The organism is Bacterioplanes sanyensis (genome assembly GCF_014652515.1).
Lineage (GTDB): Bacteria > Pseudomonadota > Gammaproteobacteria > Pseudomonadales > Oceanobacteraceae > Bacterioplanes > Bacterioplanes sanyensis.
On sequence record NZ_BMYY01000002.1, the window covers coordinates 1 to 57,671 of the forward strand.

At 53.5% G+C, this 57,671-nt stretch carries 49 protein-coding genes and 3 tRNA genes (1 of these 52 running past the window's edge); 37 read left to right on the forward strand and 15 right to left on the reverse strand.

Translation table 11 applies throughout. From position 1 onward, the window contains the following. Window positions 1-262: 262 nt before the first annotated feature. The 4 genes from IE090_RS03045 (at window position 263) to IE090_RS03060 (ending at window position 3,992) form a co-directional block, all read left to right on the forward strand. Window positions 263-2,161 carry a hypothetical protein gene (locus tag IE090_RS03045; protein WP_229815424.1) on the forward strand — a complete coding sequence of 633 codons (1,899 nt, stop codon included), beginning with the start codon at window positions 263-265 and terminating at the stop codon, window positions 2,159-2,161. 226 nt (window positions 2,162-2,387) lie between these two features. Further along, a complete protein-coding gene (locus IE090_RS03050; protein ID WP_189386887.1) occupies window positions 2,388-2,624 on the forward strand; it encodes a hypothetical protein in 237 nt (78 codons plus the stop codon). Next, window positions 2,621-3,601 (forward strand): glycosyltransferase family 2 protein, encoded by a 981-nt coding sequence (locus IE090_RS03055; RefSeq protein ID WP_189386888.1) that lies wholly within the window; start codon window positions 2,621-2,623, stop codon window positions 3,599-3,601. Before IE090_RS03050 ends, IE090_RS03055 begins: the two co-directional genes overlap by 4 nt. Continuing rightward, the gene (locus IE090_RS03060) at window positions 3,591-3,992 is read left to right on the forward strand and encodes a GtrA family protein (protein WP_189386889.1); all 402 of its coding nucleotides are present in this window, start codon (window positions 3,591-3,593) and stop codon (window positions 3,990-3,992) included. Before IE090_RS03055 ends, IE090_RS03060 begins: the two co-directional genes overlap by 11 nt. A gap of 267 nt (window positions 3,993-4,259) precedes the next feature. Here the strand turns inward: IE090_RS03060 and IE090_RS03065 are convergent, their stop codons facing one another. Then, on the reverse strand, window positions 4,260-4,406 hold the full coding sequence (locus IE090_RS03065) for a hypothetical protein (RefSeq protein ID WP_189386890.1): 147 nt from the start codon (window positions 4,404-4,406) through the stop codon (window positions 4,260-4,262). A 167-nt stretch (window positions 4,407-4,573) separates the two neighbouring features. On the opposite strand from IE090_RS03065, the gene IE090_RS03070 reads away from it, so the two are divergent. The 9 genes from IE090_RS03070 to IE090_RS03110 all read left to right on the forward strand — a co-directional run bounded on the left by IE090_RS03070 (window position 4,574) and on the right by IE090_RS03110 (window position 15,399). After that, window positions 4,574-6,244 (forward strand): glycosyltransferase family protein, encoded by a 1,671-nt coding sequence (locus IE090_RS03070; protein ID WP_189386891.1) that lies wholly within the window; start codon window positions 4,574-4,576, stop codon window positions 6,242-6,244. A gap of 163 nt (window positions 6,245-6,407) precedes the next feature. Continuing rightward, a complete protein-coding gene (locus IE090_RS03075) occupies window positions 6,408-8,357 on the forward strand; it encodes a polysaccharide biosynthesis protein (RefSeq protein WP_189386892.1) in 1,950 nt (649 codons plus the stop codon). A 26-nt stretch (window positions 8,358-8,383) separates the two neighbouring features. Beyond that, window positions 8,384-9,346 (forward strand): glycosyltransferase family 2 protein, encoded by a 963-nt coding sequence (locus IE090_RS03080; RefSeq protein WP_189386893.1) that lies wholly within the window; start codon window positions 8,384-8,386, stop codon window positions 9,344-9,346. A gap of 82 nt (window positions 9,347-9,428) precedes the next feature. Next, the gene (locus IE090_RS03085; protein WP_189386894.1) at window positions 9,429-10,226 is read left to right on the forward strand and encodes a hypothetical protein; all 798 of its coding nucleotides are present in this window, start codon (window positions 9,429-9,431) and stop codon (window positions 10,224-10,226) included. Window positions 10,227-10,266: 40 nt separating this feature from the next. Further along, complete coding sequence (locus IE090_RS03090) at window positions 10,267-11,646, forward strand: glycosyltransferase family 4 protein (RefSeq protein WP_189386895.1); 1,380 nt, start codon at window positions 10,267-10,269, stop codon at window positions 11,644-11,646. Next, on the forward strand, window positions 11,643-12,398 hold the full coding sequence (locus IE090_RS03095; protein WP_189386896.1) for a glycosyltransferase family 2 protein: 756 nt from the start codon (window positions 11,643-11,645) through the stop codon (window positions 12,396-12,398). The genes IE090_RS03090 and IE090_RS03095 overlap by 4 nt, the downstream gene beginning before the upstream one ends. A gap of 2 nt (window positions 12,399-12,400) precedes the next feature. Further along, on the forward strand, window positions 12,401-13,864 hold the full coding sequence (locus IE090_RS03100; RefSeq protein ID WP_189386897.1) for a sugar transferase: 1,464 nt from the start codon (window positions 12,401-12,403) through the stop codon (window positions 13,862-13,864). Window positions 13,865-13,948: 84 nt separating this feature from the next. Continuing rightward, complete coding sequence (locus tag IE090_RS03105; RefSeq protein WP_189386898.1) at window positions 13,949-14,620, forward strand: 2OG-Fe(II) oxygenase; 672 nt, start codon at window positions 13,949-13,951, stop codon at window positions 14,618-14,620. Further along, entirely contained in the window at window positions 14,617-15,399 is a 783-nt protein-coding gene (locus IE090_RS03110; RefSeq protein ID WP_229815427.1) for a CLCA_X family protein, read from the forward strand. Before IE090_RS03105 ends, IE090_RS03110 begins: the two co-directional genes overlap by 4 nt. A gap of 439 nt (window positions 15,400-15,838) precedes the next feature. On the opposite strand, the gene IE090_RS03115 is transcribed toward IE090_RS03110, so the two are convergent. Next, window positions 15,839-16,828, reverse strand: coding sequence for an adenosine kinase (locus IE090_RS03115; protein WP_189386899.1), 990 nt, complete (start codon window positions 16,826-16,828; stop codon window positions 15,839-15,841). 62 nt (window positions 16,829-16,890) lie between these two features. On the opposite strand from IE090_RS03115, the gene IE090_RS03120 reads away from it, so the two are divergent. Then, a complete protein-coding gene (locus tag IE090_RS03120; RefSeq protein ID WP_189386900.1) occupies window positions 16,891-18,051 on the forward strand; it encodes a potassium channel family protein in 1,161 nt (386 codons plus the stop codon). Here IE090_RS03120 and IE090_RS03125 read toward each other — a convergent pair. Together IE090_RS03125 and IE090_RS03130 are read right to left on the reverse strand one after the other, a co-directional pair. Further along, window positions 18,048-19,421 carry an SMP-30/gluconolactonase/LRE family protein gene (locus IE090_RS03125; protein ID WP_189386901.1) on the reverse strand — a complete coding sequence of 458 codons (1,374 nt, stop codon included), beginning with the start codon at window positions 19,419-19,421 and terminating at the stop codon, window positions 18,048-18,050. The two genes, IE090_RS03120 and IE090_RS03125, sit on opposite strands and share 4 nt — an antisense overlap. Before the next feature lie 110 nt (window positions 19,422-19,531). Next, window positions 19,532-21,553 carry a TonB-dependent receptor gene (locus IE090_RS03130; protein WP_189386902.1) on the reverse strand — a complete coding sequence of 674 codons (2,022 nt, stop codon included), beginning with the start codon at window positions 21,551-21,553 and terminating at the stop codon, window positions 19,532-19,534. Window positions 21,554-21,803: 250 nt separating this feature from the next. Between IE090_RS03130 and IE090_RS03135 the strand changes: the two genes are divergently transcribed. Next, entirely contained in the window at window positions 21,804-22,913 is a 1,110-nt protein-coding gene (locus IE090_RS03135) for a PepSY-associated TM helix domain-containing protein (RefSeq protein WP_189386903.1), read from the forward strand. Window positions 22,914-22,937: 24 nt separating this feature from the next. Here the strand turns inward: IE090_RS03135 and IE090_RS03140 are convergent, their stop codons facing one another. Beyond that, window positions 22,938-23,789 (reverse strand): substrate-binding periplasmic protein, encoded by an 852-nt coding sequence (locus IE090_RS03140; protein WP_189386904.1) that lies wholly within the window; start codon window positions 23,787-23,789, stop codon window positions 22,938-22,940. Between the two features lie 120 nt (window positions 23,790-23,909). Between IE090_RS03140 and birA the strand changes: the two genes are divergently transcribed. From birA to tuf, 6 genes are all read left to right on the forward strand, one after another. Next, window positions 23,910-24,866: a bifunctional biotin--[acetyl-CoA-carboxylase] ligase/biotin operon repressor BirA gene (birA, locus tag IE090_RS03145; RefSeq protein ID WP_189386905.1), complete on the forward strand. Its 957-nt coding sequence runs from the start codon at window positions 23,910-23,912 to the stop codon at window positions 24,864-24,866. After that, on the forward strand, window positions 24,847-25,575 hold the full coding sequence (locus IE090_RS03150) for a type III pantothenate kinase (protein ID WP_189386906.1): 729 nt from the start codon (window positions 24,847-24,849) through the stop codon (window positions 25,573-25,575). Before birA ends, IE090_RS03150 begins: the two co-directional genes overlap by 20 nt. Beyond that, window positions 25,545-26,213: an SPOR domain-containing protein gene (locus IE090_RS03155; protein WP_189386907.1), complete on the forward strand. Its 669-nt coding sequence runs from the start codon at window positions 25,545-25,547 to the stop codon at window positions 26,211-26,213. Before IE090_RS03150 ends, IE090_RS03155 begins: the two co-directional genes overlap by 31 nt. Before the next feature lie 210 nt (window positions 26,214-26,423). Then, a tRNA-Gly gene (locus IE090_RS03160) sits at window positions 26,424-26,497 on the forward strand. A 10-nt stretch (window positions 26,498-26,507) separates the two neighbouring features. Next, window positions 26,508-26,583, forward strand: a tRNA-Thr gene (locus IE090_RS03165). A 95-nt stretch (window positions 26,584-26,678) separates the two neighbouring features. Then, window positions 26,679-27,902 carry an elongation factor Tu gene (gene tuf / locus IE090_RS03170; protein ID WP_189386908.1) on the forward strand — a complete coding sequence of 408 codons (1,224 nt, stop codon included), beginning with the start codon at window positions 26,679-26,681 and terminating at the stop codon, window positions 27,900-27,902. Window positions 27,903-28,571: 669 nt separating this feature from the next. Here the strand turns inward: tuf and IE090_RS03175 are convergent. After that, window positions 28,572-30,674 carry a putative bifunctional diguanylate cyclase/phosphodiesterase gene (locus tag IE090_RS03175; RefSeq protein ID WP_189386909.1) on the reverse strand — a complete coding sequence of 701 codons (2,103 nt, stop codon included), beginning with the start codon at window positions 30,672-30,674 and terminating at the stop codon, window positions 28,572-28,574. Window positions 30,675-30,819: 145 nt separating this feature from the next. Between IE090_RS03175 and IE090_RS03180 the strand changes: the two genes are divergently transcribed. Beyond that, window positions 30,820-32,046: a porin family protein gene (locus IE090_RS03180; protein WP_189386910.1), complete on the forward strand. Its 1,227-nt coding sequence runs from the start codon at window positions 30,820-30,822 to the stop codon at window positions 32,044-32,046. Beyond that, window positions 32,046-32,468, forward strand: coding sequence for a hypothetical protein (locus IE090_RS03185; protein ID WP_189386911.1), 423 nt, complete (start codon window positions 32,046-32,048; stop codon window positions 32,466-32,468). Before IE090_RS03180 ends, IE090_RS03185 begins: the two co-directional genes overlap by 1 nt. 43 nt (window positions 32,469-32,511) lie before the next feature. On the opposite strand, the gene IE090_RS03190 is transcribed toward IE090_RS03185, so the two are convergent. The 7 genes from IE090_RS03190 to IE090_RS03220 form a co-directional block, all read right to left on the reverse strand. Then, entirely contained in the window at window positions 32,512-32,943 is a 432-nt protein-coding gene (locus tag IE090_RS03190; RefSeq protein WP_229815435.1) for a thermonuclease family protein, read from the reverse strand. 10 nt (window positions 32,944-32,953) lie between these two features. Then, window positions 32,954-33,029 (reverse strand) — tRNA-Phe (locus IE090_RS03195). Window positions 33,030-33,111: 82 nt separating this feature from the next. Then, a complete protein-coding gene (locus IE090_RS03200) occupies window positions 33,112-33,390 on the reverse strand; it encodes an oxidative damage protection protein (RefSeq protein ID WP_189386913.1) in 279 nt (92 codons plus the stop codon). After that, window positions 33,387-34,427, reverse strand: a complete 1,041-nt coding sequence (mutY, locus tag IE090_RS03205; protein WP_229815437.1) for an A/G-specific adenine glycosylase — start codon at window positions 34,425-34,427, stop codon at window positions 33,387-33,389. Before mutY ends, IE090_RS03200 begins: the two co-directional genes overlap by 4 nt. 204 nt (window positions 34,428-34,631) lie before the next feature. After that, a complete protein-coding gene (locus IE090_RS03210; RefSeq protein WP_189386914.1) occupies window positions 34,632-37,037 on the reverse strand; it encodes a bifunctional diguanylate cyclase/phosphodiesterase in 2,406 nt (801 codons plus the stop codon). Window positions 37,038-37,660: 623 nt separating this feature from the next. Then, complete coding sequence (locus tag IE090_RS03215) at window positions 37,661-38,290, reverse strand: MlaC/ttg2D family ABC transporter substrate-binding protein (protein WP_189386915.1); 630 nt, start codon at window positions 38,288-38,290, stop codon at window positions 37,661-37,663. 103 nt (window positions 38,291-38,393) lie between these two features. After that, window positions 38,394-38,813, reverse strand: a complete 420-nt coding sequence (locus tag IE090_RS03220; RefSeq protein WP_189386916.1) for an acetyl-CoA sensor PanZ family protein — start codon at window positions 38,811-38,813, stop codon at window positions 38,394-38,396. Window positions 38,814-38,921: 108 nt separating this feature from the next. Here IE090_RS03220 and hisB point away from each other — a divergent pair, with 108 nt between their 5' ends. Genes hisB through hisF form a run of 4 tightly spaced genes read left to right on the forward strand, consistent with a single transcriptional unit; the run spans window position 38,922 to window position 41,717 of the window. Beyond that, a complete protein-coding gene (gene hisB, locus IE090_RS03225) occupies window positions 38,922-39,512 on the forward strand; it encodes an imidazoleglycerol-phosphate dehydratase HisB (protein WP_189386917.1) in 591 nt (196 codons plus the stop codon). A gap of 18 nt (window positions 39,513-39,530) precedes the next feature. After that, window positions 39,531-40,172: an imidazole glycerol phosphate synthase subunit HisH gene (hisH, locus tag IE090_RS03230; protein WP_189387400.1), complete on the forward strand. Its 642-nt coding sequence runs from the start codon at window positions 39,531-39,533 to the stop codon at window positions 40,170-40,172. A 34-nt stretch (window positions 40,173-40,206) separates the two neighbouring features. Beyond that, complete coding sequence (hisA, locus tag IE090_RS03235; protein WP_189386918.1) at window positions 40,207-40,953, forward strand: 1-(5-phosphoribosyl)-5-[(5-phosphoribosylamino)methylideneamino]imidazole-4-carboxamide isomerase; 747 nt, start codon at window positions 40,207-40,209, stop codon at window positions 40,951-40,953. Further along, window positions 40,953-41,717: an imidazole glycerol phosphate synthase subunit HisF gene (gene hisF / locus IE090_RS03240; RefSeq protein WP_189386919.1), complete on the forward strand. Its 765-nt coding sequence runs from the start codon at window positions 40,953-40,955 to the stop codon at window positions 41,715-41,717. Before hisA ends, hisF begins: the two co-directional genes overlap by 1 nt. Before the next feature lie 57 nt (window positions 41,718-41,774). Here the strand turns inward: hisF and serA are convergent, their stop codons facing one another. Further along, window positions 41,775-43,004: a phosphoglycerate dehydrogenase gene (gene serA / locus IE090_RS03245; RefSeq protein ID WP_189386920.1), complete on the reverse strand. Its 1,230-nt coding sequence runs from the start codon at window positions 43,002-43,004 to the stop codon at window positions 41,775-41,777. A gap of 304 nt (window positions 43,005-43,308) precedes the next feature. On the opposite strand from serA, the gene IE090_RS03250 reads away from it, so the two are divergent. Next, window positions 43,309-44,712, forward strand: a complete 1,404-nt coding sequence (locus tag IE090_RS03250; protein WP_229815439.1) for a D-2-hydroxyglutarate dehydrogenase — start codon at window positions 43,309-43,311, stop codon at window positions 44,710-44,712. A gap of 66 nt (window positions 44,713-44,778) precedes the next feature. Here IE090_RS03250 and IE090_RS03255 read toward each other — a convergent pair whose 3' ends face one another. Beyond that, window positions 44,779-47,223 carry a penicillin-binding protein 1A gene (locus tag IE090_RS03255; protein ID WP_229815441.1) on the reverse strand — a complete coding sequence of 815 codons (2,445 nt, stop codon included), beginning with the start codon at window positions 47,221-47,223 and terminating at the stop codon, window positions 44,779-44,781. 210 nt (window positions 47,224-47,433) lie between these two features. Here IE090_RS03255 and IE090_RS03260 point away from each other — a divergent pair, with 210 nt between their 5' ends. The 9 genes from IE090_RS03260 to gltB form a co-directional block, all read left to right on the forward strand. Next, a complete protein-coding gene (locus IE090_RS03260; protein WP_189387402.1) occupies window positions 47,434-48,498 on the forward strand; it encodes a pilus assembly protein PilM in 1,065 nt (354 codons plus the stop codon). Continuing rightward, window positions 48,498-49,052 carry a PilN domain-containing protein gene (locus tag IE090_RS03265; protein ID WP_189386922.1) on the forward strand — a complete coding sequence of 185 codons (555 nt, stop codon included), beginning with the start codon at window positions 48,498-48,500 and terminating at the stop codon, window positions 49,050-49,052. The genes IE090_RS03260 and IE090_RS03265 overlap by 1 nt, the downstream gene beginning before the upstream one ends. After that, window positions 49,053-49,688 carry a type IV pilus inner membrane component PilO gene (locus IE090_RS03270; protein ID WP_189386923.1) on the forward strand — a complete coding sequence of 212 codons (636 nt, stop codon included), beginning with the start codon at window positions 49,053-49,055 and terminating at the stop codon, window positions 49,686-49,688. Between the two features lie 14 nt (window positions 49,689-49,702). Beyond that, window positions 49,703-50,224: a pilus assembly protein PilP gene (locus tag IE090_RS03275; RefSeq protein ID WP_229815443.1), complete on the forward strand. Its 522-nt coding sequence runs from the start codon at window positions 49,703-49,705 to the stop codon at window positions 50,222-50,224. Window position 50,225: 1 nt separating this feature from the next. After that, window positions 50,226-52,340 carry a type IV pilus secretin PilQ gene (locus tag IE090_RS03280; protein ID WP_189386925.1) on the forward strand — a complete coding sequence of 705 codons (2,115 nt, stop codon included), beginning with the start codon at window positions 50,226-50,228 and terminating at the stop codon, window positions 52,338-52,340. A 1-nt stretch (window position 52,341) separates the two neighbouring features. Then, window positions 52,342-52,860: a shikimate kinase AroK gene (gene aroK / locus IE090_RS03285; protein ID WP_189386926.1), complete on the forward strand. Its 519-nt coding sequence runs from the start codon at window positions 52,342-52,344 to the stop codon at window positions 52,858-52,860. After that, window positions 52,857-53,939, forward strand: coding sequence for a 3-dehydroquinate synthase (gene aroB / locus IE090_RS03290; protein WP_189386927.1), 1,083 nt, complete (start codon window positions 52,857-52,859; stop codon window positions 53,937-53,939). The genes aroK and aroB overlap by 4 nt, the downstream gene beginning before the upstream one ends. Before the next feature lie 24 nt (window positions 53,940-53,963). Beyond that, on the forward strand, window positions 53,964-55,439 hold the full coding sequence (locus IE090_RS03295) for an AAA family ATPase (protein WP_189386928.1): 1,476 nt from the start codon (window positions 53,964-53,966) through the stop codon (window positions 55,437-55,439). Between the two features lie 173 nt (window positions 55,440-55,612). Further along, window positions 55,613-57,671, forward strand: partial view of a glutamate synthase large subunit gene (gene gltB, locus IE090_RS03300; RefSeq protein WP_189386929.1) — the 5' portion only. Its footprint extends 2,390 nt past the window's final position; only the first 2,059 of its 4,449 coding nucleotides appear in the window; the start codon lies at window positions 55,613-55,615; the stop codon falls past the right edge of the window.

Below are 57,671 nucleotides of genomic sequence, written 5' to 3' on the forward strand. Positions count from 1 at the left end.
ACACCGATTGAATTTGAAAAATGTGCTTAGAAAAGTGTCCGGTTTGGGTTGACCACAACAGGTGGCTTTGCCTGGCCCAGCAGACAGTAGCGCTTTATCGCTGGACTGGGCATAAGCGATGGGTGCAGCGTTCGCCAGTTATGGCGAGCGCAGACTGATCGGTGTTCTTTGCCGCATCCAGCTCATCTCGCGATTTGATAGCAAGGATCTTGCGAGGGATTATGATAACCTCGCGTTTTTTACCATAGCGAAAATGACGGTCGTGAGTGATCAGCGCAGAAACTGGAGTGGGCTGCTATCTGCCTTGGTGTTATTGCTGTTGTTGGCGTTGCACATTCAACAGTTTGGCCACGGTATTCGTACCACAGCCGATGATGTTGCATTTTTAGCCAACTACCAACAGGGCTGGGCGGCCATTCTCGCCGATGCTCAGCGCACAGCCGAGTTTAGTGGCCGTTTCAGTCATTATATTCAGACGCCATTAAATTCTTTAGGCGCTTATTGGGCCGCTGAGCCGACCACTCGCTATGCCATGCTGGCTTTGTATGTGGCAGTGTGGCTGATGTTTGCAGGCTATTGTGCGCGCTTGCTGGCCCAAGGCCAGCGCAGCGTGGCATTAATGATATGTCTGTGGCTGGTGGCCTTGCACCCATTGGCTTATGAGCATATGCCCCCGAATGCCTATCCGCTGCAAAACACCGTGCCCATGTTGCTGATTTTAGCCGCGCGCTGGTGGCTGTTGGTGAAGCCTCAAGCTGGCTGGCTGGCGCGCCTTGCGGCGTATGCATTAACAGCTATCGGTATGTGGAGCGGTGATTTTGCGCTGATTTTTGCCTCGGCACTTCTGTTAGCTGAGCATTTGCGCTACCTCGCGGTCGCTTACCCAGGGTTAACTTATCGCCGCATGTTTGGCTTATCTGTTCCGCTATCTAAGCTGCTGTGGGATATGGCGCTGGTGGCGGTAGTGATGGTGCCGTATGTGCTGTATCGACAAGCCTTTCCATCGCAGTACACCGGCAACAGCATGACAGGCTTTGCTGACCCGCTGCGGGTATTGCACACCGCCTGGTTACATATCTATGCCGGCACTTCGCCGTACCGCTTTGATGCGGCTGTATTGATGCAAGCGTCCACCTGGGTGTGGGTAAAAGCGGGTGTTCTTGCCACCGTGGCGGCGTTGCTAGGTGCATGGTGTGTGGCGTTATTGCCGCGCTGGCGCGTACGCATGATTGGGGCGACGTTATTGGCCGCCGTGCTGCTGAGTTTTTACATCGTGATGCCAGTGGCCTTGGTCGCGCGCCAGCAACAGTGGTGTTTTGACTATGGCGTATGCGGCTATTTGGATAGTCGCATTGTTTATTTGTTGGTGGGGCTGGTGCTGGCAGTGCTGGCAATAGTGTTGCGCTCTTGGTTGTCATTGCGTTTAGCGCAACTGCTAGTTGGGCTGAGTATCTTTATTGGCGCTGGCAGTAACTATGTTATCAATGCACATTTGGCCAGTGATATGGCCCATCGCAGTGCCCCTTGGCAACGTGCTCAGCAGTTTGCCTGTGATGGTGATTACCGTGAGCAAAGCGATGCACAACTGATTGCGCAAATTGATCCTGCTCAATTGGTGCCCATGCATCCGCATATTTATCGCGCTGAATTTTGGCAACAGCATCTCAATGACCTGCGTCAGCGGTCCGGCTGTGCTATTACCCCTCGTAATGACCGCTTGGTGACGTTAACGAGAACCATGCACTTTGGTAGCCAAGGCAATGGTAATTTGCTACTGGCGTCCGGCTGGTCTGCCCCTGAACCTTGGGGAGTGTGGAGCATTGGTCAAAGATCGGTGATGTGGCTACCGCTGGCCGGCTCTGAGATGGAGGTTAGCCAGCTAAAACTGGGGTTTCGTTTGTTCAGCGGCCCATCACTGCAGCAGCAAGTCGTAAAGGTCGCGATCAATGATCAGCCAATGGGGCAATGGGACTTTCCTAACGCCGGGCGGGGGCGCGATTGTTGCTCGCTGAACCTGCCCCTGCAAGGCATCGACCGCTCTGCCGGTGCGCTTAAAATCACCTTGTCTTATGACGCTGTGCGCGATCCTTCCGTCGCGGGTGAATCGGCGGATGGCCGAGCATTAGCGCTGGGAATACATACCCTAGAGTTATTGCCTTAATATAGGCATCGGAGATTGCCGAGCAGGCTTTGAGCTGTGCGCTGGCAGCCAGAGCTCTTATTTTGAGAGTTCTCTGTAAATAAAGCGCCTAGCGGTTGCTAGGTGCCGCTCTGAGTCAGAAGTTCGCATATTTTCAAAGCGAATGGAAAGCGTTGGCGCAGGGCGTTGTTCGCTATGTGAGATTGGCTTGCAGTCGTAGTGTGGCTTGTCGCTGAATCAGCACAAAGTGAGAGTCTATTTAGGTGGTGAGGAACTGGCGCGCTGGAGCTTTGATGACGAGCCCGCCCAGTATGTGAACCAGCATCGCGTACTCACGCTACCGGGGGTTGAGGCTACTGCAGCACGCAAGCTGCATTTTGAGTTTGCTGCGCAGCGCGACCCGCACTATGTCGGTGAGTCAGCAGATCCGCGTCGATTAGCGATGGGGATTAAATCAATCGAGTTTTGGGAGCACCCTTTATGAGCGCAGCGTCACTAACGACTAAGCCTCTGGTTTCTCTTATTGTGCCGGTTTTCAACGAGCAAGAGTCTATCCCGGTTTTTATTGATGCGGTTGTGCGTGAGCGCCAGCAGTGGGGGTTCGACACAGAAATCATTTTTGTTGACGATGGCTCGTCTGATCAGTCGTTACAGCAGCTGCGTCAAGCCGCGGAGCAACATGAATTTATCCAGTATGTGTCGTTCTCGCGCAATTTTGGCAAAGAGATCGCCTTGTCGGCCGGGCTGGATCATGCCCAAGGCGACGCTGCAGTGATGCTGGATGTCGATTTGCAGCATCCGCTGGCCACGATTCCTGAGTTTGTCGCTAAGTGGCAAAGCGAAGGTTATGACATGGTGTACGGCTTGCGTAACCTCGACAATCAAGAAACTTGGCTCAAACGTGCCACCTCGCGTGTGTTTTATAAGTTGTTCAATGTTATGGCGCACTCGTCACTGCCTGAAGGTGGTGGTGATTTTCGCTTACTGGATCGCAAGGTGGTGGATGCCCTATGCGCGATGCCAGAACGCAATCGCTTTATGAAGGGCCTATATGCTTGGGTAGGTTTTAAATCCGTAGGCATTCGCTATGAGCAGCCTGCCCGTGAGCTGGGTGAGTCCAAGTTTAATTATTGGAAGCTCTGGAACTTTGCCCTCGATGGCTTGGTGAGCTTTTCTACTTGGCCGCTGCGTATGTGGTCATACGTGGGGGGCGTTGTTGCCTTGTTGGCCTTTGTCTACGCCAGTGTCATTGTGATTAAAACCCTGATTTATGGGGTGGATGTGCCGGGGTATGCCTCGCTGGTCACGGGTATTTTATTTTTAGGTGGCATGCAGCTGTTGTCGATTGGTGTGATCGGTGAATATCTCGGGCGTTTGTTTGTTGAAACCAAGAGTCGCCCTTTGTATGTCGTGGCTGAAAAACACACCCGCTCAGAGCCGGAGGCAGACCGTGATTCCTGAGCGTCAGCAACTGCGACAACTCCTCGGTCAATTACTGCGCTTTGGCTTGGTGGGTGGTTTGGCCACCTTGGTGCACTTGGGCGTGGCATTTTTTGTGCTGCAGCAATGGCCGCAGCTATCTGCCTTTTGGGTGAACTTGGTGGCGTTTGTGGTGGCGTTTCAGGTGTCGTTTTGGGGGCATTCGCGCTTTACCTTTCGCCAGCAAGGCCATTGGTTGAAATTCTTAACCGTGACGGTTACCGGCTTCGCCATTAATAACAGCTTCTTATGGTTGTTTTTGACCTTGGGAGTGGAAGACAGCTTTGTTGCAATTTGCTTATCGGTAGCGCTGGTGCCGCTGTTTGTGTTTGTGGCGTCGCGCTTATGGGTATTTGCTCAGCCGCGCTCATAGGGGGTTGCGGCTATGAGTGTTGTCGTTTGGATTAGCAGTGGCTGGAGAGATTTAAAACTAGGGGCGCTTTTCTGATCAGAGCAGAGGTGTAAGCTGGCAAGCACTGTGTTGGCTCTGCCTTAGCACCAATTGAGGGTGGCTGGCATGGCCTTGTATGCTAGCGTTTGTATTCGTTGGCGGCGCATCTTTGGGTATGCGGGTGCTTACTGATCGCTCGCGTTCTGTGGAGCGGGCCAAAACGCAAGGCAGCGGGGCGTTTTTCGAACGCTAGCTGTAGCGTTTGCCGTTTTTGCCATAAGCCTTGATCGCGCCGGTTGCCGCCGGCGCGATCAGGTGCATAATACCTGCCATAAAATCATGACCATTTAATGACAATCCGATGATGCCTTCGGCCACAGGACGGCTTTGATTCACTTCCTCCCTCAGTTGGTCAGTGACTCTTGGTGAGCTTGTGTTCGGCAGTGGCTGAATCGTTGCTGCTATTAAATTGGATGGCTGGGTGTTGTGTGAAATTGTTAAGTCCTCTTTTAGTTAGGCTGCCGCGCTATTGGCTGCTACTACCTTTTTTCGCTGTTGCTTGTGTGTTGCATGCTGCTGTGCCGGGTTGGCTGTTGCCGACGGCCGGTCAGGCCGCTTGGGTGTTAGGATTTGCTCAAGACTTGGCTAATCAAAGTCCTTGGGCTTTGTATGCGCAGTCGATTGGAACACCTGAACCAGCAGCGATGGCGTTTGGCCTAGCAGGCGCACGCATCACTGGCTGGTTGCTGGCATTGGGGGTGGCGCCAGCAGCGGCCTATGCTTTGATGGTTTGCTTGGGGTTGTTGTTGGCCGCCATTGGCGCTGTGTATTTGGCGCGCCGTGCAGGGCTTTCGCCCATGCTGGCTTGTGTATTGGCGCTGCTATGGCTTATCAGCCCGATGGCCTTGTATCACCATGATTACTCCATGCTGGCTCTAGGGATTGTGCTGCTGAGCGCCTATTTTGCGGTGTTTAGCGCCTGGTTGCAGAACCCAACTCGCTGGTTGACGCTGGCTTGGTGGTCAACTCTGTTGGTGGCCGTGTTTGTCGATGGCTATACCTTTGTGATGTTGGCGCTGGGCAGCTCAGGGTTGTTGCTGTTGTCTGGTTGGAGCAAGCACCAGACCACTTGGCTAGGCTGGCGTCGCTGGGCGGCGCACCTGGCGGGGCTGGTATTGGCTTATGTGGCTTATACCCAGTTTATTGGTACCTCTGCGTATCACCCATCGCCATTGAGTTTTTTTCGCGGCTGGGGGGTTGATGTTACTTTTTGGCTGCAACCCGAGCAGGGTCAGCACTGGCTGGCTGATTGGCTGGGCTGGAGCACTCATCGCAGTATGCAAGACTATTATGGCGATCATTCGGTATGGCGCACGACCTTTATGTTACCGATGTTTGTGGCGCTGGCATTGTTGCTGTGGTGGCGGCGCAAGGTCAGCCGGCCTGTTGCGGTGCTGCTGCTGATGGCGCTGGTGGCGGCTTATCTGGCATTGGGGCCGGCGCTTAAAATGAACGCCACCAAGCCAGAGGCCTTGCGCCATATTCCGAATATGCCAGCCGAGCAGGTCTCTTTGGCAACGGGGTCAGGTTGGCTGTATGAGCATGTCCCTGGGCTATCCAGTATGCGCGCCAGCTATCGTTGGACGGCGTTGATGAGCTTTGCGTTGTGGTGGGCGTTGGTAATGTTAATCGGCCAGCGACAGGGGCGTTTATCTGCTTGGCAGGGCTGGTTGGCGACGAGCTTGCCACTGTTGCTGTTTATGCCGCCTCTGGCTGAGCAAGTGCATGATGGTGAGCGCTATTACGATCATTTCCAGCGCATGACAACCGAGTTTATTGAACCGCTCCAGCAGGATACAGCGGCCGGAGAGCTGGTCGCTTTTTTGCCTTGGGGTAATGATTTTATGATCAATTACGTTGCTCCTGCGGCGGGTGTTAATGCCTTTAATATTGGCGGTGACAAAAATATGCAGCAAGCGTCGAAACACTGGCCAGACTGGTTTCGTCAACTTGGTCGCGGACGGGTTCAGTCTGACTATGCTCTGCCCGTTGCCACGGCATTGCAGCAAGGAGAGGTCGATGCCGTGGTGATTCCTAAAGTCGATATGTTATGGGCGCCACACAATTGGCCGAGTGAACGCATTGGGCCTTTCGATCGTGCAACGATAGAGCAGCTTAGGCAGTTGCCAGAGCGGCAGGTGCTGGAGAGACAGCGTTATTGGTTGGTGCGTTAGTTTTTCTCCATTGCCAAAGCCGGCAAACGGGCCAGCACTGAGTCAGCCCTGTGTTAGCATCAAGTAAGGGTTGCCGGCTGAGCTTGTGCGCTAGCGGCCAACTGGCATAATGTCGGCCTTTGCACCCTCTCTCCGGTGGATACTACTTTTTTCAGGGATTTTCATGTTCGAGCGCTTTCTGCAATGGCCACGCCTGGTTAAACGCCTGTTGACGGTAGCGTCGGACATTGTGGTATTGGGGTTGGCGCTATGGGGCTCGGTTTCTCTGCATCGTGATCAGCTCTATGCCCCATCGCAGCCCGATGTGCTGTTGTATCTGCTGACCTTAACCGTGACGGTGACGGTCTTTATTCGCTTGGGTTTATATCGGGCGGTGCTGCGCTTTCTCAGCGATCGCGCCATTTTGACCATTTCTGCCGGTTGCTTGTGCTCCGTTGCGTCCCTGTGGCTGTTTGCCAAAGCTTTGGACATACCTGTGTCTTCAGCCGTGATCGTTACCTACGGTACGCTGGCGTTTTTATTTGTTGGCGGCACACGTTTTGGCACTCGGGCACTGATTAATCGCCCGGGTCTGCGCAATAAAGAGCCAGTAGGTATTGTGGGTGTGGGCGATACGGCGCGCCAGCTAGCTTCAGCCTTGCATCAGGGCACTGAGTTTCGCCCGGCCGCTTTTTTCTCGCCAGAGCCGGTGGCGGATTTATCCCTCATTGCCGCGACGCCCGTGTATAAACTCGGCCATGCAGAGCGCGCAGTACGCGAGCTGGGGCTGAAAAAAATTCTGCTTGCCTTAGATGAACCTCAGCACAGCACGGGCGAGTTGCCCTCGCGCCAGCGCTTGCAGGTGCTGAATCAGCTAGAAGCGTTGTCGGTACCTGTGCAGGCGGTGCCGTCGGTGTCTTGCTTAGTGTCGGGCCGCGTACGCATCAGTGATATTCGCGACTTAGATGTTGAAGACTTGCTCGGTCGCGAGCCGGTTAATATTCACAATGCTCAGCTACAAGAGGCCATTGCAGGCCGTTCTGTCATGGTTACAGGGGCGGGCGGCTCAATCGGCTCGGAGCTGTGCCGGCAAATCGTGCGTCAGCAGCCGCAGCGTTTGGTGCTGTTTGAGCAATCTGAATTTGCGCTTTATCAAATCGAACGTGAACTGCGCCAGGCATTGCAGTCTGAGGGCAGTCAGGTAGAGGTTATTCCGGTTTTGGGCAGTGTGCTGCACCGCCGCCGCTGCGCCAGTGTGATGAGTGAATATGGCATTGAGCTGGTGTATCACGCCGCAGCTTATAAGCACGTGCCTTTGGTGGAGCACAATATTATTGAAGGCGTGCAAAATAATGTATTTGGTACTTGGTATGCCGCAGAAGCGGCGATTGAAGCCGGTGTAAAGCGGTTTGTCTTGATCTCTACCGATAAGGCCGTGCGCCCGCCCAATGTTATGGGCGCTAGCAAGCGCATGGCAGAGCTGGTGTTGCAGGGCTTGGCGATGCGCCAAGCTGACACCGTCTTTACCATGGTGCGCTTTGGCAATGTGCTGGGCTCGTCTGGCTCTGTGGTGCCTTTATTTCGTGAGCAAATTCGTGAGGGCGGGCCTGTCACCGTGACCCACCCGGATATTTGTCGCTACTTTATGACCATTCCCGAAGCGGCTCAGTTGGTGCTGCAGGCAGGCAGTATGGCAGGTGGCGGTGAGGTATTCGTGCTGGATATGGGCGAGCCGGTCAAGATCGCTGATTTAGCCCGTAAGATGATTCACCTGATGGGGCTAACGGAGAAAACCCTAAGCAACCCAGGCGGTGATATCGAGGTGGTGTTTACTGGCCTGCGCCCCGGTGAAAAGCTATTTGAAGAGTTGCTGATTGGCAACGACCCACAAGGCACCCTTCACCCGCGCATTATGATGGCGCGCGAGCATGCAGAACCTTGGCACCAGGTGGCTGAGTTGCTGGAACAACTCAGCCGCGCCAGCCATGAGTTTGATCGTGAGCGCATTATTCACTTATTATTCCGCGCCCCGCTGAATTACCGGCCTGCTGAGCTGCCGGATATCGACGCCACTGATTTTGCTGAATCCAGTAATGTCAGGCCATTTAAAGTCGGGCGAGATGCTGCCGGCTGAACTCACCACTTCCTGCAAGAATTACCATGAAACTGATTATTCAAATCCCTTGTTACAACGAGGAGCAAACCCTCGAAATCGCCTTGTCACAGCTACCACGCGAAGTGGAGGGCTTTGATACCGTCGAGTGGCTGATTATTGATGATGGCTGTACCGATAATACGGTTGAGGTTGCCCGGCGCTGTGGTGTCGATCATATCGTTAGCCTTAGCCCTAACCAAGGATTGGCTAAAGGCTTTATTGCTGGCTTGCAACGTGGTTTGCAGGAGGGTGCTGATGTCATTGTGAATACTGATGCTGATAACCAGTACTGTGCGGATGATATTCCCGCGTTGGTGCAGCCAGTGCTCAAAGGTGAAGCCGATTACGTTGTTGGTGAGCGTCCAATTGCTTCTATTGAGCACTTTTCGCCGGTCAAAAAAGCACTGCAGCGTTTGGGCAGTTGGGTGGTGCGTTTGGCATCGCGCAGTAGCGTGCCTGATGCTCCTAGTGGCTTTCGTGCCATGAGTCGTGAGTGTGCTATGCAGCTTTCGGTATTCAGTGAGTACACTTACACCTTGGAAACTGTCATTCAGGCTGGCCAGAAAGGCATGGCTATTACCTCTGTACCGGTGCGAGTGAACGAGGATCTACGCCCTTCTAAGTTAGTGTCTAGCATTCCTTCCTACGTGCGTAAGTCGATGATGACGATTGTGCGTATGTTTGTGGTGTATCAGCCGTTTCGTTTTTTCCTAACCGTTGGCGGTGTTCTGTTTGGTTTGGGTTTTTTATTGGGGTTGCGCTTTTTGTGGTTCTACCTCGGAGGCGACGGCGACGGCCATATTCAATCGTTAATTTTGGCCTCTGTGTTGATGGGAATGGGTTTTCAAACCGCGCTGGTGGCGTTTGTGGCCGATTTATTATCGGTGAATCGTAAACTGTTGGAGGAGCTGCGCTACCGCAGTCGTAAATCCGAACTGGATGCTTCCGATTCGTCGCATGCAGAGTAAGCGGTCTTGGGTTAAACCTGCTGCCGAGTGGCTGGGACGGCTGCTAAGCCTGGGCGGCGTCGCTGTTGTTGCGCATGAGCTAATGCAACTGACAGGCGATGATCATTGGCAGGCTTTGCAGCAGTTAGCCCAGATCTGGTGGCTGATATTGCCCGTCGTCTACGTATTAGGTGGCATGGCGTTGGGGGCTGCTTGGTGTGCTCTACTGCGCCAGCAGGGCATTGCTGTTCCCTTGGTCTGGGGTTTATCTGTTTATGGACGCAGTCAGCTGGCCAAGTATGTACCCGGTAATATCTTCCATTTTGCTGGTCGTCAGGCGCTGGCGATGGCCGCTGGCTTATCGGCTAAGCCGGTGCTGGCGACGACGTTCTGGGAGTTGGCGGGGCAGGCTATGGTGGCCGCTTGGTTAAGTCTGCTGGCATTGTCATTGTTCTGGTCGCCTGTTGGCCCGTATATACCGCTGCTGATGCTTTTGCTTTTGCTGGTGTTTTCCCTTCTGCTGGCTCGCACTGTCTATTTAATGGTGCTAAAGGCCATGTATTGGCAGCTGGCGTTTTTGCTGGTGTTTGTAGTACTCATGCTGGCACTGTTTTTCAGCCTGTCTACGGCTTCCATAAGTTGGCTACAGCTAGGTCAGCTGGTGGGTGTGTTTGCCGCCGCTTGGCTATTAGGCTTTGTTGTACCGGGAGCGCCAGGCGGTGTGGGAGTGCGAGAGCTGGTGTTGCTGTGGGGGTTATCAGGGTTCATGGCAGATGAGCGAGTTTTATTACTGCTGATCGCTGGGAGGCTGGTGACCACTGTTGGCGATGTGTTGGTTTATTTCGTTAGTGTCTGGTTATCGCAACGGTCTGCGGCTAACTTCACACTTAGCAATGTATGATGTCGCATGGGCATGACCTGCTTGATGAAGAGGTGTGATTGTGCGACGGCTGCTTAATTATGTACGTCGCTCGCCTAGGCTGTACCCGTGGCTGATGACTTGGGTCGACCGCTGGCCTTGGTTGCGCGCCCAGTTGCGTGACTGGGTCGAAAATCGTGCTGCGCCGCGCCCGCAGCCTGCAGCGGACTGGCCGGAGTGGCATATTCAGTTCACCGCAGCAGGGCAGTTACCACAGCACAGTTTGCAAACGTTCTGGTGTGGCGGCTATGCCGCTTTGCTCGGTCAGCCACTCGCCGAGGTGATTTGGCCCCGTCGTCAGCTGCTGGTGGATGTCTCAGATTTGGTGCGCTTCGATTTGCACACTGGCATTCAGCGGGTGGTGCGCAATGTTCTCCATCACTGGTTGCTTGACGAAGCAGCTGCCTGGCAGGTGGAGCCTGTGTTTGAGTATCACGGGCGTTATTATTATGCCCGTCGCTATACCTGCCAGTGGCTCGGCGTTGAGTGCCCGTCAGAGCTGCGCGACCACTCTGTTAGCGTTAAGTCGGGCGATGTCTTTGTCGGCCTGGATTGGGCCATGCCGATGCTAGAGCGCACTGAGCCGCTATTGCAGCAGTGGCGCCAGCAAGGTGTGAAATTGAATTTTGTGATTTATGATTTGCTACCGCTGACTTTGCCACAGTATTTTCCCGCTGCCTTCGCCAGCGAAATGCAGCAATGGCTGTTGCGAGTGGCTCGCTTAGGCGATCATCTTAGCTGTATATCTTCCACTGTCGCGAAGGAGGTGGAAGCAACGCTGAAGGCCGCTCATGTGAGTGTGCCAGCGATCAATCATTTCCCACTGGGCAGTGATTTACCGGCAGTGCCGCAGCAACCTCCACCAGAAATCACCAATAAGTTGACTGACCAGCCTGTGTTGCTGATGGTCGGCACCATTGATCCGCGCAAAGGCTATGAGGCGGTGTTGCAAAGCATGCGACAACTTTGGCGCTTAGGGGTTAGTGTGCAGCTGGTCATTGTCGGTCGTCCGACCAGCCGGGTCGAGTCGGTCGTAGCTCAGTTGCAGCAAGCGCATCAATCACCCAATGTTCCGTTGCTATGGCACTACGACTGTGATGACGCTTGTTTAGAGTGGTGGTATCAACGTGCTCAATGGCTATTAGCGGCCAGTGAGGGCGAAGGCTATGGCCTGCCCTTGATCGAAGCAGCACGTCGTGGGTTGCCAGTGATTGCTCGTGATTTACCGGTATTTCGTGAGGTCGCGCCGCCTGCGACGATGTTTTTTGCAGACAACGATCAATTAACAGACGTGATACAGACAGCCTTACAACAGCCCGCTAGTGATACAGAAACTTTGCTTTCCATGCCCACCTGGGAGGACAGCGCTCGCCAGCTGTTGCAACAATCGGTGGGGCTATGAGCAATACCGCCCCTCTTGTCAGCATTTGCATGCCCGCCTACAACTGCGCGGCGACGATTGATGAAGCCATTGGCTCAGTGGTGGCGCAAAGTTGGCGCCAATGGGAGTTATTGGTGGTGGATGATGGCTCGTCAGATGACACCGCTCAGCGCGTAAAAGCCTGGCAAGATGGCCGCATTCGCTTATTGCGTCATAACACCCCCAGTGGCAGCCCAGCGCGGCCACGCAACACGGCTCTGGCGCAGGCGCGTGGGCGCTATATCGCTTTTCTGGATGCCGATGACCTATGGCTGCCGGTCAAGCTTGAACGCCAGTTAGAGTTTATGCGTACATCCGCGGCTGCTATCAGTTGCTGTGGTTATCGTCGTTTCGATGCCAGCGGTCAAAAGTCTGCAGTGCTTCCGCCGTTGCAAGCCAGCTATGACGATTTACTGCGGCAGAATACGGCGGGCTGCCTGACGGTGATGCTTGATCGTGAGCAATTACCGACGTTTGAGTTTCCCGCATGTGGTCATGAAGACTATGCCCTCTGGTTAAGCCTGCTGCGCCGCGGGGAAACTATGTTGGGGCTACCCGAGATATTGGCGTGTTATAGGCTGCAGGCTGGTTCCGTTTCTTCGAGTCCGCTGCGCAATGTCGCCTTCTTGTGGCACATTTATCAGCAGCGCGAGCAGTTAGGCTGGTGGCGCAGTCTCACCCATATCGTCGGTTATGCTTGGCGCCGTCAGCAACGCTATCAACAGGGAAATTAACAGTGTCACAGCAAGTTCTGGTTACCGGTGCCAATGGTTTTATTGGGCAGGTTGTGTGTCGGCAACTGCAGCAAGCCGGGCACAGCGTCACAGCCCTGCAGCGCAGCCATAGTGAGCAGCCGTGGCCAGTGAAACCGTGGCCCGAAACAGGGCTGCCAGACGTGCAAGGCTATGACCGTGTGATTCATCTGGCGGGTTGCACCGACGGTACGCCAGCTCAGTTGCAGCAAAGTAATGTGACGTTGACCGAACGTCTGGCACAGGCCTGTGAGCAACAAGGCGTTCAGCGCCTGGTGCTGGTGAGCAGCATTGGCGTGTATGGCGGCTCTGCCACCGAGGCGCTGGCGGAAACCTCGGCGACCTGTCCACAAACCGACTACGCCGCGAGCAAACTGGCGGCTGAGCAAGTATTGCTATCGACCCTGAAGCGTTGTCAGTGGAGCATTGTGCGGCCACCGCTGGTGTATGGCGTGGGCACCAAGAGCGCGCCGGTTAAAGGCAGCTTTGCCTTGTTGCAAAAGCTGGTAAACAGCGGTTTGCCCTTGCCATTTGCAGGTTTAACCGCACCGCGCGCGATGGTGCATGTGGAGCATCTGGCCAGTGCGCTGCTGGCTTGCGTCGAGAGAGAAGAAGCGGCGGGTCAGATCTTTCACTTGGCCGATGAACCTGCGCTGCCGGTGGCCGATACCATTCGCGAATTGCAGCACGCCAAGGGCCGGCGCTGGTCACGGCTGGTGCCCATGCCAGCCAGCTGGCTGCAGCGCTTAGCAGCATTGGCGGGTAAAGAGGCAGCGTTGCAGCAACTGCAGCAGCCGCTGTTGGTTGATAGCAGCAAGGCGCGCACCTTGCTGCAATGGCAACCGCAGCGCACCACGCGCACGGCTTTGCATGCGTGTGTAATGCCAGCCAACCCGGCTTGGCAGCGATGGGCGGATATTCTGCTGGCGGGCACAGGCTTGTTGTTGTTATGGCCTGTGCTGTTGCTGTTGTGTGCCATTAATGCTTGGCCACAAGGACAGCCGTTATTTCGCCAGCGCCGTCTTGGCAAAGAGCAAAGCCCCTTCACCATGGTGAAATTTCGTACCATGGCGCTGGGTACCCCTTCGGTTCCAACCCATGAACTGCCCGACGGTGGCATTACCCGGCTGGGAAAACTGCTGCGTGCCAGTAAGTTGGATGAATTACCACAGCTATGGAATGTGCTGAAAGGTGAGATGAGCTTGGTGGGCTCGCGTCCAGGCTTGCCTGATCACACTGAACTCACTCGCGCTCGCCAACAGCAAGGCGTGTTTAATTATCGGCCCGGCATTACCGGCTTGGCGCAGTTGCAGGGTGTGGATATGTCAACGCCGGAGCGGTTAGCGCAGGTGGATGCCCAGATGCATCGCCAATTAACACCGCTGCGCTATGTGCAGTTGATCGCACTCACGGCACTGCCGCCGCTGCGTCGCTGGTGGCCGTTGTAATCCACGTCAGATAAGGCGTTACAGAAAAACGCTGCGGCCACGGTCGCTGAGATATAATGCCGGCATTCTTTTATGAGGTCTGCCATGAACGCTTTGGCCACTGAACTGCCACCGAGTGGTGGCGATACCGATGAACCCTTGTTCTCCCGCATTGCCGATGATTTGCGCCAGCAGGGCTACAGCATTCAGCCTTTGGCGCTGCCGCCGCAGCTAGCCGAGGCTTTAGCTACGGAAGTGCAAACCCTGAATGCTGCGTCGTTCGAACGCGCCGGTATTGGCCGCAGCCAAAGCCATGTGAAAAACCGCTTTGTGCGTAACGATGACATTTGCTGGATTGACGGCAGCAGCGAGGCCGGTGCTGACTGGCTTAATTGGATGCAAGCGTTGCAAACCTATCTGAATCGTCGCTTATTTCTAGGGTTGTTTTCATTTGAAAGCCACTACGCCTATTACCGCGCTGGGCATTTTTATAAACGCCACTATGATGCTTTTCGCGGCCAGGCCAATCGCATCCTGACCGTGGTGGCTTACCTCAATCATGGCTGGCAACCCGACGATGGCGGCGAGCTGGTGGTATATCGTGACGACGACGATAAAGAAGGCATTAAAGTGGTGCCGGCCATGGGCAGCTTGGTGGTGTTCTTAAGTGAGGAGTTTCCCCATGAGGTGTTGCCGGCACAACGCGACCGCTACTCCATCGCTGGCTGGTATCGCTTGAACAGCAGCACCAACGGCCAGATCGACCCGCCGTCGTGACACTAGCACGCTACCGCCATGGCCCGAACCATAGGCAGTTGCTAGCGCAGCCGGACTTTGCCAGTCTGCGCTCGTTATTTGGATTTCGCTCCGTGGTGATTGGCCGCTGGGTCACCGCAGAGGAGCGTCAGCATGCCGCTGGCTGGTTCTTTGATGCCTTCATGGATTTGCTGCATATCTTGGCTGGGCCTGCACAGCGCTATGGTTTGCCATCGTCACTTATTGCTTTGCGCGGTAGTTTGGCACTGAAATACGGCTCGGGGGGCCGACCAGGCGTGGCGGCGCATTACGAGCCGGCCACGCGCACCTTTGCCCTGGCTAAAAACGCTGGCCCTGGCAGCTTGGCTCATGAGTGGTTTCACGCCTTTGATCACTATATTGCTGGTCGCATGTATCCCAGCTCAGGCCCAGCCTTTGCCAGCGCCTGCTTTTATCAGCAGCAAGTGCCCATTTCTGAACACACCTTGGTGGATGCTTGGCAGCACTGTATGGCACAGATTTTTGCGCCAGATTCTCAGCTGCTGGCTGCTTCTTTGGCCTACGACCTTGAACATGGCTGCCACTATTACCGCCAACCCGAAGAAATCGCTGCACGGGCGTTTGAGGCTTTTGTGCAGGATGCCGCCATTAAAAACGCTTGGTTGGTCCGTGGCAGTCGTGCCAGCGCTGAGGCCAAAGCCGGTGTTTACCCACAAGGTGAGCAGCGCCAGCGTATAACTACCGCGTTTGCCGAGTACTTTTCTCAGCTCAGCTTGGCCTTGCTACGCAACGGTGAATAACTCTTTACCCAGCGCTCTAAATATGCCTGTTTTTATGCCGTCTCAGATTCTTTTGCACAGTATCTGTGGATAATGTTGGGAGTAAATTCATGATAACCGTCACCAGCGCCATAACCACGCCGATGGCCTTAGATTGGTGGTGTTTTAACCAGTGTTGTTTCCTGCCTCAGCCCAGTCATGTCAAGGCTTGACAGGGTATTTAAAGGTTTTTTTTAGCTTCATTCTTAGGTCTGAGTGAAGGCGAAAAAAAGTGCCTTGTTAGCGTTGGCAAGTCTTGAATAATCGCTGCAGGCTTGTTATGTGGCTGACCTATGTCGGTTTCCACAGAATCTGTGGATAAATTTGGGGTTAAGTGTTTGGTAACTGGCTCCGAGGTAGGGTTTATCCGACGGAGCCTTGGGTTGATCAAAAAATAGCCAGGCTGCTCTGGGTATGGACTTTAGAGCACGTGTTTCAGCGGTGCGTGCTGTTCAGCCGACAGGCGCGGGCCAAACTGGCTGACCACAGTGGCTGACGCCAAGCTAGCCAGTCGACCGGCGGCCGCGGCATCGTAGCCATGTGTAATGGCGTACAAATAGGCGCCTGCAAACATATCACCAGCACCATTGCTGTCGACGGCGGTCACCGAGTGCGGCTCTATGCGATGGGCGTTTTCGCCATCCCAAATTAACGCGCCCTCAGCACCGCAAGTCACCACGACGTGCTTGGCCACTTGTTGCATTGCGGCTAGGGCAGCCTCGGTGCTGGTTTCGCCGCTGAACAGCTTGGCTTCTTGCTCGTTGCAGAACAACAAGTCGATGCCGTCGCCCAGCATTTCTACCAGCCCGTCTTTAAAGAACTGCACCATGGCGGGGTCTGAGAAGGTCATGGCCACTTTGACGCCATGCTTGCGTGCTAAGTCACGCACGGCAATGGCGGCTTGGCGTGAGGTGTCTGAAGTGACCAAGTAACCCTCTAAATAGGCGTATTGCGACTGTGCCAGGGCGGCTTCGTCGACATGATGGTCACGCAGTTCGGTGGAAATACCCAAATAGGTGTTCATGGTGCGTTCGGCATCTGGTGTGACCATCACCAGGCACTTGCCGGTGACGCCATCGTCACGCTCGCCATCCATATTGGTGTCGACGCCGGCGGCTTTGATATCGGCGACGAAAAAATCCCCAGTTTCATCATTGGCCACGCTGCAGGTGTAATACGCCTTGGCACCAAAGTAGGCGGCGGCAATGATGGTGTTGGCCGCACTGCCGCCACTGGCGCGTTTTTTCAGCCCATAGTCGGCATTTAAACGGGCTAGGTTGGTCTCCAGCTGCTCGGCGTCGATCAGTGTCATTAGACCTTTTTCGATGCCGGTGCGGGCGAAAAATGCGTCGTCGACTTCAAATTCTTTATCCACCAGCGCATTGCCGATGCCGTAAATGTGATAGCTCATGTGGGCCTCGTTGTGAATCAAAGTTGGCAGTGTACCAAAGCTAAGACGCGGTGATTCTGCTAATGAGCAATGTCGTCTATGATGCCGGCATGAACAAAGTCACTCGTTTTATTCGCCAGCGCCAGCGTGTGCGCCATGCGGTGTATCAAACCGATGCCAGTATCAAACGTGCGGTGATTCGCACCGCGTTGCTGTTACTGACGTTTATTTTATTGCACGCCGCTACCATGGTGTGGCTGGAAGGGTTGTCGCCTTGGCAAGCGCTGTGGCTGACCATGACCACGCTCACCACCGTCGGTTATGGCGACTTATCCGCACAAACCATGGCAGGCCAGCTGGCCACCATGAGTTTGATGTTTGTCTGCGGCATCACCTTGATGACGTTTTTAATCAGTGATTATGTCGACTTCCGCATTGCCCGGCGGGAGCGCATTCGCACCGGCAACTGGGATTGGAATATGGCCGAACACCTGCTGTTTATTAATGCTCCAAAATACAACCGAGAGGCGTATTTTTTGCGCCTGATCAGCCAGATTCGTGAAAGTGGCGAGTATGTCGATGCCCCCATTATGTTGCTGAACGAAGATTTCCCCGATGGTTTGCCCGACAGCTTGCGCCAGCTGGGGGTGGTGCATGTAACGGGCTTGGCCAGTCGAGAGGACGATTTACGCCGTGCCGGTGTCGATCGCGCCAGCCATATTATTGTGCTGGCACGTGATGAATATTCCGCCGACAGTGACAGCTACACCTTCGATGTGGCCTATCGCCTGTATCAGCGCCATTTGGGTCACCGAGTGATTGCCGAATGCGTCGACGATGGCAATCGCGAGCGCTTAAAACACTTGGATATTCGCTCAATTTTGCGGCCGATTCGCTCATACCCAGAGATTATTGTGCGCGCCATGGTGGCGCCTGGGGCTGAAGTGGTGATTGAAGATATGTTCACCCATGCCAATGACCACCCAGTGCGCTATCCGGTATGGCTGGAGGGCGAGCGTTGGGCCGATGTGGTCAATGCCGTGGTGCAAAGCAATTTGGGCACTCCGCTGGCCTACGTGACTAAAGAGGGGCATGTGGAGGCCCACCCTGACGGCGATCATGCCGTGCATGGGCAATCGTTAATTGTGTTGGTGCATACCGAAAACACCCCCACCATTCGCGCAGTGCAGCGCGCGGTGGAGGTGTACTTTAACCGCTATGCGGCGGATTACGACGGCGATTAATCCTCGTCGTCGCTGTGATCGTCGTCATGATCATGGTCGTGGTCATGATCATCGTCGTGGTCATGGTCGTCATCATGGTCATGGTCGTCATCAAAACCTACCCAGGCCAGTTTGCCCGGCGCCAATGGCAGTTCAATGTTGCTGACCGTCATGGTATCTAATGCCACCACTTTCACGGCATTCGCCAGCGTATCCGCGACATAAGCCACGGCTTGCTCGGCGCTGCTGGCGATGCTGATACGGGCGTGGCCTGTTGATGTTGGCACTTCATTCAAGACACTGACACTGCCGTGGTAAGCAAAGTTGGCATCGCCATCAAAGCGGTGCAAGGCGCCGTTGCTATCGAGGGCCAGCAAATGGTCGCCTTCGGCGCTGAAGTGGTAACTGACCAGTTCAGTCTCGGCGGCGCCAGACCAGTCCAATGGGCTGATGCTGCGCTGCTCCAGGTTCACCAGCCAAAGTGCTCCGCTGGCAATGCCTACCACCCGTTCGTCGTCATCGTCGCCATAGAAGCTGCCAATGCGGTTTTCGCCCATGGCGGCTGGGTTGGTAATTTTATGGGCCTCAAACTCGCCATCATGCTTGTGAACCAGTAGTACACCGTCGCTACAACCAAATACCGCACCGTACTCGGTTGCCAAGCTGCCGTGTAAATCTGGGCACTGAGTGTCGAAGCGGGTTTCAAAGTCGAAGTGATCGCCATGGGCATGATACAGCTCGACTTGCTGCGGCAGGCTGGAGCTGGCTTCTGGGGCGCGCCAGCTGACCAGTAAATGGTCATGCATCGGTTCGGCGGTGCCATGCATGGCGTTTTCCAGTGTTAAGGTCAACGGCTGGCCGCTGGCGATGCTGGCATCGGTGAACAGCTGCACGCTGGCGTTAACACCGCCTTCGCCGTCGCCGTCAAAGAACACGGCCATTTGGCCATCGTGGCGGGTGATGTGGGTGGGTTTTGTGCCTTCAAACACGGTGCTCAGCAACTGCGGTGCTTTGGCATAAGGATGCAGGTGGTCACCGTGGTCTTCGATGTATAAACCGCCATCAATCACTTGCACCTTGCCTTGATCCCGCTGTGGCAGCAAAGCATAGCGACCTTGCGGTGACGCGTAGACCGCGCTGGCGGTGTTCTCAAGCTGGAAGGTGTCCAGCACGCGGTTGCTGTCGAGGTCGTAGACCAGCGCTTGTGACTGATCGGCGGCGCTGATCACTAAGCGTCCTGGCAGGTCGGTCAACGACTGATCGACATCATGGCCGTGGTCATGGTCATGATCGTCGTCACTGCTACTGCTGCTGCCGCCACAGCCAGTCAGAGCGGCGGAAGCCAGCAACACGGCGAGCCAGGTGGCGGAACGGGAAAACGCTGTGGGCATGGTGTATCTCCTTGTTATAACGTAATTTTTTTGCTGAGAGCAGGCTGGCTAACATGCGTCGTTGGCAATGCCAGCCAGCTGGTTACTGGGTAAGCGCGGCGGTTGCGTCTTTACAGTTCGAGTTGCAGCGCCAGCGACCATTGGCGGCCAGGCAAGGGCGCGAACTCCTTTAAATAAGAGCTGTGCAGCTCGCCGCGGCTGTCGGTAAGGTTTTTGACCCCAAAGCGGTAATTGAAATCACCGAACTGCTGGCCAATATGCAGATTGAGCTGGGTAAAACCGTCGGACTCGTCTTCGGCCACCGCTACATGGCGTTGGGCGAAGGTATGCTCCAGCTCACTGCTGAGCTGCCAGTTGGCGGGCTGCCACTTGAGCCCGAAACGAACCGTAGCGGGAGGAATGCGAGGCAGATTGTTGCCACTGCGCAGTTGAGCGCGCACGCCATCGGCACTGGCATGCAGTTGCAGTGTGCTGTTGAGTTGGCCTTGCCAGCTGGCTTCAAAGCCGCGAAAACGGGCGTCTTCTTGCACATGGCGATAAACCGCGTTGCCGTGAAACGGGTCTTCTACGCTGAGGCGACGGTTGTAGATATAGTCTTGGTATTCGTACCAGTACAGCGCCAAGCGCAGTTGTTGCCTGTCGCTGTGATAGAGCCAGTTAAAGTCCAAACTATGGGCCGTTTCGACCTCCAGCTCGCCGTTATCGAGCTGAAACGAAAAGGTAGCGTGATGATCGCCATTCCACAGCATTTCTTCGGCATCGGGTGCGCGCTGGCTGCGCGCCAGGGTGATGGCGACGCGTTGCTGCGGTGTTAACCGCCAGGTCGCCGCGGCCGACAGTGCATGCGGGTTGAATTCACGTTGTTGGTAGTAGTCGCGCTCGCGCCGATAGCCGGGGGCGATGGGATCTTCATCGGCATCAATGCGACGCTGCTCCTGGCGCAAGCCCAGCTCAAACTGGCCGTGTTGCCAGGGGCGTTGGGCGACCCAATACAGGGCAATATCGCGTTTAACGGTGGTAGGCATGGGGGTGCTGTGGCCAAAATCGAGGCCGTAGCGGCTAAAAAAATCGTCGCCTTGCCTGCCATCCCAAGGCTCATTGCCATAGTCTGGAATGCCGCGACAGCCGCTATGGTCGTGGCACAGTTCAAGCGCCTGTTGACTAAACTGCACGCCGATATGGCCCTCCCAGCCCAGTAACGGCTGGTGGCCTACCTCTATTTGGCTTTGCCAGCTGCGCTTTAGAAACAGGCCTTCAATTTCGCTGCCATTGACTTCGTCATGGCGGTAGTCCTGATGGCTCAGCTGCCATTGCCATTCCGACAGCCAGTTAGAGTTAAGCCAGCCGCCGGCTTGCAGTTGATAATCTTGCTGCAGCGGACGCACTCGTGCCGGTTCGTCGTCTTCATTGGGTACGCCATAGTCGTAGCGCGTTTCTGCCAGGCTGACGCCGATATAGCGGCCGGGGGCCCAGAAGTAGGTCAGGCCTGCGCCCAGCTCATGGCTGTCGGTATCGCTGTTTTCGACCCGCTCACCGGCATGATAATCATCGTGGCGGCGACGCATGCCGTCGAGCTGTAGCTGCCATTGCTCATTGCCGGCGTTAAAACGGGCCGCAGCATCTCGACCTTGGTCACCACTGCTCAAGCGGCTGTTTAAGCGCAGGCTTTGCTGTGGCGAAGCAGACTGCGCAATGCGACCATTTTCGACTTTGACCACACCGCCAATGGCACCGCCACCATAGCGCAGTGCTGCTGGCCCTTGAATGACTTCTACGTTGTCGGCGGCGGCTAAATCCGTCATCGGGGCATGATCGGCGCTCATGGCGGAGACATCGCTGCTGTCCTGACCGTTCACCAAGAGTTTGACCCGACTGGCGCCTTGGCCACGAATCATGGGACGACCAACACCGGGCCCAAAGGAGGCATTGCTGACCCCGGGTAAGTTACTCAGTGCTTCGCCCAGGGTTTGTTGGCGGGCTTGCTCCAGCGCTTCTGGGTCGAGCATCAATACGGGCTGTGCTGTGTCAGTACGGGCCTGGGCGTCGCCAGTGACGACCACTTGCTCTAACTCTAGGGCGTGACCAGCTAGGGGAAAGCAAATGACGGGAGCGAGGCACAACAAACGGAACATATAGAAGGACTCAGTGGTAGCTTGGATGGTTGTAAGAGTAGTTACTTTATAACATTGGTAGCGATGTTATAAGATAACTTGGTGTTGGCGCAAGCGACAGCCTGTGCCGGTTGATCATAGCCACTCTTTTTATGCGGTTGTAAATAATTCGCATTAGTATTGATATTTGTGTGTAAACTCAATTAGCATGCGCGCCTAGCGTAGTGGTTTTCTGTGCTGTAACCACGGATTGATATTGACAGAGGGCATCATGGGCAAGCGCCGCTGGCTGTTTAAACTTCACACTTGGCTAGCATTGCTGGCGGCGCTGCCGCTGCTGATTAGCTGTTTAACCGGTGCGATTCTGGTCTTTAAATACGAGATCGACAGCCTGTTGCGGCCAGCGGCAGTGAACGTTGAGCAAGTGCTGGAGCAGCGCCAATCTTTGGATCAGCTGCGCAGCCTGGTACAGCAACGGTTTCCGCAACACGAAATCACCGGCTGGACGTTATTTCAATCACCTCAGCGCGCCGATGTGGTGTATTTGATTGCCCATGGCAGTAGCGATTGGCAGCACGTCTATGTGGATGCCTATCAAGGGCAGGTGTTGACCGAACCTGCTTTGGCGACGACGCACTTTACCGACTGGCTGCTGGAACTGCATTACCACCTATTGCTGGATTACACCGGGTTGCTGATTGCTGGCATTGCCTCGGCGGTATTAATGCTACTGGGCCTGACGGGGCTGTTTATTTATCGCCAGTTCTGGAAAAACCTGATGCGATTGCGCTGGCGGTCGGCACGCATGACGCTGTACGTCGATACCCACTCCAGCTTTGGCATGTTGCTGGCGCCAGTGATGATCATTGCCGGCTTTACCGGTGCTTATTGGAACTTTATTCACCTGGCGCAAGAGGGCTTAGTGCACGACGATCATGCTGAGCATATTGTGAAAGGGCCGATGTACGATCATTCGTTGTCGCTGCAGCAATTGCGCCAGCAAGCAGAAAGCAGCATCGACGGTTTCACCACGACTTATATTTCCTTGCCTTGGGCACCAGGGGCTCAGCTGACCTTTTATGGCGATGTGCAAGACACCCATTTGTTCACCAGCCAGTACGCCAGTAACGTCAGTTTTGATGCACGCTCGGGTCAGCGTCTTGCTGTGAGTGATATTCGCGACGCAGGCATTGGTCGGCGCATTGACGACAGCTTTCGGCGCTTGCACTTTGGCAACTTCGCCGGCTGGCTTTCGAAAGGCATTTGGGCTTTGGCTGGGCTGATGGTGCTGTGGTTAAGTTACAGCGGTCTGTACGTTTGGTGGGTGAAGCGCCGTACCCAGCAGAAGGCGAGGGCACGCAAGTTGGCGCTGGCTTCTTAAGACGCCCTTCGATTGCGACGTGAGTTATTCAGATTGCCCAAGCTCCAGCCATAAATGTGGTTGGTTTAACGGTGTCGCAGCCGGCAGCGTGGGGTTATCTAAGTTAAAAACTTGAGCGCTTTGGTAGCGTTGTAGAGGAAATACGTCCGTCAGTACTGGGTGTTGCTGGCGAAAGCGCTGCAGCTCGCCACTGATGGCCATGGCTTGCAGGCGCTGCTCCAGCTTTGCGGCCAGCTGTGGTCGTTTAGGAGTAACAAAAAAGTACATGGGAAAGGGATAGCTCAATATAACCGAATCAAGAGCAACCAGCTTGGGGTTATTCAGGCCGCGCAGCTCGGCATAAACCTCAGATAAAGCGCGAGGGAAATAGTCGCAGCGACCGGCTGCCAGCATGGTATACATTAGCTCGAAGCGCGCCACGCGGGTCACTTTAAAGCCGTTGTATTCAAGAATGTCGGAATCCGGCCAGTGGGCACCCTGACAAGCAATGAGTTGCTGCCAACCTTGGCGATCGAGCTGGCGGTAGTTTTGTTGATCGGCTTGTCGCACGACGGGGATGCGTTGCCCCAATAAACCACCAAATAAGGGTACGCGGATCACCAACAAATCTCGCTCACGCTGGATGTTGGTACCGGCCCAAAACACATCCACCCAGCCTTCGCGCAACCCTTGCAGTGCCCGTGCTTGTGCCACATATTCTGGCAGTTCCTGCAGTTGGTAGTCTTCTCCTTGCAACAGCTTTGCAAGCAGGTCGTAAAAGAAGCGATGACTGCCATCGGCTTCGCTGCGTTGGCTTTGCAGGATCAAGGTGTCGCTACTGGCTAGCGCGGGGAGCCAGCATAGCAGTATGGCCAGAGTCAGGCGGGTGAGCAGCATGGGTGTCATCGCTTTACTATAGAAACAAGACACCTGAGCGCCAATGTCTGGACCACTGCATTTAGCCTGTGGCTTTCTATCATCTGGCGTTCAGGTATATTCAGCGCCGGAGGTCACTTTATGCTGAATCAGATTTTACAACAGCTGGCCGATGGTGAATTTCACTCAGGTGAGTCACTGGGCGAAGCGCTGGGCGTGAGCCGTGCAGCGGTATGGAAGCAGCTGAAAAAGCTCGATGAGTTGGATATTCCCTATTCTTCCGTGAAGGGGAAGGGCTATCGCTTGCATGACGCCATCGAGTTGCTGGATGAGCAGCGCATTTTAGATGCGTTACAGCCGCGCCTGGATCGGCTGGATATTTTGCTGGATGTGCCATCCACCAATACCTATTTGTTTGATCGCGCGCGTGACTACATGGGCCAGCGCTACGCTGTGCTGGCGGAGAAGCAAAGCGGTGGCCGTGGTCGCCGCGGTCGTCGCTGGGTGAGCCCCTTCGGCAAAAACATTTATTTATCCTTGTTGGTGTCCTTTGCTGGCGGCTTGCAAGCACTGGAAGGCCTTAGCCTGGTGACTGCCATTGCTGTCGAACGGGCCTTGGTCAAACTCGGCATCAGCGATATTGGTTTGAAGTGGCCCAATGACGTGTATGCCAGCGGTAAAAAACTCGCCGGAATCTTGCTTGAAGTGACGGGCGAATATAACAGCCACTGCCAAGTGGTGATTGGCATTGGCCTTAACCTCGCCATGAGCGAGCAAGATGCGGCGGACATCGATCAGCCTTGGGCCGAACTGCGCAGCCTTAAACCTGGCTTATCACGCAACCAGGTGGCCAGTGCTTTGTTGGATGAGCTGCTGGCGGTGGTCGATGAGTTTCAACGCCATGGTTTTGAGCCGTTCCAGCAGTACTGGTGTGAACGCGATGTGTTTGCCGAGCGCGAGGTGCGTATTGTTGGTCCCAAACAAGAGCTGCAGGGTGTGGTTAAGGGCGTCAATCGCAAAGGTGAGTTGATGTTGCGTACGGAGCGCGGCATGGAAACCGTCACGGCAGGTGAAATCAGTGTCCGTGCTGCTGATTGATGCTGGCAATAGCCGGATAAAGTGGCGCTGGCAAGGACAAACCCACAGCTGCGGCTATGACGAGTTTGAGCAACAAGCTTGGCCAGATGCAGAGTATGCGCTGCTGGCCAGCGTGCGCGAAGTGGCTGAGCTGGAGCAATGGCTGCGCTCGCGGTATCGGCACTTTCAAGCCTTGCACGCGCCCTGTGCCAACTACCCAGACTTTCAGCATTGTTATGACAAGCCACAGCGTTTGGGAGTCGATCGTTGGTTGGCCATGTTGGGCGCGGCGGTCGTGGAGCCACTGCTGCAACCTAGCGTTGAGCAACAATGGCTGGTGATCGATGCTGGCACAGCATTAACGGTCGATTTGCTGCAACAGCGGGGGACACACTTGCAGCATTTAGGGGGCTATATTGTGCCTGGCCTGCAGTTGGCAAAGCAGGCTTTATTTGCCAGTACCGAGCGTGTGCGACATTACACAGATGAGGCGCTGGCCACGGATTTTTCCCCCGGAACCGATACACTAGGTTGTGTATCCGCCGGTGTTCGCTGTCAGCAGTTAGCGTTAGTGGATTTCCTGTGTCGCCAGTATCCAGCGGCAAGGCTGCTCATTACAGGCGGTGACGGACAATGGTTAGCACAGGCAAAGGGATGCCGCTATGTGGCGGATCTGGTATTTGATGGTATGGAACGAGTATGCGCTGGATCTTCTTTCTCTTGGTGTTAGGTAATTTGATGTTGCTGGCTTACTTTTGGCAGCAGCAACCGGCAGCGTCGGCGCCTGCTGTGCACGAGCTTAAAGTACAACGTGCTGATCAGCGCTTGCGCCTAGTGAGCGAAGCTCGCGCCGTGCTGTCGCCGCGTACACAGGCTGCATTGCCGGTTAAGCCTAAGCCGCGTTTATGTCAGGTGGCTGGGCCTTTCAGTGAGCAACAGTTGTTACAAGATGCGCAGGCACGAGCGACGGCGTTAGGCATTCGCTCACGAGTGAAACGCATTGAGGCGCAAACAGATACGCAGCGCGAATACTGGGTGCATGTGCCACCGCGCTCCAGTCGGGCAGAAGCGCGCAAAATACTGCGCCAGTTGCAGGCGCAGCGCATCGACAGCTACATCATTGGCCAGGGTGATTTGGCCGATGGCGTGTCGCTGGGCTTATTTCGCAACCAAAGCTCCGCCGAGAACCTGCAAGCGCGGGTTAAAGAGATGGGTATTGCGGTGGCCATTCGGGTGGTATCAGACAGCGAGCAAGAGCTGTGGTTGGAGTTAGAGGGCAACGACTTAGCCCCAGATTTACTGCAACGCATCAGTGCCGGAATGGACGCTGTTCGCTGGCAGCCACTGGCCTGCTCCTCGGCACAATGATGGGTATGCAGTTAGAAAACTCGCTAAGCCAATAAAAAATAAGAAAAAATTGTTGACAGCCCTCGAGGTGGTCGACATAATGCGCGCCAGTTCACGCGAAAGCTTCGCTGGTTCGAATCCAGCCCCCACCACCACTATTTAAAGTAGCGATCGGATTCGCTGCTGGAGTAGCCGGGCAGGCAAAGGCCACAGAACTTGGCTGCTAGGTAAGCGGGTATAGTTCAATGGTAGAACCTTAGCCTTCCAAGCTAATGATGCGGGTTCGATTCCCGCTACCCGCTCCATTTAAAATTCGCTGATATAGCTCAGTCGGTAGAGCGCATCCTTGGTAAGGATGAGGTCGGCAGTTCGAATCTGCCTATCAGCACCATAATTTAGTAAATACGAGAAAGGTGGACCATTGGTCTGCCTTTTTGTGTATGTGCGATTGAAAAACTGGTAACCACTGGCAGAAGAGACTGAGTCATGGCAAAGGAAACGTTTGAGCGCTCCAAACCCCACGTAAACGTAGGCACCATCGGTCACGTTGACCATGGTAAAACCACTCTGACTGCAGCGCTGACTCGCGTATGCTCAGAAGTATTTGGCGGTGCAGCCGTTGCGTTCGACGGTATCGACAACGCGCCTGAAGAAAAAGATCGTGGTATCACGATTTCAACCTCTCACGTTGAATACGAGTCAAACGATCGTCACTACGCGCACGTTGACTGCCCAGGGCACGCCGACTACGTGAAAAACATGATCACTGGTGCTGCTCAAATGGACGGCGCTATCTTGGTATGTGGTTCGACTGACGGCCCAATGCCTCAGACGCGTGAGCACATCCTGCTGTCTCGTCAGGTGGGTGTACCTTACATCGTTGTGTTCCTGAACAAAGCTGACCTGCTGGCTGAAGACTGTGGCGGTGCAGACTCTGAAGAATACGCAGAGATGCTGGAGTTGGTTGAAATGGAACTGCGTGACCTGCTGTCTGAATACGACTTCCCAGGTGACGACACGCCAATCATCCCAGGTTCTGCTCTGATGGCGCTGAACGGCGAAGATGAAAACGAAATGGGTACTACCGCTGTTAAGAAGCTGGTAGAAGCGCTGGATTCTTACATTCCTGAGCCAGAGCGTGCGATCGACGGTGACTTCATTATGCCGATCGAAGACGTATTCTCGATTCAAGGCCGTGGTACTGTTGTTACCGGTCGTGTTGAGCGCGGTATCGTTAAGACTGGCGAAGAAATCGAAATCGTCGGCATCAAAGAAACCACCAAGACGACTTGTACTGGTGTTGAGATGTTCCGCAAGATTCTGGACGAAGGCCGTGCAGGTGAGAACGTTGGTGTTCTGCTGCGTGGTACTAAGCGTGACGAAGTTGAGCGTGGTCAGGTTCTGGCGAAGCCAGGTTCGATCACTCCTCACACTCAGTTCGAATCTGAAGTATATGTACTGGGCAAAGACGAAGGTGGCCGTCACACGCCATTCTTCAAAGGCTACCGTCCACAGTTCTACTTCCGTACTACTGACGTGACTGGTGCTGTTGAGCTGCCAGAAGGCGTTGAAATGGTAATGCCAGGCGACAACGTTGCACTGCGCGTTAGCCTGATCGCACCGATTGCAATGGATGAAGGTCTGCGCTTCGCGATCCGCGAAGGTGGCCGTACCGTTGGTGCTGGTGTTGTTGCTAAGATCATTGAGTAATCTGCTTGGAGCAGATTTCGACCACCGAAGGTTGGCCCTGACGTAAGGAAGGGCGAGGGCATGGATAGCCCGAGCAGTAATCTGTTTGGAGCAGATTTCGACCACCAGAGGTTGGCCCTGACGTAAGGAAGGGCGAGGGCATGGATAGCCCGAGCAGTAATCTAGTAGCTAGCAAAAAAGCCGGACAATGTCCGGCTTTTTTGTGCCTGAAATATGTATCAAGGTACGGTCAGCTGAGCGGATCGCTAGCCGTGACTGTTTTGCAGGAGCAAAAACAGCACGACCGCAGGGAGCCCGAAGGGTGAGTGTCAGGACGACACGAGTAATAGTGGCCGTACCGTTGGTGCTGGTGTTGTTGCTAAGATTATTGAGTAATCTGCTTGGAGCAGATTTCGACCACCGAAGGTTGGCCCTGACGTAAGGAAGGGTGAGGGCATGGATAGCCCGAGCAATAATCTGACTGGATCAGATTATGACTACCAGAGGTTGGCCCTGACGTAAGGAAGGGTGAGGGCATGGATAGCCCGAGCAGTAATCTGCTTGGAGCAGATTTCGACCACCGGAGGTTGGCCCTGACGTAAGGAAGGGTGAGGGCATGGATAGCCCGAGCAGTAATCTAGTAGCTAGCAAAAAAGCCGGACAATGTCCGGCTTTTTTTGTGCCTGCTGCTTAAGGCAAAGGCTTAAAAAAGCGCTGTTTGCTTGTCGAATCTTCTTTTTTGCTGGCTTGCTGTAAAAACTCGCAAAAATCCGCGAGTGGCATGGGTTTGGCAAAATAGTAGCCCTGAATCATATGGCAGCCATTGTGGCGTAAAAAATCGAGCTGCTCTTTGTTTTCAACACCTTCGGCACAGAGGTTTAAACCCAAGCGCCTGCCCATTTCAATGATGGTAATAATGAGAGCGTCATCTTGAGTGGAGTGGCCGATGCAATCCACAAACTGCTTGTCGATTTTTAACGTGTCGATTGGAATGCGATTCAAATAGCTCAGTGATGAGTAGCCGGTACCAAAGTCGTCCAGAGCGATGCGAATTCCCATCTTACTGAGCTCTGATAAGAAGTGATTGGCGGCAGAAAAGTCGTCGAGGTAAGAGTGCTCTGTCACTTCAAATTCAAGTCGCTGTGGCGTAATGCCGAATTTCTGGATGGCTCCTTTAATGCACCCCAATAAATGGTATTTTTTGAGGTCGGTAGCCGATAAGTTGATGCCAATAGAATGTTTAAAGCCTGCTGGAATCAGTGTGTCGCTGAGGTCTTGGCAAACCCGGTTGATGACCCATTGTGTTAGTTGGGTAATTTTGCCGGCCTGTTCTGCGATGGGAATAAACTCGGCCGGTGAAATAAATCCAAGTTCAGCGCTGTACCAGCGAATCAAGGCCTCTGCGCCAACGGGTTGGCCACTGGCTAGAACTTTGGGTTGGTAGGCGATGGTAAATTCTTGGTGTTCTAGCGCGTAGTCAATGTAACTGGCGATTTCTAGGCGGCGTTGATGGTCGGTCATCATCTCGTGGCAGAAGAAGCTATAGCGCGACTTACCTGTGCTTTTGGCTTCGTACATGGCGATGTCGGCATTGCGAATTAATTCATTGGCTGCGATATCTGCGCTGTTGGCTTCGGTAATGCCTATGCTGGCACTGACACGAATCTCCCAAGAATCGACGGCGAATTTCTGTGTGAGTGCATCAATCACTAAGTTGGCTAGCTGTGCTAGTTCTTCGCTGTTGTCATATTCTCTGACCAGTAGCAGAAATTCATCACCGCCATGGCGGCAGACTAACCCACGATGTTGGATCAGGTTTTGTAGCCGTACGGCGGCATCGCTTAGCAGTTGATCGCCAATCTCGTGCCCGAGCGAGTCGTTAACCAACTTAAACCCATCCAGATCAACAAACATGAGCGCGAGTGGTTGTTCATCGGCCGTTTTGAGTTGTTGCTGTAACTGCCGGCGAAAATTTTGGCGATTTACCAGCCCTGTGAGGTGGTCATAGTTGGCCAGATGAGACATTTCTTCGCTTTGTTGTTCCAACAGGGTGACATACTGGTTGTTGACTTCGTGCTCTTGGCGAATGACTGCCAGCATATCGTTGAGGTCACGCGTTAATGAAGCCACTTCAAATTGCCCGCTAACGGGTATTTGAATGTCGTAGTCCTTCGTTTTTTGAACGGTTTTAGCCATGTTGGAGAGGCGATTCAGTGGCCGTAGCCAAGTATTACCAAAGGCGTAAAACACCAGCATGATTAAGAGAATGGACGCTGTTGCTGCAGGGAGAACCTGAAGGCTGAGATTGCGAGTGCTGTTATTCAAAGGCTCCGTGAGGTCACGGATGATCACTAGGTAGCCCAGCAGTAGGCTGGGGTCACCAATGGGTTTAACGGCGATCAGATAGCCATCACGATGGAAAACCCCCGTCTTTCTGCGCGTCCAGTGGCTGAAGTTGAGGCGTTGTTGTTCGCTGAGGTTTTGCTGACGCTGGCCGTAGTAGCTTTCAAGTAATTGCCACTCAGGGTTATAGATCGCCGCCCCTTCCGTGTGAGCATAAGGGTCGAGTTTTAGCAGAAAGGTTTTGAGTTGAAAGAAGTGCTGCTGCTGTGCGATCAATGGCAGTAACTCGTTGGCCATATTATCTGACAGGGCGTTTAGATCAGCCTCGGCGTAGCGTTGGTAGAGATGGCGGTGTTCATTGATGGCGAGGAAAAACACCGCCACTGCAATGGTGATCATGGAGATCAGAGCCAGCAGCATGATGGCTGTGCGCATGCTCCTGATGCCCATAGAAGTCTCCGTGGTGGTTGTTATTCAATCATCAAAGTCTAGTTCAGCTGTGGGTGAATGAGAGCTGTCCTTCGTGACAATGCCTTAGCTGCTGCCAGTGCTGGCATATAGTAAATACTAGCGGCGCAAGTTATTGGAGAGTGTTGTGATCAGGCAGGCTGCTCAAATCGTCATTCTGGCGGGGATGCCGACAGCGCTCATGGCGCTGGAGGTGACTGATAGGTTTGAAGTTTCTGGCTTTGCTCGGGTGGTCACCGGCTATTTGGACCATGCTGAGCAATCCTATGAAGGTTATGAAGACTCTGTCGCTGCGGATCAGCAAACCCTGTTGGCGCTGCAGCCCAGTTATTCTGTATCGCCACAGCTGTCGGTGACGGGGCAGCTGTTGGCTCATAGCAGTGATCAGCGCAAGTCAGGAGTAGAGTGGGCGTATTTGGCCTATCGACCTTCTAACGCTTGGCAATTTCGGGCCGGCAAGCTGCGTACGCCATTCTTTCGCTACAGTGACGGTATTGACGTTGGTTATACCTACGCTTGGATTAGTGCTCCTTCACAGGTTTATAACAATTATTTGTTTTCAACTTTTACGGGCGGCAGCGCCAGCTATCAATACACATGGCCGCAGCTAGCACTGAGTGCTGAAGGTTACTACGGCAGTTTTGACGGCGACATTTATATTTCAGGTAGCCGGGTTGATGTGGATGCGAAAGTAAATGATTTGCGCGGCGTGGTGCTCAATTTACGCCGTCAGAATACCAGTCTGAGGGTGTCATATCACCAAGGCGATAACATCACAGATTTGCCTGAGTTGGACGCATTAAGCCAGGGCTTGGCACAAGCAGGTTTTCAGCGCAGCGCTGGTAGCCTCGACTCGCGTGGCAATATCAATGTGCTGCAAACGGCTTTGAGCTACGAAAGTCTGCGTTATTTTGCCGAGGCCGAATGGGTGCAAACCAGCACAGAGTTCGCGTTGACGCCAGAGTTAACCGGATACTACTTGATGGCAGGTATGTATGTTGGTGAGTTCAGTGTGCATGCAACCTATGCTGCCAGTGCTTACGGCAATATCGAGGCAGAGTCGGAGTTGCGTCCCTTGCTTGCTCAACCTGCTAATCCGATATATCCCTTGGCAGCGGGGTACTATCAATTGCTTGAGCGCATTCCTGATGGCAGCCTGGACAGTTACAAAATTGGTGCGCGCTGGGATTTTCGCTTGAATATGGCGCTCAAGGCAGAGCTGGCTTGGCTGCAAGAAACTTCGCCGCGCAGCGGTTTTTTCTCAACTTCTGAGCAGGGGCTTTACGATCCAGACTATGACGCAGACGAGCATTCGGCCATCTTGTATCAACTCGGCTGGGAGTGGATTTTCTGATGCGACACTTCAAGCTGATTCACAGTCTTATTGGTATCTTGCTGGGTCTTTCGCTCGGTGTTCAGGCCGAGGGGTTGGTTGTCGTGGCCAACATCAAAGAGCCTGTAAAGCTCAGTCGTGAACAGGTGCGCAATCTCTACATGGGCGCGTCGTTAGGGCAAGATTTAACGCCGTTGGCTTTACGGCCTGGGAATCATCTGCGCACCGTTTTTAATACCCGTGTAATCGGTTTGTCTGAGGCGCGCGTGCAGTCTTACTGGGCGCAAATGCGCTTTACCGGCCGTTTAAAGCCGCCGCCTGAAGTGCAGGACGCTGAGGAGTTGGTGCAGCAGCTGTTGCAAAAGCCAGGTGCGGTAGGGTATTTGCCGGTGGGGCTGGAGCTGCCGGAACCTTTGGTGGTGGTTTACGACCTCGGGCTATAGCGGGTGTTTATGCGGTTGTCGCTGGCGTGATGCTAATGCCTTGTTAGCACCAGGGTTGGCGTTGGCCGCCGTCGTAAGGTCTTGCCATTTGCTGCAGTAACAGTAAGTCGGCAAGGTTGTCATCGCCGACCCAGACATCGGCTACTAGGCGAAAGTACTTTCCGCGCTCTAGGTTGCGCAGCTGAATGCGTTGATCGGTCGCTAAGGTTTGGCGCACAAAATCACGTGCCGCGCGGGCTTTTATCTTTTCAGCTTCGCATTTTCCACGAATTTCTGGCGTATCAATGCCGCGCACGCGTACGCTGATCGCTTTGCCGATAATATCTGGCCAAGAGGCAATGTCGACGGTGATGGTATCGCCGTCATAGACGCGCACAATACGATCAACTTCAGCATCTTGGGCTAAAGAAAATTGACTAAGAAATATTAGATTTAAAATTAAGATGCGCAGCAAAAACAAAATACTGGCTAGCAAGAAGTTTGAGTGGTGCCCGGAGGCGGAATCGAACCACCGACACGAGGATTTTCAATCCTCTGCTCTACCAACTGAGCTATCCGGGCAATCTGATGGGCAACTGGCGTTGCTCATCAAGTGGCGCGTATTAAAACCTGAGAGCGCCACTGTGTCAACAAAATATCTGAATTAATTTTCTTTATTTTCAGGAACATAGCCTTCAGCTTGATCAACGTCCTCGTTAGCGAAGAATTTGCGCCGCTGTTCGGTCAAATATTTACGTGCCTCTGGGTCCATCATATTGAGGTGCTTTTCATTGATTAAGCGCGTCTGGTGGGCGGTCCATTCATCCCAGGCCTGTTGTGACACCTGCTGGTAAATATCTTCTCCGGCTGGGCCGGGAATGGGGGGCTGCGCCAGCCCCGGCAGTTCCTGTTGATATTTTTTGCAGAAAACTGTGCGACTCATAGCTGGCTCCTCAATAGTTTTTTGACTGGGGCCGCTAGCCCCAGCTCGGATGGCTTGGTGGGATTGTACCAATGCCCTTGACCTTGCTGCACTGTCTGTGCGCCGCCATTAAAGCGCACATGCAGCGGCTGTATATGTAAATGATAGTGGCTAAAGGTATGGCGAAAGGTCGGCAGCCAGTTCATTTCCCTAGGTTCTAAGCCTAAGTTCTGGCGTAGCCATGCCAACGCTTCTTGTTCATCGGCCACTTCTGGAAAGCTCCACAGTCCGCCCCATAAACCCTGTTGAGGGCGCTGATACAGCCAGCGCTCGCCGGCCGAATTTTCGATCATCAGCATGATGGTGTGTTTTTCCGGTTTCTCTTTTTTAGGTTTTGGGTTGGGGAACTGAGTAGGGTTGCCACTGGCATAGCCTGCACACTGGGGCTGCAGCGGACAGATGCCACAGGCGGGTTTACTGCGCGTACACAGTGTCGCACCTAGGTCCATCATCCCTTGTGTGTACTCGCGAAAGCTGTGCTCGGGAGCGAGTGACTCGGCCAGCTGCCACAGCTGTTTGTTGATGGCGGTTTGCCCGGGCCAGCCTTCTATGGCGTAAAAACGGGTTAAAACACGTTTGACGTTGCCATCCATAATCGCGGCACGCATGCCCATACTGATGGAGGCAATGGCAGCAGCCGTGGAGCGACCAATGCCCGGTAGCTGCTCCAGCGCATCTAAGTCTTCGGGAAAGTGGCCGTCGTATTGGTTAACTACCGCCTTTGCGCAGGCATGCAGGTTGCGACCGCGAGCGTAATAGCCCAGCCCAGTCCACAGGTGTAACACCTCATCCTGCTCTGCTTTGGCCAGAGCAAACACATCCGGAAAGCGCTGCATAAAGCGCTCGTAGTAGGCAATGACGGTGCTGACTTGAGTTTGTTGCAGCATGATTTCTGACACCCAGACCCGATAAGGCGTGATGTCTTGCTGCCAGGGCAAGTGCTTGCGCCCATGCTGGTGATACCAGCCGAGCACTGTATCGCTAAAAGAAAAAGTCACGTTGCTATGGTGCTTCAGAGGTGATGAATCTGGCGCGCAGTATAAGCACAGCCGCGCCTAGAAAAAACGCTATAAATCGCAAGGGCACCTCTGAATAATTCTGCACAGCTCTGTGCGAGTGCAGCTGGCTTTCAGAGCATGGCAGCAAATGGCCAGCCCTTCTGGCTTTTTGATTTGAAATCCTCTGGTGACCCAGAGCGGGCCTTAGATATGGTAAGCGCTGCTGCGGTGCTCGCGAGTTTCCTGCATAAACTGATGCAGCTGACCGAGTGACAACGGCCGGCTGAACAAATAGCCCTGGCCCTCGTCGCAGTTGTTGCTGCGCAGAAAATCCAGTTGCGCCTGGGTTTCAACTCCCTCCGCGACCACGTCCAGACTGAGTTTGTGCGCCATAGCAATCACGGCTGCGGTAATGGCCATGTCGTTGGGGTCGTCGGGAATGTCCATGACAAATGAGCGGTCGACCTTCAATACGTCAATGGGGAAGCGTTTGATGTAGGCCAGCGATGAATAGCCGGTACCAAAATCATCAATGGCAATGGATACGCCGGTTTTTTTGATTTCCTGCATGGTGCCAATGGCGGCTTCGACGTCGTCCATCAAGGTGCTTTCGGTGATTTCTAGCTCCAAGCATGCCGGCGGTATCTGGGTGGCTTGCAGTACATTGCCAATGTGCTCAACCAGTTTGGGGTCGGCAAACTGCTTGGCTGATAGGTTCACCGCCACTTTGGCGGTGGCTGGCAATATGTTGTCACGAATCAGTGAGCTTACCTGACGGCAGCTTTGCTCTAATACCCAGGCGCCGATTTCAAGAATTTGCCCGGTTTCTTCTGCCACCGGGATAAAGCGTCCAGGCGTGATGATGCCTTTTTCCGGATGGTCCCAGCGAATCAGGGTCTCTACGCCAGTCACGGAGTAATCGAGCATGCTGACTTTGGGCTGGAACAGCAGTGTAAACTGCTGGCGTTCGATGGCTTCTTTGATTTCTTTCTCTAGCGCCAGATGCTCCAAGATATTGTGATTCATATCCTCAGAGAAAAACTGGAAGTTATTGCGCCCCATTTCTTTGGCGCGATACATGGCCAAATCGGCGTTTTTCATCAGTGTATTAGCATCGGTTGAGTCTTCTGGCGTCATGGTGATGCCAATGCTGACCGTGGTGATGATGTCCTGACCTTTGATTCGAATCGGGCGAGCCAGTGCTTGCAGCAGTTTTTCCGCGACCACCAAAACGTCTGACGTATGGTGAATGTCGGTGAGCAAAATGGTGAACTCATCACCGCCGATGCGCGAGACGGTGTCGTTTTCACGCACGGTGGCTGTCAGCCGACTGGCGACCTCTTTGAGCAAAATATCGCCGGCATCGTGGCCTAAGGTATCGTTGATGCGTTTGAACTGATCCATATCGAGAAACATCAGCGCCATAGAGTTGCCCGAGCGCAGCACACTTTTAACCGATTTCTCCAACCGATTTTTAAACAAGCGACGGTTAGCCAGGCCGGTCAGAGGGTCGTAAAAGGCCAGATTTTCCATTTGAATCTGAGCGGCTTTAAGCTCGGAAATGTCTGAAATGGCGCCTAAGAAGCCCAACAGCTCACCTGAGCTGTTGTGCAATGGGCTGGCTAGCAGGTGAATCCAAGTGTGGCTGCCGTCGCGGCGACTTAAGCGCAGCTCTTGGGCGATGCTTTCTTGCTCGCAAATCAGTCGGTTCCAGCGTTGCTTTAGCAGCGGCAAGTCTTTGGGATGAATGCGCTCAAACCAGTTTTGTAGGCTGAGGTCCTGCTCTGACACCATGTGAATATCGCACCAGCGCTGGTTTACATAGGTGAGCTGCTGGTTTGGGTCAATCTGGAAAATGCCCACCGGAGACAGAGCCGTAAGTTTACGGAAGCGCTCTTCACTGGTTTTTAGCGACTGGTTTTCGGCCTCAATGGTGCGCAGCAGGCCATTGAATAAATCGACCAAGTCACCCAGTTCATCGGCATTGGTCTTTTGTGCACGAATGGAATAATCCTTGCGGCTGACGATATTGCTGAGCGTATTGCTCAGCTCGCGCATCGGCCTGAGCACCACTTCTTGCAGGCGGTTGGCCAGTAACATGGCGAGCACCACAGTAATGGCCAAAATAATGATAGAAAACGTCACAAACTGGTTGAATCGTGCCAGTAATGCACCGCGGCTACTTTCTAGATACAAAGTGCCAATGGGCTCTTCATCCAGGCGAATGGGGAACAGCTGCGAGAAAAACTGATCGCGATTGACTTGCAACGCTTGCAAGCTCATGGGGCAGTTCAGGCCCTTCTGATTCTCGTAATGCGCCAGTAAGCGCTGGTCACTATCAAAAATACAGCCGCGGACAACGTTGGGGTCTGCTTTGAGGGTGTTGAGGTTGTTTTGCAGCACCTGGATATCGGCAAAGGTCAGCGCTGCGGTGGCACGATTCGCAATGACTTCGCCTAAAATCGTGAGCTTGTTTTGATTGTCCTGACGAGTGAGGTAATACTCCAGTGACATAAACGCGAGGTTAGACAGTAGCAATGTCAGGCCTGTTGTCACCAATGAAATAAAAATCAGTTTGCGGCGCAGCGATTGATGGCGGAACGGGTGCATCAATGCTCCTTATGCCGCATTGGCGGCGCCAGTTCCAACAAAATGGAACGTAACAGTAGTCTAGGCTGTTGAGCTTGGTAGAAACTGAAAGCCAGATTTAGCGGTTGTTGTGTCCACAACAGCGCTAGGCTAGTGTTTTGCTCTGCGCTAGTTAATTGGTCGGGAACGACCAATTCGACCAAGCACAATTGTGGCCGCTTCAGGTAGGTACGTGAATTCTCGTGGCTAACATACACCATGTGACTGTTATGCTCGTTTTGGCCTAATCATAAGCTTAGTCGCAGTATGCCCTTATTGGCTGGCAGCGAATAGCCTCACTTAAGCCATAGACTGGGCTATGCATAATCGAATACCGCGGGAAGTCGACTTTGTGGCCAATGAGCGAAGTCAGCTGCTGTCTGGCGGCACTTATAGCGAGTGCTGCATTATCAAGTGACGTAGATACCGCGGTAAGCCTAGTTTTAATGTTCTCTTTAAGCCCATAGATAACCTCGCCTTGTGCCAGCCCAGTGATGGTCAGAGTAAAGTGATCCATTAAGAATAGCAGCTGAGTTTGGCGCGGCAGTGAAAACAAAAAAGCCGGCACAAAGGCCGGCAATGAGGAAGAGACTAGGAAATAGAGATCAGCGCTGGGCTTGCTGTGCAGAGGGAGCCTGTTGCTCCATTTGTGCCAATAACTCGTCCATGGACATGGACTGCAGTTGTTCAGAGAGCTGGCTGCGGTAGGTCTTCACCATGCTTAGGCCAGCCACTACGGCATCATAGACTCGCCATTGATTGTCACGAGTTTGGTACAAACGAAAATCCAGCGGAATATTCTGGCCGTTGCTCTGCACCAGCTGCCCTTTGACTAAGGCACGATCACCGCGCTGATTAAAGCGGGTCTGAGCCAGGGTAATCTGCTCACCGCTAAAGGATTTAAAGGCGCCGGCATAGGTACGAATTTGCAGGTCGCGGAACAGTTCAATAAAGCGTTCACGCTGTTGGTTATCGGCGCGGCGCCAATGCTTACCTAAAGCGCCCATGGCGATGCGTTGTTGGTCGATAGCGGGAGTGATGTAGGTCATCACCAGATGGCGCACTTGCTCTTCGGTGCGATCTTCCACCGGCAAGCGCTTCAGCTCGTCAATGATGCCTTGAGTGGCAGATTGCACGACTTGCTCGGGCGGCTGTTGCGCGCTGGCAAAGTTGGCCGCCAGCAGCATGGCGGTCACCACGATAAACGAAGCCGCTGATTGCATGGCAATACGCATAATCTGACCTCTGGTTGAATGAATATGTGGGGCAGTATGGACGCCTATAGGTCATCAGAGTAGTCAGATTTACGCAAATTACCTGTTCTTTAAGTGGAACAGTTCAGCTTTTGTTTAGACTATTGTATTGATAGCTATCGTCAATTAGTGCAATACCACGTCGCTTTAATGGCTCGCTCAACTCTGCCGGAACCTCGGTAAACAACAGGCTGAGTTGCTCTTCATCGGCCCACTTCACGACGTGATGTAGCAGTTGATGCATGACACCGCGGCGCTGCGTTACGGTGCGCACGGCGGCTTGGCTCAGCGTGACTTGTCCCTCGCTTTGCTGCGCTAACAGGCAGCCAACAATGCGGTCGTTAAAACGGCCGGCAATGAGCCATTGATGCGGTTGTTGCAGCCACTGATGCAGCTCTTCTGTGCTGAGTTTAAGGCCTTGCGGCTGGGTATCTTGGTGAATCTTGCCCAAGTCTATCCAGTCTTGCTCAGTGGGCTGGGTGATGTGCTCTAAACGTACTGGCACGAAGGTCTCCTGTGTTTTTGACGATGGATATGGCTGCTCGTCTACTTTCTTTGGCGCGTTGCTTTATAATGCCTTTCCTACTTTTTTGCGAGAGATCGGAGCAGTTTCATGGCACGCAGCGCAACGGTTGAGCGCAACACGCTCGAAACCCAGATTCGCGTCAGCATTAATCTGGACGGTACCGGCAAGGCTCAGTTCAATACGGGGGTGCCTTTTCTGGAGCATATGCTCGATCAGATTGCCCGCCATGGCCTGATTGATCTCGATATTCATTGCGATGGTGATACCCACATTGATGACCATCATACGGTGGAAGACATTGGCATTACCTTAGGCCAGGCCTTTGCCCAGGCTATTGGCGATAAAAAAGGTATTGTGCGCTATGGCCATTCCTACGTGCCATTAGATGAGGCGCTGTCACGGGTGGTGATCGACTTCTCTGGCCGCCCGGGCCTAGATATGAAAGTGGAGTTCACTCGCGGCAATATTGGCCGCTTCGACACCCAGTTGTTCTGGGAGTTTTTCCAAGGCTTTGTGAATCACGCCAATGTCACTTTGCACATTGATAACCTCAAGGGCTTTAACGCCCACCATCAGGCGGAAACCATTTTCAAAGCCTTTGGCCGTGCTCTGCGCATGGCCGTTGAGCTGGATCCGCGCATGGCGGGGGTGACTCCCTCTACCAAAGGCTCATTGTAAGGAAGCACCATGGCAGTAATGAGCAAGCGATGCGCCGTAATTGATTATGGCATGGGCAATTTGCACTCCGCCCACGGAGCACTGCAGCATGTTGCTCCCGATACCGAGGTGTTAGTCACCCGTGATCCAGAGCAAATATTAAGCGCTGATCACGTGGTGCTGCCTGGCGTGGGGGCCATTCGCGATTGCATGGCAGAGATGCGGGCGCAGGGCATCGATCAAGTCGTTGAAGAGGTGCGTCGCAGCAAACCCTTGCTGGGTATCTGTGTTGGCTTGCAATCCATGTTACAGCACAGCGCGGAAAATGGCGGTGTTGAGGGCATGGGGCTATTTGCCGGTGAGGTAAAGTTTTTTGCCGAACAGCCAGAGGTGCAGCAACAGCAGCTAAAAGTGCCGCACATGGGTTGGAATCAGGTGCAGCAAGAAGCGCACCCTTTATGGCACGGCATTGCCGATAACAGCCGCTTCTATTTTGTTCACTCCTACTATGTTGAGGCCGGCGACCCCCAGCAGGTGATGGGACGTTGCCACTATGGCGTCAGCTTCGATGCGGCGCTGGCTCAGGACAATGTGTTTGCGGTGCAGTTCCACCCAGAAAAAAGCCACAACGCCGGCCTGGCGTTGCTGAAAAATTTCCTCGCCTGGGATGGTCAGGCGTAAAGCCGCCATCAGGCTCTGTAGAGAGGTAAGCGTTATGTTGGTGATTCCCGCCATTGATTTGAAAGATGGCCAGTGTGTGCGCCTGCGCCAAGGGCGTATGGAAGATTCGACCGTGTTTGGTGATCAACCCGTTGATATGGCTAAGCGTTGGGTTGATGCCGGCTGTCGCCGTCTGCATTTGGTCGATTTAAACGGCGCGTTTGCTGGCGAGCCGGTGAATGGCGATGCGGTCACTGCCATTGCCAAGGCCTACCCTGAGTTACCGATTCAAATTGGCGGTGGCATTCGCTCGCTGGAGACCATTGAACACTACATTAAAGCCGGCGTTAGTCAGGTCATTATTGGCACCAAGGCGGTGAAAGAACCGCAGTTTGTCGCTGAGGCCTGCCGCGCTTTCCCGGGTGCGATTATTGTTGGCCTGGATGCCAAAGATGGCTTCGTCGCTACCGATGGTTGGGCCGAAGTGTCTGAGGTAAAAGCGGTTGAGCTGGCTAAGCAGTTTAAAGACGACGGCGTGATGTCGATTGTTTACACCGACATTGCCCGTGACGGCATGATGCAGGGCGTCAACATTGAAGCCACGGTACAGTTGGCTGAAGAAGGCGGTATTCCTGTGATCGCTTCGGGTGGCGTGACCAATATGGATGACATTCGCCAGTTAGCCGCGGTGGCGGGTCGTGGTGTTATGGGCGCCATTACCGGCCGCGCCATTTATGAAGGCACCTTGGATGTCGCAGAAGCGCAGCAAGTGGCCGACGAGCTGTGTGGAGCAGCGGTCTGATGGCGCTGGCAAAACGCATTATTCCTTGCCTCGACGTGGATCAAGGACGGGTGGTGAAAGGCGTCAACTTTGTCGGCATTCGCGATGCCGGCGACCCGGTTGAAATAGCCAGGCGCTATAACGATCAGGGTGCGGATGAAATCACCTTTCTCGATATCACCGCCAGCCATGAAGGTCGGGAAACCACAGTACACATGGTGGAAGCCATTGCCGAGCAGGTGTTTATACCTCTGACTGTTGGTGGCGGCATTCGTGAGCTGGCCGATATTCGCCGTATGCTCAACGCCGGTGCCGATAAAGTGTCGATCAACTCAGCGGCGGTGCATAACCCTGAGCTGGTGCAGCAAGCGTCGGATAAGTTCGGTGCGCAGTGCATTGTGGTGGCCATCGATGCCAAGCAAGTCGGCGAGCACAAATGGGAGATTTTCACCCACGGTGGGCGCAAGCCGACGGGGATTGATGCCGTTGAGTGGGCGCAAAAGATGGCGCAGTTGGGGGCGGGTGAAATTCTGCTCACCAGCATGGATCGCGACGGTGTGAAAACTGGCTTTGATCTGGGTGTGACCCGGGCCATCAGTGATGCCGTCAGTATTCCGGTAATTGCGTCTGGCGGTGTGGGCAACCTGGATCATTTGGTCGAAGGGGTACAGCAGGGCGGCGCCGATGCGGTGTTGGCGGCGAGTATCTTTCACTTTGGTGAATACACCGTGATGCAGGCCAAAGAGCACATGGCCGCAGCGGGCATTGAAATGCGCCTCGACTAAATCTGGCAGACACAAAAAAAGCAGGCTGAGCCTGCTTTTTTTGTGTCCATCCATCAATCAGTAGAGTACGCGGGCACGAATAGTGCCTTCTACTTGCTTGATTTTCTCCAGCGCCAGATCGCTGACATCGGCAGCGACATCAATCACCACATAGCCGACTTCTTCAACGGTTTGCAGGTACTGGCCGCAAATGTTGATGTTGTTGTCAGCGAAAATCTGGTTGATGGCGTTCATCACACCCGGCACGTTTTTGTGGATGTGCAAAATACGGTGCACGTCTGGGTTAGCAGGCAGGGCCACCTCTGGGAAGTTAACCGACGAAGTGGTCGTACCGTTATCGCTGTAGGTAGACAATTTTTCACCCACTTCACGGCCGATGTTTTCCTGAGCTTCCAGTGTTGAGCCGCCGACGTGCGGTGTCAGAATGACATTGTCGAACTCGCGCAATGGAGTGACAAACTCTTCATCATTCGAGCGTGGCTCAACCGGGAACACGTCAATGGCCGCACCGAGCAGTTTTTTGCTGCGAATGGCATCCGCTAACGCGTCGATGTCCACCACGGTGCCGCGCGAGGCATTCAGCAAGATGGCGCCTTGCTTCATCTGGGCAAATTGCTCTGGCCCCATCATCCACTTGGTGGCTGCAGTTTCTGGTACGTGCAGGGAGACAACATCAGCGATGTTCAACAGCTCTTGCAGGCTACCGACTTGCTTGGCGTTACCGATTGGCAACTTGGTGACAACATCATAGAAGTACACTTCCATACCCAAGCCTTCGGCCATCACCGACAGCTGGGTGCCGATGCTGCCGTAGCCAACAATGCCCAGCTTTTTGCCGCGAATTTCATAGGAGTCCGCGGCGGACTTCATCCAGCCGCCGCGATGGCAGCTGGCATTTTTCTCTGGAATGCCGCGCATCAGCATGATCATTTCAGCCAGGCTCAGTTCGGCAACTGAACGCGTGTTCGAGTAAGGCGCGTTGAACACAGCGATGCCGCGCTCGGTAGCGGCTTTCAAATCGACTTGGTTGGTACCGATACAGAAACATCCCACCGCAATCAGCTTTTCAGCGGCATCAAAGATGTCGGCGGTGAGCTGGGTGCGTGAGCGAATGCCAACAAAGTGGGCATCTTTGATGCGCTCTTTCAGCTCGTCGGCTGGCAGCGAGGTTTTAAGATACTCAATGTTGGTATAACCCGCAGCTTGCAGTGTGTCGAGAGCGGACTGGTGCACGCCTTCTAATAGAAGGAACTTGATCTTGCTTTTGTCCAGAGATGTCTGTGCCATGGAGGGTACCTGTATTAATGATGACGGAAACCGCGGAAGAGCCTGGGCAAGCTCGAAAAACCTCATATTGTCACAGTCGATGCACTAAGCCTTCAGTGGCTTTGCTGCACAGCGAATGATGTTTGATTGAGGCTGTGAGAGCTCCCCCTTGAATTCGGACGCATGGCTCCCGGAGTGAAAACCACTCCGAAATAAGAGGCGCGTATGCTAGCATAATTGCGTATGTCAACGTGAGGATTAGGGAAATAATCAACCTGTACCATTTTTCACGTTGCCGTGAATTTTCTTCATACGCGGAACCATCATGACCTCCCTGACCCAAGACGCCCTGATTGAGCAGCTTACGGCCATTGTCGGTGCCGACAAGGTACGTACCGACGACGACTCACTGCAGACCTTCGGTAAAGACTGGACCAAGGTGTACGAACCTAAGCCCAGTGCCATTGTGTTTCCCAAAACCACTGAGCAAGTGCGAGATATCGTGCTGCTGGCCAATCAGCATCAGCTGGCTTTAGTGCCGTCGGGTGGGCGTACGGGTTTAAGTGCAGGCGCTGTCGCTGCCAATGGTGAAGTGGTGGTGGCGTTTGATTACATGAATCAAATCAGCGACTTCAATGCCGTAGACCGCACGGTAAAATGCGGTGCTGGTGTGATCACTGAGCAGCTGCAGAGCTTTGCCGAAGAGCAGGGATTGTTTTACCCGGTGGACTTCGCGTCGGCCGGTTCCAGCCAGCTGGGCGGCAATATCAGTACCAATGCCGGCGGTATTAAGGTGATTCGTTGGGGCATGACACGAGATTGGGTGGCTGGCCTAACGGTTGTTACAGGGCAGGGAGAGATCCTGAACCTGAATAAAGACTTGCTGAAAAATAACACTGGCTATGACATGCGCCAGCTGTTCATTGGTGGCGAGGGGACGTTGGGCTTTGTTACGGAAGCGACCATGCGTCTGACGCGCCCACCCAAGAATCTAACCGTATTGGTGTTGGGCGTTCCTGAGCTGGACGACGTCATGAAGGTGCTCAACCAGTTTCAATCGCAGATGGATTTAACCGCTTTTGAGTTCTTCTCAGACAAAGCGCTGCAAAAAGTGCTGGCTCGTGGCGATGTGCCGGCACCGTTTGAATCCAGCACCGATTTTTATGCATTGATTGAGTTTGAAGCGCTCACCGAAGCCGAGCTGGATTCGGCCATGACCTTGTTTGAGCAGTGTCTGGAGCAAGGCTGGGTAGCCGATGGCGTGATCAGTCAAAGCGAAACCCAAGCGGCAAATTTGTGGCGCTTGCGTGAGGACATCTCGGAAACCATTTCAGAATGGACGCCGTACAAAAACGACATCTCGGTCGTTGTCTCTAAGGTGCCACCTTTCCTACGTGACATTGATTCCGTGGTGAGTCGCGAATACCCCGACTTTGACATCATTTGGTTCGGTCACATTGGTGACGGCAACTTGCACCTGAACATTCTCAAGCCCGACGACCTGGCGAAAGAGGAGTTCTTTGAGCGCTGCAATAAGGTGTCACAGTGGGTGTTTGAGATTGTTGCTAAGTACGATGGCTCGGTGTCGGCTGAACACGGCGTTGGGCTCACCAAAAAGCCGTATCTGGAGTACAGCCGCTCGGCCGCAGAGCTGGCCTATATGAAGGCGGTGAAAGCGGTGTTTGACCCGAACAATGTGATGAACCCGGGCAAGCTGATCGACTTGTAAACCTGCCTTTGTTGTCAGTATTAAAAAGCAGCCAATCGGCTGCTTTTTTTGTTTACTGTCTCGCTGTCAGAACAGCTGCTCGGGCACGATGCCGCTTTTCTGCTGCTCTTGCTCGCTGTTGGCGGCTGGCTTGGCCATCTCTGTCGGCACATTTTCCTGGCGGAAATACTCAAAGATGGCGCCGCTTTGCTGCGGTGGTGCCAGCAGGCCGGTTTCTGGATCGATGCGCACGCTGACAATGCCCTCGGGCTGCTGGTAGGGGCGCTCTGCGACGCCGTCTAACGCCTGTTTCATGTAGTCTACCCAAATCGGCAAGGCAGTATTGCTGCCGTAGGCCCAGCGACCAAGGGTTACTGGTTGATCAAAACCGACCCAAACCGTGGTTGCCAGACTGGGGTTAAAGCCAGCAAACCAAGCGTCTTTTTGATCATTGGTGGTGCCCGTTTTGCCGGCAAGGTCATTGCGACCCAAGGCCAGTGCCCGTTTGCCGGTACCGCGCTTCACCACATCTTGCATCATGGTCAGAATCAGAAAGTGGGTACGCTCATCAATCACGCGCGGCGCACAGCGAGGAGTCGGTGTGTTGAGGCCCAGGGAGCGCTGCATGTCTTGCTCCAGTTGCTGCAGGTCGTCTGCAACGGCTTCGCAAGCTTGGGCAGGGTGATGTTCGAACAACACTTGGCCATCATCGTCTTCAATACGATCAATGACATAGGGCTCGACGGCGTAGCCGCCGTTGGCAAAAACAGCGTAGCCGGTGGCCAGCTCCATGGGAGATAGCGCTGAGGCGCCGAGGGCCAGAGACAAATCGCGGTTTAACTTGCTTGCGGGAATGCCAAAGGGGCTAATAAAGTCGATGGCGGTTTGCGGTCCTAAGCGCTTGAGCACGCGAATGGAAACCAAGTTCTGAGATTTGTACAAAGCCTGGCGCAAGCGAGTCGGGCCATAGAATTTGCCGCTGACGTTTTGTGGCCGCCAGGTGTTCTCTAAGCTGGCATCTTCAAACACTACCGGCGCATCATTAATGATGGTGGCAGGTGTGAAGCCGTTAGCCAAAGCGGCGCTGTAAACGAACGGTTTAAACGCGGAGCCAGGCTGGCGCTCAGCCTGAATGGCCCGGTTGAAGCTGTTACTGGCCGGTGAAAAGCCACCGACTAACGCCTGCACGGCACCATCTTCTGGGGCCAGCGATACCAAGGCGCCCTCGACCTCAGGCTGCTGGGCTAAAACGGGCGCTCCATCGCGCATTTCGTACCAAACTGTCATGCCTGGTTCCAGTACTTCGCCGGCGGTTTTTAACGGGTCACCAATAATGTCGACGTTGACATGACGGCGTGCCCACTCAATGCCAGACCAAGGTAAGCGAATTTCACCTTGGCGCGTATACAGCCAGGCTTCTTTGTCGTCGACGCGGCTGACGATCGCAGCCTTGAGTACGCCTTGATCGGGCTGATCGCGTAGGTACGCCTGCCAGGCAGGCAAGGTCGCTTGCCAATCGACTTGGGCGGGACTTTGGGCGTCAGCCACAGAGGGCTGAGCGTCTGGTAACTGACTGTCGCTTTGCATCACAACTGGCAGCACTTCACCCTGGCCGCGCCAGCCATGATCGCGGTCATAATTTAGCAAGCCGCGCTGCAAAGCCTCATTAGCGGCTTGCTGACGCTTACTATCAACGCTGGTGATCACGCGATAACCCGCAGTGTAGGCCGCATTGCCATAGCGCTCTACCGCAAACTGTCGAGCCATTTCGGCGACGTACGGCGCAGACACTTCTGACTCGGGCCCATGGTAGCGTGCGGTAATCGGCGCCTTAGCTGCTTGCTCGAACTCTTGTTGGCTGATCATTTCCAGCTCGCGCATGCGCGCCAATACATAGTTACGGCGTTTGAGCGCGCGCTCTGGGTTATTAATCGGGTTGGCAGCAGAAGGAGCCTGAGGTAAACCGGCAATCATGGCTTGCTGGGCCAAATTGAGTTCACGCATGGGTTTGCCGTAGTAGACCTGAGCGGCTGCTTCTATGCCGTAGGCGCGCTTGCCGAGGTAGATTTTATTGAGGTACAGCTCGAGGATTTGCTGTTTTGTGAGCGCCTTCTCAATTTTTAAAGCCAGCAAAATCTCGGTGAACTTACGCGAGAAGGTTTTCTCGCTGCTAAGGTAATAGTTCTTGGCAACTTGCATGGTGATGGTACTGCCGCCAGATCGCTTCTGGCCGGTGCTTAAAAGCTCGAAAGCGGCGCGGGCAAGGCCTTTAAAGTCAACGCCCATGTGCTCGAAGAAGCCATCATCTTCAGATGCCAGCAACGCATTGATGAAACGGGGAGGAGTGTCTTGGAAGCGAATCGGACTTCTTCTTTTGGTACCGAATTCACTGATTAGACGACCATCTTGGGTATACACTCTCAGCGGCGTCTGCAGTTCTGTGTCTAACAGATCCTGCGTATCGGGCAAGGTGGGGGCAAAATAGAGATAAATTGCCATCATCACCAAGCCGGCGCCTGCTATGGTGGACATTGTAAGCCAAAGAATTATCCGCGCGGCGATGTGTGTGGAAGCCATATTAAAAGAACGTCTCTTGCCTCAGGAAGCCAGTGTTTATGCGGGCTAGAGCATTATAAGGGTTTTTTGTTCTTTTAATAGGAATGTGCTTATAATGACTTTGACAGATAGGATTAGAGTGAGCTTGTTCACGCAAGTTCGCGATTTAATGGGGAATTTGCCGTGCTGGCCAGCGTATTTGGAAAAAAAGGCAAGGCGCTCCTTGGTGTCGATATCAGCTCAACGTCGGTCAAGGTGTTGGAGCTAAGTCACAACAACGGGCGGTACCAGGTGGAAGCCTACGCCAGTGAGCCGCTGCCACCGAACTCGGTGGTCGAGCAGGCCATTAACAATGATGAGGCGGTAGGTGAGGCGATTCGTCGGGCTGTCGGACGGTCGCGTAGTTCTGCAAAACAAGGTGCCATTGCCGTGGCCGGTTCTGCGGTGATCACCAAAACAGTGCAAATGCCAGGTGACCTTTCAGATGATGAAATGGATTTCCAGGTGCGCGCTGAAGCCGATCAGTACATCCCATACCCATTAGAAGAAGTGGCACTCGATTGGGAAATTCAAGGCCAGACCGAAGGCACGCCCGACAACATGGTTGATGTGTTGTTGGCAGCTTGTCGCTCTGAAACGGTGGAGCGCCGTAAAGATGCCATCGAGTACGCCAATATTGAAGCCAAAGTCGTGGACATCGAAGCCTTTTGCACGGAACGCGCCTTTGGCTTGATTGAAGGGCAACTTGACGGCAGCGAGATTGAAACCGTCGCCATTGTCGATATCGGTGCCACCATGACCACTTTGAGTGTTCTGCACCAAGGACGTTCTATCTATACCCGTGAGCAACTGTTTGGTGGCAAGCAGTTGACCGAAGACGTTATGCGTCGTTACGGATTGAGTGAAGAAGAAGCCAATCGGGCTAAGTTGGAAGGCGGCCTGCCTGATGACTACGAGACCGAAGTGTTGCAGCCATTCCGTAACGCTGTTGTGCAGCAAGTTAGCCGTTCACTGCAGTTCTTTTACTCATCTAGCCAGTTTAATGATGTCGACTACATAGTTTTGGCAGGCGGTACTTCATCGCTGCCTGATTTGTCTGAGCTAGTCCAGGATGAACTTGGTATTGCCACAATGGTGGCCAATCCCTTCGTAAACATGACTCTGTCACAGAAAGTAAGCGCCAACTTGCTCAATAATGACGCGCCAGCGCTGATGATCGCTTGTGGCCTGGCGATGAGGAGCTTTAACTGATGGCGAATATTAACTTACTACCTTGGCGGGAAGAGCGGCGCAAATGGCGTAACCAAGAGTACTACAAAGCGTTGGGCTTAGTGCTGATTCTGGCATGCTTTGTGATTTATATAGTGCACGATTATTTTAGCAGCGCAGTCGATGAGCAACTCCAGCGCAATGCTTACGTTCAAGAAGAGATGAAAGTCCTAGATGCTAAAATTGAGGAAATCAAAAAGCTACGCGAAACGCGCGAACAATTGATCGAGCGTATGGAGCTTATACAGGCATTGCAAGGTAATCGCCCAGTCATTGTCCGGATGTTTGACGAACTCGCCAAATCTGTACCTGATGATCTGTTTTTTACATCTCTTTCAATCAAAGGGCAGACAGTTGTTGTAAAGGGTAAGGCGAAAGCAAATGCGCGTGTTGCGGCCTTGATGCGCAACTTTGATAGCTCGCAGTGGTTTACAGATCCTGAGTTGGTTTCGGTGCGCTCTGTTTCTGAGGACGTCAAAGAGTTCGAAGTGCGTATGCAGAGAGTCAACCCGAATCAGCCAGAGGAGGAGCTATAAATGGCAAATTCCAAAGGAGCTAGTACTGCTGCCTGGCTAGATAAGTTAAAAGAAATTGAAGTCGATGATATCAATAACATTGACTGGGAGAACATGGGGTCCTGGCCTTTGCCTGGGCGTATTGTCTTTGCTGCGTTAGTTGCAATTGCTTTGCTAATAGGGAGTTATTTCTACTTGATCAGCGATGAGATTGATCGCCTCAAGGCTGAGCAGCAGCGAGAGCTAACACTGAAGCGTGACTTTGAAAGCAAGGCATTTCGGGTTGCTAATCTAGAGCAATACAAGGATCAACTAGTCGAGATGGAGCAAAGCTTCGGCTCTTTGCTGAAACAGCTGCCACGAGATACAGAAGTCCCAGGTTTAATTGATGATATTAGCGGCTCGGCTTTGGGTGCAGGCTTAGCGCTTGAAGCAATTGACCCAAGCACGATGGTACGAACGGAGTTTTACAATGAGCTGCCCATCAATATCGAGGTGATGGGAGAGTTTCATGAGATGGGCTCCTTTGTTTCTACAGTGGCATCTTTGCCGCGCATCGTTACTTTGCATGATTTCAACATTGAGAGCCAAGAAAACTCTGAATTAAGAATGACGATTCAGGCCAAGACTTATCAATACAATCCGGAGGAAGAGTAGTGATGAGGCTTATCATGCTTTTGAGCACCTTGGCTTTTGTGAGCGGTTGCTCATCCTCTGGTGACCATGATGATCTTAAAGCGTTTGTGAATGAAACGTTGTCAAAACCCCGCGGACGTATTGAGCCGATTCCAGTTTTCAAACCATATGAGTCGTTCAATTATAGTGCAGCGGGCCTTAGATCTCCTTTTGAACTGCCTGTTATTGTTGATGAGTCAGTCAAAGTTCAAGATGAAAAATCAGACCTTAAACCTGATTTGAATCGTCCAAAAGAGCATTTGGAACAGTATGGCTTTACCGAGCTTGCAATGGTGGGCACGATCAATAGATCCGAAGGTGATTTGTGGGTCTTGGTGCGCGATGGTGACGGCGGCGTAGTGAAAGTTCGTGAAGGAAATTACCTCGGGCAGAATCACGGGCGCGTGATTTCCGTTTCTGAGTACCGAATGAATATTATTGAAATAGTACCCAACGGTATGGGTGGTTGGATTGAGCGTCCACGCACAATGGTGCTGGAAGGGTTGTCAGGAGAATAAGATGAGACTTCGTATGCTGACGATAAATTTGAACAAGTGGGCGCTGCTAATATTGTCGCTGTTGGTCAGTGCCATTTCTTCGGCTGCAGTGTTGAAAGATATAAACTTTTCATCATTGCCTGGTGATGTGACTGAAATTGAACTCACCTTTGATGGAACCCCGCCTGAGATTTCAGGCTATACCATTGAAAAACCTGCCCGCATCACGATTGATATGCCCGGTGTGGAAAACTCTTTGGCAAGTAAGCGCTATCAAATTGGTGCTGGCAATGCGCGTGAAGCCGTGGTGCTGTCCGCCAAAGACCGTACCAGAATGGTGATTAAGCTAGCTCGTTTAGTTGACTACCAGTCAAGTGTTGAAGGGGATACCGTGCTGCTACGCATCGGTCGCTCTGCTGAAGAGCAGACCTTCAAGGCTGCAAAAAGAGATGCTCCTGCAAATTTGTTAGGTAGTGCGACCAGCTCTCTGCGTGAACTGAAGATCGTAAATATAGATTTTCGTCGTGGCGAGTTAGGGGATGGTCAGGTGCAAATTTTGCTCAGCGATGCAAAAGCCGCAGCTGATGTGCGCCGTGAAGGGGGTAAGTTGGTCGCTGAGTTAGAAGGTGTGCGTCTGCCTAAGGAGCTGCGTCGGCGGCTAGATGTTTTGGACTTCGCCACACCTGTAAAATTTGTTGATGCTCGCTCTGTCGACGGCGGTACTAGAATTGTTATTGAGCCGAAAATTGATGAGTATGATTTCCTCGCTTACCAAGCTGATCGCCTTCTTTCGATCAATATTTCAGAATTACCCGAAGAAGAAGCTGCTGAACGTAAAAAAGCGTTCCCGTTTACTGGTGAGAAGCTTTCTCTGAATTTCCAAAATATTGAGGTTCGTGCAGTTCTGCAGCTGATTGCAGACTTTACTGGGCTCAACCTGGTGGCTTCGGATACCGTGCAGGGTAATATCACCTTACGCCTACAAGATGTTCCTTGGGATCAGGCGCTAGACTTGGTGTTGAAAACGAAAGGCCTTGGGCAGCGCCAGATGGGTTCTGTCTTGTTGATTGCACCGGCAGAGGAAATTGCTGCGCGTGAAAAGGTTGAGCTAGAAGCTGTACGTCAAGTAGAGGAGCTGGCTCCTCTGGTGACAGAGTATATGCAGCTGAACTACGCCAAAGCAGCCGATCTGGCGGAGCTTCTTACATCGGAAAGTGGTTTGCTATCTGAGCGTGGCACAGCAGTGGTTGATGAGCGTACGAATACTCTGTTGATGAAAGATACTGCGTCTAATTTGGAAAAAATTCGAGAGGCGCTATCACTCTTAGATGTTCCTGTGCGTCAGGTTTTGATTGAGGCACGTATTGTTGTAGCTTCAACCGATGTCGGTGAAGAAATGGGCGTGAAGTGGGGCGGCGCTGGATTTAAGGATAATGGCAGCAATTGGACGACCATAGGCGGCAGTAAGCAGACTCTATCTGAAAGTAATCAGATCTTATTCGATCGTGCCACTCAGGCGACGGCTGGTAGCAACTCTATCGATTTAAATGCAGCAGATATTGTTAATTTTGGCGTGACGGATGCCGCTGCTCCTAGTATTGCGTTGGGGTATCAAACGGCTGACTACTTGCTGGATATGGAGTTGGCGGCAATTGAGACTGACGGTAAAGGGGAGGTGATTTCACAGCCTCGGGTCATGACTGCTGATGGCAAGACTGCCATGATTGAGTCCGGTACAGAGATTCCATATCAGGAAGCAGCATCCAGTGGTGCCACCAGCGTGTCGTTTAAGTCCGCGGTGCTTAAGCTGGAAGTGACTCCGCAGATCACACCAGATGACCGCATCATTATGGATCTGGTTGTTACAAAGGACTCAGTAGGTGAGAGCACAGTGGCGGGACCATCAATTGACACCAATGCCGTTGAAACCCAAGTGCTGGTGAATAATGGTGAAACCATTGTTTTGGGTGGTATCTTTGAGTCTTCAAACCGTACAACTATTCGCAAGACACCATTCTTCGGTGATTTACCTTTGATCGGTGCCCTGTTCCGCTACAAGCAGGTAGAAGACGAAAAAACTGAGCTGCTGGTCTTTATCACCCCTAAACTGGTGAAGGATACGCTTAGCGCTCGTTAACATGACCATCCGTTCTATTTTTCTGGTCGGGCCGATGGGTGCTGGTAAAAGCACCATCGGCCGTTTGCTGTCTGCAGAGCTTGGCTTAGAGTTCTTTGATACCGACAAGGTGATTGAGGAGCGCTGTGGCGCCAATATTCCTTGGATCTTTGATGTTGAAGGGGAGGTTGGCTTTCGTGATCGTGAGCAGCAAGTTGTAGACGAGCTGACCCGTCATTCTGATATTGTGCTTGCCACTGGCGGCGGCGTGGTAATGCGGCCTGAAAATCGTCGCCACCTCAGCAGTCGCGGCACGGTTGTGTACTTGCGTACCACAGTGGCTCAGCAGCTGGTGCGAACTTCTAAAGACAAAAACCGCCCCTTACTGCAGGCTGAAAATCCTGAGCAAATTCTTCGGGACCTTTTTTCTAAGCGCGACCCTCTGTATAAAGAGGTAGCCGATTTGGTGATTGAAACCGACAAGCGCAACCCACGTTGGGTCGTGCAAGAGCTTAAGAAGCGTCTCAAGGTAATCGCATGAAAACGTTAAATGTAGATTTGGGTGAGCGTAGCTACCCAATCTATATCGGCCGCCAACTGCTGGCCGAGCCGCAATTCTACCATTCCCATATTCGTGGTTCTCAAGTGCTGGTGGTGTCGAATGAAACCGTCGCACCCTTGTATCTCAATGCCGTTCGCCAGGCTTTAAGTGGATATAAGCTGGATGAGGTCATCTTGCCCGATGGCGAGCAATATAAAACACTCGATGTTTTAAATCAGGTATTTGATGGTCTGTTATCGCATCAGCACAACCGCTCAACTACATTGCTGGCTTTGGGTGGTGGTGTGGTTGGTGATATGACTGGGTTTGCTGCCGCTTGTTATCAGCGGGGTGTGGATTTTATTCAGGTCCCTACCACCTTGCTATCGCAAGTAGATTCATCCGTGGGTGGTAAAACCGCAGTCAATCACTCATTGGGTAAAAATATGATCGGCGCTTTTCACCAGCCACGCTGTGTGATTGCTGATACCGATACCTTAGAAACACTGCCAGAGCGTGAACTTTCTGCGGGGTTGGCGGAGGTAATTAAGTACGGCCTGATTTGTGATCAGCCTTTCTTTGATTGGCTGGAGACCAACATTGAGTCGCTGATGGCTCGCGATCCTGAAGCTTTGGCGTACGCCATCGAGCAGTCGTGCCATGATAAAGCACATATTGTTGCGCAGGATGAAAAAGAGTCAGGTATTCGAGCCATTCTGAATCTCGGCCACACCTTTGGTCACGCCATTGAGACTCATCAGGGCTACGGCGAATGGTTGCATGGTGAAGCGGTGGCCACAGGCATGTTGATGGCGGCTGATCTAAGTCGTCGATTGGGGTGGATTTCGGCGCTAGACGTGGAGCGTTTGCAGCGATTGTTGTCTAAAGCCCGTTTGCCGATTGTCGGCCCAGCGCAGATGTCCGACCATGACTATGTGTCGCGCATGCAAGTTGATAAGAAGGTGCTGGATGGGCGCCTGCGTTTGGTGTTATTGAAATCTATCGGTCAGGCACTAGTGACCGGCGAGGTGCCAGAGGCCGCATTGTTAGAAACTCTGGCAGACTATCGCGACTGCTAGTTCAGCGTAACAGAGGAGGTGGTGATGTACGACTTGGATACGCCAACAGCCCCAGCGGCTGAAAAGCCTGCGGCTCCATCTGGGTTACTTCCTCTGCAAAGCCAACGCAGTCATCTAGAGCTGTTATCTCACTTATCCGCCTACAGCGAGTTGTTGGTACTGGTATGTGGCGATGCCGGAGCCGGTAAGACGACGCTCGCTCGTATGCTGCAGCATCAGCGCTTAGGTTTAGAAGAAACGCTCCTGCTCATCGCGAATCCCGGCATGGGCTGGGAGCAGTTGCTCGGTCAAATTGTATCGGCATTAGAGTACACCGGCTTATCGCAACAGCGTGCGGAGGCATTAGATGAACTCAAGGCCCTGCTGTTAGAACGTTATAAGGAAGGCGGCGGCTTAGTGGTTATGCTGGACGACGCCGATGCGTTATCAGCGGAAACACTCAACGACATCAGCTATTTGGCGTTGCTGGCACCTCAACAACTATCGTTTGTATTGTTGGGGCGCGATGGCTTTGAACGCCAGTTGCGTTCCGGACCAACCTCCGCGCCTACGCATGTGGTTCAACTGGAACCGTTGCCAGAGGTCGACGCCATCGCGCTGTTGCAGCATAAATTTGCCGGTCTGACCGATTGCCAAGCCAAGGCGGTTTACAACTCCTCGACGGGCTTTCCGGCGGATTTGCTGGCACGAGTACCTGACCAGTCGCCCTCTCAAGCGGCTGAGCTGCGAGCTGATGATGCTAAACCGTCTGCCTCTGTTAGGGCTCGATTTCCGCTATGGCATATCGTTGCTGTTGCATTGGTGGGCACTGCCACAGTGATGTCTTTTCTTTATCAAAGTAAGCCCGAGGCGACAGCTAAGCCAACGGCTGAGCAAATTCTGCAAGACCTTGAGTTGTCGAACTTGAACGGGATTTCAACAGAGCCTAATGCCGTCGATTTCAACTATCCGGCCAGCGAACAGGGCAATGCTCCTATTGATTCGGCTGAAATGTCAGTGGTCGATGCAGAGGTGCCACCCGTTGCAACCACAGAGCCTGCTCCGACGGCCAAATCACAGTCGACAACCATAGCGGCTGATCCAAACAAAGCACCATCGGTCGAGCCAAGTCTTCCGCAGCGTGAAGCCGCTGCCGCGAAGGTCGCTGCGCCGCAATCGACGCTGGAGCCTGAAACCCGTCAAGCAGAGGCGGCTGCTAGTGATTCACAAAACAGTGATGCGAGGCAGCTACTGACGGCGCAAGGATTTGTTATTCAGGTGTTGGGTGTTAAAAACCGTAGCGCCGCTGAAGCCTTCATTGCTCGCTGGCAAGAGCGGGTGCCACAGCGCTTGTATCTCTATCAAAGTACCTATCAAGGTGAGCCATGGTATGTGGTTGTGGTAGGTATTTTTGCGGATAACTCCGCAGCCCGAAAAGCTTCCGAAGCCTTTCCTTCAGGCTTTGTGGCCGGTTCGCCCTGGGTTCGAAATCTCAACCAGGTTCGGCCTTCCATTAAGTAGAAATAACAAAAAAAGCCCTCTTTTTGCCATTTTTTCGTAAGTAACCTCTTTGTTGCGGAGTGTTTGCGTGTGTAGAATGGTCGTCCTTTTTGTCTTGAGGTTGGTTGATTTTTAACCATCCTGGCTTTTTAAGCCCCTGATATTTAATCGTTTTTACTGATGAGGGCTGTTCTATGCGGACTGGTCTGTACACCCCAGGCGAATTCAAGGACAACTGCGGCTTTGGTTTGTTGGCGCACCTTAAAGGTCAACCTAGCCATGGCTTACTAAAGACAGCAATTGAGTCTTTGACCTGCATGACGCACCGCGGCGGTATCGCAGCTGACGGTAAAACCGGCGACGGTTGTGGCTTATTGATTCAGAAACCGGACTCCTTCCTGCGAGCCGTTGCGACAGAAGCCGGCATGACGCTCCCCCAGCAATATGCCGTGGGCATGCTGTTTATGGATTTGGACGAGCAAGTTTATGCCGAGCAAAAGCAAGCGGTAGAACGGGCTTTGAAGGATCAGCAGTTGTCGGTTCTTGGTTGGCGCACGGTGCCCACCAATAACGATTATCTTGGCCCGATGGCGATCGATTGCCTGCCACGTTTTGAGCAGGTGTTTGTTACGCCCCAGGGGGAACTAGACGACCAGTCTCTGAACGTAAAATTATTCTACGCTCGGCGCTATGCTGAAAAAGCATTAGTTCAGCATCCTGATTTCTACATTGCTAGCTTGTCGACCTCGGTATTGTCATACAAAGGTCTGATGATGCCGGTGGACCTGCCTAACTTTTACCCAGATTTAGGTGACGAGCGCCTGGAAACGGCAATCTGTGTTTTTCACCAGCGCTTCTCAACCAACACCATGCCCAAGTGGCCACTGGCTCAGCCGTTCCGTATGTTGGCTCATAATGGTGAGATCAACACCATTCAGGGTAACCGCAACTGGGCCAATGCTCGTGCCGGGCAGTTCAGCAGTCCATTGCTGCCGGATTTGTCGGATTTGACGCCGATCGTGAACACCACCGGCTCCGACTCCTCCTCGATGGACAACATGTTGGAGTTGCTGACCACTGGCGGCATGAACATGTTCCGCGCCATTCGCATGATGATTCCACCCGCGTGGCAGAACGTGGAGACCATGGATTCACACTTGCGTGCTTTTTATGAGTACAACTCCATGCATATGGAGCCCTGGGATGGTCCAGCAGGCTTGGTGATTACCGATGGCCGTTACGCCGTATGTGGGCTTGATCGCAATGGTTTGCGGCCGTCGCGCTGGGTGATTACGAAGGATGATTTGATCACCGTGGCCTCTGAGGTCGGTGTGCATGCTTATCAGCCAGAAGATGTGGTCGCGAAGGGTCGAGTTGGGCCGGGTCAGATTCTGGCTATCGACACCCAAGAGGGCAAGCTGCTGCACACCGAAGACATCGATGATCAGCTGAAAAGAGCACACCCTTATAAAAAGTGGCTGAAAGAACACGCCACGCGCATTGAAAGTAGCTTGTATTTGCGCCACGCCGGACTCGATGATATGTCCGGTGATGAGCTAAATAGCCATCAGAAGCTGCACTTAGTGACCAATGAAGAGCGCTCGCAAGTGTTGCGGCCGATGGCGGAAAGCGGCCAAGAAGCGACAGGATCCATGGGCGATGACACGCCGATGGCGGTGCTGTCTCAGCGCGTGCGTCATGTGGCGGATTACTTCCGCCAGCAGTTTGCTCAGGTCACCAACCCACCGATTGACCCGCTGCGCGAATCCATTGTGATGTCGCTGGAAACCTGCATTGGTGCCGAGAAGAACGTCTTCGAAGAGTCGGCCGATCATGCCAATCGCATCATTCTGACCTCGCCAGTGCTGTCGCCTTTGAAGTTTGTTGGCTTGAAAAAAGCCAACAGCGAGCATTTCAGCCACATCACTTTGTCCCTCGGCTTTGACGCCGATACCTCATTGCGCCAGGCGGTTGAAAACCTGACGGCTCAAGCAGAGCAAGCTGTACGAGATGGTCGCGTCATTCTGATTCTGAGCGACTATGAAATTCAGCCGCAGCAACTGGTGATTCCTGCCGCCATGGCGACGGGAGCCGTGCATCATTGTCTGGCAAGCAAAGGTCTGCGTACCCGCAGCAACATCGTGGTGGAAACCGGCTCGGCGCGTGATCCGCACCACTTTGCGGTCTTGCTAGGCTTTGGCGCCACCGCCGTTTACCCCTGGCTGGCTTATGACATTCTTACTGACTTGCACG

Excerpts from the sequence above, each read along its gene's own strand:
- IE090_RS03055 (WP_189386888.1), top strand. The coding sequence starts at position 2,621 with ATGAGCGCAGCGTCACTAACGACTAAGCCTCTGGTTTCTCTTATTGTG.
- IE090_RS03075 (WP_189386892.1), top strand. The coding sequence starts at position 6,408 with ATGTTCGAGCGCTTTCTGCAATGGCCACGCCTGGTTAAACGCCTGTTG.
- IE090_RS03080 (WP_189386893.1), top strand. The coding sequence starts at position 8,384 with ATGAAACTGATTATTCAAATCCCTTGTTACAACGAGGAGCAAACCCTC.
- IE090_RS03085 (WP_189386894.1), top strand. The coding sequence starts at position 9,429 with ATGCAACTGACAGGCGATGATCATTGGCAGGCTTTGCAGCAGTTAGCC.
- IE090_RS03095 (WP_189386896.1), top strand. The coding sequence starts at position 11,643 with ATGAGCAATACCGCCCCTCTTGTCAGCATTTGCATGCCCGCCTACAAC.
- IE090_RS03105 (WP_189386898.1), top strand. The coding sequence starts at position 13,949 with ATGAACGCTTTGGCCACTGAACTGCCACCGAGTGGTGGCGATACCGAT.
- IE090_RS03115 (WP_189386899.1), bottom strand. The coding sequence starts at position 16,828 with ATGAGCTATCACATTTACGGCATCGGCAATGCGCTGGTGGATAAAGAA.
- IE090_RS03120 (WP_189386900.1), top strand. The coding sequence starts at position 16,891 with ATGAGCAATGTCGTCTATGATGCCGGCATGAACAAAGTCACTCGTTTT.
- IE090_RS03125 (WP_189386901.1), bottom strand. The coding sequence starts at position 19,421 with ATGCCCACAGCGTTTTCCCGTTCCGCCACCTGGCTCGCCGTGTTGCTG.
- IE090_RS03130 (WP_189386902.1), bottom strand. The coding sequence starts at position 21,553 with ATGTTCCGTTTGTTGTGCCTCGCTCCCGTCATTTGCTTTCCCCTAGCT.
- IE090_RS03135 (WP_189386903.1), top strand. The coding sequence starts at position 21,804 with ATGGGCAAGCGCCGCTGGCTGTTTAAACTTCACACTTGGCTAGCATTG.
- IE090_RS03140 (WP_189386904.1), bottom strand. The coding sequence starts at position 23,789 with ATGCTGCTCACCCGCCTGACTCTGGCCATACTGCTATGCTGGCTCCCC.
- birA (WP_189386905.1), top strand. The coding sequence starts at position 23,910 with ATGCTGAATCAGATTTTACAACAGCTGGCCGATGGTGAATTTCACTCA.
- IE090_RS03155 (WP_189386907.1), top strand. The coding sequence starts at position 25,545 with ATGCGCTGGATCTTCTTTCTCTTGGTGTTAGGTAATTTGATGTTGCTG.
- tuf (WP_189386908.1), top strand. The coding sequence starts at position 26,679 with ATGGCAAAGGAAACGTTTGAGCGCTCCAAACCCCACGTAAACGTAGGC.
- IE090_RS03175 (WP_189386909.1), bottom strand. The coding sequence starts at position 30,674 with ATGGGCATCAGGAGCATGCGCACAGCCATCATGCTGCTGGCTCTGATC.
- IE090_RS03185 (WP_189386911.1), top strand. The coding sequence starts at position 32,046 with ATGCGACACTTCAAGCTGATTCACAGTCTTATTGGTATCTTGCTGGGT.
- IE090_RS03200 (WP_189386913.1), bottom strand. The coding sequence starts at position 33,390 with ATGAGTCGCACAGTTTTCTGCAAAAAATATCAACAGGAACTGCCGGGG.
- IE090_RS03210 (WP_189386914.1), bottom strand. The coding sequence starts at position 37,037 with ATGCACCCGTTCCGCCATCAATCGCTGCGCCGCAAACTGATTTTTATT.
- IE090_RS03215 (WP_189386915.1), bottom strand. The coding sequence starts at position 38,290 with ATGCGTATTGCCATGCAATCAGCGGCTTCGTTTATCGTGGTGACCGCC.
- hisB (WP_189386917.1), top strand. The coding sequence starts at position 38,922 with ATGGCACGCAGCGCAACGGTTGAGCGCAACACGCTCGAAACCCAGATT.
- hisH (WP_189387400.1), top strand. The coding sequence starts at position 39,531 with ATGAGCAAGCGATGCGCCGTAATTGATTATGGCATGGGCAATTTGCAC.
- hisA (WP_189386918.1), top strand. The coding sequence starts at position 40,207 with ATGTTGGTGATTCCCGCCATTGATTTGAAAGATGGCCAGTGTGTGCGC.
- hisF (WP_189386919.1), top strand. The coding sequence starts at position 40,953 with ATGGCGCTGGCAAAACGCATTATTCCTTGCCTCGACGTGGATCAAGGA.
- serA (WP_189386920.1), bottom strand. The coding sequence starts at position 43,004 with ATGGCACAGACATCTCTGGACAAAAGCAAGATCAAGTTCCTTCTATTA.
- IE090_RS03250 (WP_229815439.1), top strand. The coding sequence starts at position 43,309 with ATGACCTCCCTGACCCAAGACGCCCTGATTGAGCAGCTTACGGCCATT.
- IE090_RS03255 (WP_229815441.1), bottom strand. The coding sequence starts at position 47,223 with ATGTCCACCATAGCAGGCGCCGGCTTGGTGATGATGGCAATTTATCTC.
- IE090_RS03265 (WP_189386922.1), top strand. The coding sequence starts at position 48,498 with ATGGCGAATATTAACTTACTACCTTGGCGGGAAGAGCGGCGCAAATGG.
- IE090_RS03270 (WP_189386923.1), top strand. The coding sequence starts at position 49,053 with ATGGCAAATTCCAAAGGAGCTAGTACTGCTGCCTGGCTAGATAAGTTA.
- IE090_RS03275 (WP_229815443.1), top strand. The coding sequence starts at position 49,703 with ATGCTTTTGAGCACCTTGGCTTTTGTGAGCGGTTGCTCATCCTCTGGT.
- IE090_RS03280 (WP_189386925.1), top strand. The coding sequence starts at position 50,226 with ATGAGACTTCGTATGCTGACGATAAATTTGAACAAGTGGGCGCTGCTA.
- aroK (WP_189386926.1), top strand. The coding sequence starts at position 52,342 with ATGACCATCCGTTCTATTTTTCTGGTCGGGCCGATGGGTGCTGGTAAA.
- aroB (WP_189386927.1), top strand. The coding sequence starts at position 52,857 with ATGAAAACGTTAAATGTAGATTTGGGTGAGCGTAGCTACCCAATCTAT.
- IE090_RS03295 (WP_189386928.1), top strand. The coding sequence starts at position 53,964 with ATGTACGACTTGGATACGCCAACAGCCCCAGCGGCTGAAAAGCCTGCG.